Origin of the sequence: Streptomyces sp. NPDC014734 (genome assembly GCF_043083325.1) — a bacterium.
Taxonomy (GTDB): Bacteria; Actinomycetota; Actinomycetes; order Streptomycetales; family Streptomycetaceae; genus Streptomyces.
The window spans coordinates 305,972-361,909 of sequence record NZ_JBIBYN010000003.1; the positions used below are offsets into that span (position 1 = coordinate 305,972).

At 71.2% G+C, this 55,938-nt stretch carries 51 protein-coding genes (2 of these 51 only partly in view); 25 read left to right on the forward strand and 26 right to left on the reverse strand.

Translation table 11 applies throughout. From position 1 onward, the window contains the following. On the reverse strand, positions 1-445 hold the 5' portion of the coding sequence (locus ACF1CT_RS07820) for a response regulator transcription factor (RefSeq protein WP_391782876.1). 248 nt of this gene lie to the left of the window's left edge; the window shows 445 of its 693 coding nt (coding positions 1-445); the start codon lies at positions 443-445; the stop codon falls past the left edge of the window. Between the two features lie 135 nt (positions 446-580). Here ACF1CT_RS07820 and ACF1CT_RS07825 point away from each other — a divergent pair, with 135 nt between their 5' ends. The 5 genes from ACF1CT_RS07825 (at position 581) to ACF1CT_RS07845 (ending at position 5,596) form a co-directional block, all read left to right on the forward strand. Next, a complete protein-coding gene (locus ACF1CT_RS07825; RefSeq protein WP_391782877.1) occupies positions 581-1,249 on the forward strand; it encodes a hypothetical protein in 669 nt (222 codons plus the stop codon). Continuing rightward, the gene (locus ACF1CT_RS07830) at positions 1,246-2,319 is read left to right on the forward strand and encodes a peptidoglycan-binding protein (protein WP_391782878.1); all 1,074 of its coding nucleotides are present in this window, start codon (positions 1,246-1,248) and stop codon (positions 2,317-2,319) included. The genes ACF1CT_RS07825 and ACF1CT_RS07830 overlap by 4 nt, the downstream gene beginning before the upstream one ends. Then, entirely contained in the window at positions 2,316-3,101 is a 786-nt protein-coding gene (locus tag ACF1CT_RS07835) for an ABC transporter ATP-binding protein (protein ID WP_391782879.1), read from the forward strand. The genes ACF1CT_RS07830 and ACF1CT_RS07835 overlap by 4 nt, the downstream gene beginning before the upstream one ends. After that, positions 3,098-4,291 (forward strand): ABC transporter permease, encoded by a 1,194-nt coding sequence (locus ACF1CT_RS07840; protein ID WP_391782880.1) that lies wholly within the window; start codon positions 3,098-3,100, stop codon positions 4,289-4,291. The genes ACF1CT_RS07835 and ACF1CT_RS07840 overlap by 4 nt, the downstream gene beginning before the upstream one ends. Before the next feature lie 363 nt (positions 4,292-4,654). Next, on the forward strand, positions 4,655-5,596 hold the full coding sequence (locus ACF1CT_RS07845; RefSeq protein ID WP_391782881.1) for a phosphotransferase: 942 nt from the start codon (positions 4,655-4,657) through the stop codon (positions 5,594-5,596). Between the two features lie 142 nt (positions 5,597-5,738). Here ACF1CT_RS07845 and ACF1CT_RS07850 read toward each other — a convergent pair whose 3' ends face one another. Continuing rightward, positions 5,739-6,470, reverse strand: coding sequence for a thioesterase II family protein (locus tag ACF1CT_RS07850; protein WP_391782882.1), 732 nt, complete (start codon positions 6,468-6,470; stop codon positions 5,739-5,741). 296 nt (positions 6,471-6,766) lie between these two features. Here ACF1CT_RS07850 and ACF1CT_RS07855 point away from each other — a divergent pair, with 296 nt between their 5' ends. After that, positions 6,767-7,573 (forward strand): class I SAM-dependent methyltransferase, encoded by an 807-nt coding sequence (locus ACF1CT_RS07855; protein WP_391783066.1) that lies wholly within the window; start codon positions 6,767-6,769, stop codon positions 7,571-7,573. 96 nt (positions 7,574-7,669) lie between these two features. On the opposite strand, the gene ACF1CT_RS07860 is transcribed toward ACF1CT_RS07855, so the two are convergent. The 3 genes from ACF1CT_RS07860 to ACF1CT_RS07870 form a co-directional block, all read right to left on the reverse strand. Next, a complete protein-coding gene (locus ACF1CT_RS07860; RefSeq protein ID WP_391782883.1) occupies positions 7,670-8,845 on the reverse strand; it encodes a cytochrome P450 in 1,176 nt (391 codons plus the stop codon). Positions 8,846-9,189: 344 nt separating this feature from the next. Continuing rightward, positions 9,190-9,828 (reverse strand): FxLYD domain-containing protein, encoded by a 639-nt coding sequence (locus tag ACF1CT_RS07865; protein ID WP_391782884.1) that lies wholly within the window; start codon positions 9,826-9,828, stop codon positions 9,190-9,192. A 184-nt stretch (positions 9,829-10,012) separates the two neighbouring features. After that, positions 10,013-10,681 (reverse strand): hypothetical protein, encoded by a 669-nt coding sequence (locus ACF1CT_RS07870; protein ID WP_391782885.1) that lies wholly within the window; start codon positions 10,679-10,681, stop codon positions 10,013-10,015. A 96-nt stretch (positions 10,682-10,777) separates the two neighbouring features. Between ACF1CT_RS07870 and ACF1CT_RS07875 the strand changes: the two genes are divergently transcribed. From ACF1CT_RS07875 to ACF1CT_RS07905, 7 genes are all read left to right on the forward strand, one after another. Then, complete coding sequence (locus tag ACF1CT_RS07875) at positions 10,778-11,281, forward strand: GNAT family N-acetyltransferase (RefSeq protein WP_391782886.1); 504 nt, start codon at positions 10,778-10,780, stop codon at positions 11,279-11,281. A 189-nt stretch (positions 11,282-11,470) separates the two neighbouring features. Beyond that, positions 11,471-12,499, forward strand: a complete 1,029-nt coding sequence (locus tag ACF1CT_RS07880; RefSeq protein WP_391782887.1) for a 3-oxoacyl-ACP synthase III family protein — start codon at positions 11,471-11,473, stop codon at positions 12,497-12,499. Next, positions 12,496-13,236, forward strand: coding sequence for a glycosyltransferase family 2 protein (locus ACF1CT_RS07885; RefSeq protein WP_391782888.1), 741 nt, complete (start codon positions 12,496-12,498; stop codon positions 13,234-13,236). Before ACF1CT_RS07880 ends, ACF1CT_RS07885 begins: the two co-directional genes overlap by 4 nt. Beyond that, on the forward strand, positions 13,236-14,720 hold the full coding sequence (locus tag ACF1CT_RS07890; RefSeq protein WP_391782889.1) for an AMP-binding protein: 1,485 nt from the start codon (positions 13,236-13,238) through the stop codon (positions 14,718-14,720). Before ACF1CT_RS07885 ends, ACF1CT_RS07890 begins: the two co-directional genes overlap by 1 nt. A gap of 121 nt (positions 14,721-14,841) precedes the next feature. Next, positions 14,842-15,621, forward strand: coding sequence for a glycosyltransferase (locus tag ACF1CT_RS07895; protein WP_391782890.1), 780 nt, complete (start codon positions 14,842-14,844; stop codon positions 15,619-15,621). Next, entirely contained in the window at positions 15,618-16,808 is a 1,191-nt protein-coding gene (locus ACF1CT_RS07900; RefSeq protein WP_391782891.1) for a cytochrome P450, read from the forward strand. Before ACF1CT_RS07895 ends, ACF1CT_RS07900 begins: the two co-directional genes overlap by 4 nt. Then, positions 16,805-17,764, forward strand: coding sequence for an NAD-dependent epimerase/dehydratase family protein (locus tag ACF1CT_RS07905; RefSeq protein WP_391782892.1), 960 nt, complete (start codon positions 16,805-16,807; stop codon positions 17,762-17,764). Before ACF1CT_RS07900 ends, ACF1CT_RS07905 begins: the two co-directional genes overlap by 4 nt. A 107-nt stretch (positions 17,765-17,871) precedes the next feature. Here ACF1CT_RS07905 and ACF1CT_RS07910 read toward each other — a convergent pair whose 3' ends face one another. Further along, positions 17,872-19,191, reverse strand: coding sequence for a hypothetical protein (locus ACF1CT_RS07910; protein WP_391782893.1), 1,320 nt, complete (start codon positions 19,189-19,191; stop codon positions 17,872-17,874). 304 nt (positions 19,192-19,495) lie between these two features. Between ACF1CT_RS07910 and ACF1CT_RS07915 the strand changes: the two genes are divergently transcribed. After that, positions 19,496-20,215 (forward strand): MBL fold metallo-hydrolase, encoded by a 720-nt coding sequence (locus tag ACF1CT_RS07915; RefSeq protein WP_391782894.1) that lies wholly within the window; start codon positions 19,496-19,498, stop codon positions 20,213-20,215. Positions 20,216-20,498: 283 nt separating this feature from the next. On the opposite strand, the gene ACF1CT_RS07920 is transcribed toward ACF1CT_RS07915, so the two are convergent. From ACF1CT_RS07920 to ACF1CT_RS07945, 6 genes are all read right to left on the reverse strand, one after another. Further along, positions 20,499-20,957, reverse strand: coding sequence for a hypothetical protein (locus ACF1CT_RS07920; RefSeq protein WP_391782895.1), 459 nt, complete (start codon positions 20,955-20,957; stop codon positions 20,499-20,501). 612 nt (positions 20,958-21,569) lie between these two features. Next, positions 21,570-22,046 (reverse strand): hypothetical protein, encoded by a 477-nt coding sequence (locus ACF1CT_RS07925; RefSeq protein WP_391782896.1) that lies wholly within the window; start codon positions 22,044-22,046, stop codon positions 21,570-21,572. A gap of 422 nt (positions 22,047-22,468) precedes the next feature. Then, a complete protein-coding gene (locus tag ACF1CT_RS07930; RefSeq protein ID WP_391782897.1) occupies positions 22,469-22,855 on the reverse strand; it encodes a DUF6009 family protein in 387 nt (128 codons plus the stop codon). Positions 22,856-23,057: 202 nt separating this feature from the next. Beyond that, positions 23,058-24,629 carry a phage/plasmid primase, P4 family gene (locus ACF1CT_RS07935; RefSeq protein ID WP_391782898.1) on the reverse strand — a complete coding sequence of 524 codons (1,572 nt, stop codon included), beginning with the start codon at positions 24,627-24,629 and terminating at the stop codon, positions 23,058-23,060. Continuing rightward, positions 24,626-25,726, reverse strand: a complete 1,101-nt coding sequence (locus tag ACF1CT_RS07940) for a bifunctional DNA primase/polymerase (protein WP_391782899.1) — start codon at positions 25,724-25,726, stop codon at positions 24,626-24,628. Before ACF1CT_RS07940 ends, ACF1CT_RS07935 begins: the two co-directional genes overlap by 4 nt. A 908-nt stretch (positions 25,727-26,634) precedes the next feature. Further along, the gene (locus ACF1CT_RS07945) at positions 26,635-27,861 is read right to left on the reverse strand and encodes an MFS transporter (protein WP_391782900.1); all 1,227 of its coding nucleotides are present in this window, start codon (positions 27,859-27,861) and stop codon (positions 26,635-26,637) included. A gap of 93 nt (positions 27,862-27,954) precedes the next feature. On the opposite strand from ACF1CT_RS07945, the gene ACF1CT_RS07950 reads away from it, so the two are divergent. Then, positions 27,955-28,656 (forward strand): FadR/GntR family transcriptional regulator, encoded by a 702-nt coding sequence (locus ACF1CT_RS07950; protein ID WP_391782901.1) that lies wholly within the window; start codon positions 27,955-27,957, stop codon positions 28,654-28,656. A gap of 135 nt (positions 28,657-28,791) precedes the next feature. Here ACF1CT_RS07950 and ACF1CT_RS07955 read toward each other — a convergent pair whose 3' ends face one another. Then, entirely contained in the window at positions 28,792-29,313 is a 522-nt protein-coding gene (locus ACF1CT_RS07955; protein WP_391782902.1) for a GNAT family N-acetyltransferase, read from the reverse strand. 148 nt (positions 29,314-29,461) lie between these two features. Here ACF1CT_RS07955 and ACF1CT_RS07960 point away from each other — a divergent pair, with 148 nt between their 5' ends. Then, the gene (locus tag ACF1CT_RS07960; protein WP_391782903.1) at positions 29,462-30,709 is read left to right on the forward strand and encodes an MFS transporter; all 1,248 of its coding nucleotides are present in this window, start codon (positions 29,462-29,464) and stop codon (positions 30,707-30,709) included. 37 nt (positions 30,710-30,746) lie between these two features. Here ACF1CT_RS07960 and ACF1CT_RS07965 read toward each other — a convergent pair whose 3' ends face one another. From ACF1CT_RS07965 to ACF1CT_RS07975, 3 genes are read right to left on the reverse strand one after another with little or no spacing between them, the layout of a single operon-like run. Next, entirely contained in the window at positions 30,747-31,154 is a 408-nt protein-coding gene (locus ACF1CT_RS07965) for a DUF6009 family protein (RefSeq protein WP_391782904.1), read from the reverse strand. Beyond that, positions 31,151-32,692, reverse strand: coding sequence for a phage/plasmid primase, P4 family (locus ACF1CT_RS07970; RefSeq protein WP_391782905.1), 1,542 nt, complete (start codon positions 32,690-32,692; stop codon positions 31,151-31,153). Before ACF1CT_RS07970 ends, ACF1CT_RS07965 begins: the two co-directional genes overlap by 4 nt. Continuing rightward, positions 32,689-33,762, reverse strand: coding sequence for a bifunctional DNA primase/polymerase (locus ACF1CT_RS07975; RefSeq protein WP_391782906.1), 1,074 nt, complete (start codon positions 33,760-33,762; stop codon positions 32,689-32,691). Before ACF1CT_RS07975 ends, ACF1CT_RS07970 begins: the two co-directional genes overlap by 4 nt. Positions 33,763-34,910: 1,148 nt before the next feature. Between ACF1CT_RS07975 and ACF1CT_RS07980 the strand changes: the two genes are divergently transcribed. The 4 genes from ACF1CT_RS07980 (at position 34,911) to ACF1CT_RS07995 (ending at position 42,150) form a co-directional block, all read left to right on the forward strand. Further along, complete coding sequence (locus ACF1CT_RS07980) at positions 34,911-36,086, forward strand: macrolide family glycosyltransferase (protein ID WP_391782907.1); 1,176 nt, start codon at positions 34,911-34,913, stop codon at positions 36,084-36,086. 166 nt (positions 36,087-36,252) lie between these two features. Beyond that, complete coding sequence (locus ACF1CT_RS07985; protein WP_391782908.1) at positions 36,253-37,050, forward strand: GNAT family N-acetyltransferase; 798 nt, start codon at positions 36,253-36,255, stop codon at positions 37,048-37,050. A 3,550-nt stretch (positions 37,051-40,600) separates the two neighbouring features. Continuing rightward, positions 40,601-41,527 (forward strand): ParA family protein, encoded by a 927-nt coding sequence (locus ACF1CT_RS07990; protein ID WP_391782909.1) that lies wholly within the window; start codon positions 40,601-40,603, stop codon positions 41,525-41,527. Further along, complete coding sequence (locus ACF1CT_RS07995) at positions 41,524-42,150, forward strand: hypothetical protein (protein WP_391782910.1); 627 nt, start codon at positions 41,524-41,526, stop codon at positions 42,148-42,150. Before ACF1CT_RS07990 ends, ACF1CT_RS07995 begins: the two co-directional genes overlap by 4 nt. 120 nt (positions 42,151-42,270) lie before the next feature. On the opposite strand, the gene ACF1CT_RS08000 is transcribed toward ACF1CT_RS07995, so the two are convergent. Then, positions 42,271-42,648 (reverse strand): cupin domain-containing protein, encoded by a 378-nt coding sequence (locus ACF1CT_RS08000; protein ID WP_391782911.1) that lies wholly within the window; start codon positions 42,646-42,648, stop codon positions 42,271-42,273. 59 nt (positions 42,649-42,707) lie between these two features. Here ACF1CT_RS08000 and ACF1CT_RS08005 point away from each other — a divergent pair, with 59 nt between their 5' ends. The 4 genes from ACF1CT_RS08005 (at position 42,708) to ACF1CT_RS08020 (ending at position 47,016) form a co-directional block, all read left to right on the forward strand. Further along, the gene (locus ACF1CT_RS08005; protein WP_391783067.1) at positions 42,708-43,178 is read left to right on the forward strand and encodes a MarR family winged helix-turn-helix transcriptional regulator; all 471 of its coding nucleotides are present in this window, start codon (positions 42,708-42,710) and stop codon (positions 43,176-43,178) included. A gap of 204 nt (positions 43,179-43,382) precedes the next feature. Beyond that, on the forward strand, positions 43,383-45,005 hold the full coding sequence (locus tag ACF1CT_RS08010) for an alpha/beta fold hydrolase (RefSeq protein WP_391782912.1): 1,623 nt from the start codon (positions 43,383-43,385) through the stop codon (positions 45,003-45,005). Between the two features lie 147 nt (positions 45,006-45,152). Next, positions 45,153-45,599 (forward strand): MarR family winged helix-turn-helix transcriptional regulator, encoded by a 447-nt coding sequence (locus ACF1CT_RS08015; protein WP_391782913.1) that lies wholly within the window; start codon positions 45,153-45,155, stop codon positions 45,597-45,599. Continuing rightward, the gene (locus tag ACF1CT_RS08020) at positions 45,592-47,016 is read left to right on the forward strand and encodes an MFS transporter (protein WP_391782914.1); all 1,425 of its coding nucleotides are present in this window, start codon (positions 45,592-45,594) and stop codon (positions 47,014-47,016) included. Before ACF1CT_RS08015 ends, ACF1CT_RS08020 begins: the two co-directional genes overlap by 8 nt. Before the next feature lie 57 nt (positions 47,017-47,073). On the opposite strand, the gene ACF1CT_RS08025 is transcribed toward ACF1CT_RS08020, so the two are convergent. Both ACF1CT_RS08025 and ACF1CT_RS08030 read right to left on the reverse strand, forming a co-directional pair. Further along, positions 47,074-47,721: a response regulator gene (locus ACF1CT_RS08025; protein WP_391782915.1), complete on the reverse strand. Its 648-nt coding sequence runs from the start codon at positions 47,719-47,721 to the stop codon at positions 47,074-47,076. Further along, positions 47,706-48,965, reverse strand: coding sequence for a sensor histidine kinase (locus tag ACF1CT_RS08030; RefSeq protein WP_391782916.1), 1,260 nt, complete (start codon positions 48,963-48,965; stop codon positions 47,706-47,708). The genes ACF1CT_RS08025 and ACF1CT_RS08030 overlap by 16 nt, the downstream gene beginning before the upstream one ends. Positions 48,966-49,199: 234 nt before the next feature. On the opposite strand from ACF1CT_RS08030, the gene ACF1CT_RS08035 reads away from it, so the two are divergent. Continuing rightward, positions 49,200-49,685, forward strand: coding sequence for a hypothetical protein (locus ACF1CT_RS08035; protein WP_391782917.1), 486 nt, complete (start codon positions 49,200-49,202; stop codon positions 49,683-49,685). Between the two features lie 166 nt (positions 49,686-49,851). Here ACF1CT_RS08035 and ACF1CT_RS08040 read toward each other — a convergent pair whose 3' ends face one another. The 7 genes from ACF1CT_RS08040 to ACF1CT_RS08070 all read right to left on the reverse strand — a co-directional run. Then, positions 49,852-50,274: a DUF6009 family protein gene (locus ACF1CT_RS08040; protein WP_391782918.1), complete on the reverse strand. Its 423-nt coding sequence runs from the start codon at positions 50,272-50,274 to the stop codon at positions 49,852-49,854. Beyond that, positions 50,271-51,707 carry a phage/plasmid primase, P4 family gene (locus tag ACF1CT_RS08045; protein ID WP_391783068.1) on the reverse strand — a complete coding sequence of 479 codons (1,437 nt, stop codon included), beginning with the start codon at positions 51,705-51,707 and terminating at the stop codon, positions 50,271-50,273. Before ACF1CT_RS08045 ends, ACF1CT_RS08040 begins: the two co-directional genes overlap by 4 nt. A 515-nt stretch (positions 51,708-52,222) precedes the next feature. Next, a complete protein-coding gene (locus ACF1CT_RS08050; protein ID WP_391782919.1) occupies positions 52,223-52,996 on the reverse strand; it encodes an SDR family NAD(P)-dependent oxidoreductase in 774 nt (257 codons plus the stop codon). Between the two features lie 125 nt (positions 52,997-53,121). Beyond that, on the reverse strand, positions 53,122-53,868 hold the full coding sequence (locus ACF1CT_RS08055) for an HAD family phosphatase (RefSeq protein WP_391782920.1): 747 nt from the start codon (positions 53,866-53,868) through the stop codon (positions 53,122-53,124). A 93-nt stretch (positions 53,869-53,961) separates the two neighbouring features. After that, a complete protein-coding gene (locus ACF1CT_RS08060; RefSeq protein ID WP_391782921.1) occupies positions 53,962-54,600 on the reverse strand; it encodes a ScbR family autoregulator-binding transcription factor in 639 nt (212 codons plus the stop codon). 370 nt (positions 54,601-54,970) lie between these two features. Then, on the reverse strand, positions 54,971-55,702 hold the full coding sequence (locus ACF1CT_RS08065) for a hypothetical protein (protein ID WP_391782922.1): 732 nt from the start codon (positions 55,700-55,702) through the stop codon (positions 54,971-54,973). A gap of 162 nt (positions 55,703-55,864) precedes the next feature. Then, on the reverse strand, positions 55,865-55,938 hold the 3' end of the coding sequence (locus ACF1CT_RS08070) for a helix-turn-helix domain-containing protein (RefSeq protein ID WP_391782923.1). 1,147 nt of this gene lie beyond the right edge of the window; the window shows 74 of its 1,221 coding nt (coding positions 1,148-1,221); the start codon falls outside the window, past its right edge; its stop codon occupies positions 55,865-55,867.

Here is a 55,938-nt window from a genome sequence, read left to right on the forward strand (position 1 = left end):
TGGTGACGGTGAGTCCGGCACGGTCGATCACCAGACCGGCGAGATCGGCGTCCGGTCCCTGTCGTGCCGACGGTTCCGCACGCCGCAGCGCCGCCCGGATGCGGGCCTTCAGGACGGGCGCGGTGACGGGCTTGACGACGTAGTCGTCGGCGCCCGCCTCCAGACCGGTCACGATGTCCGAGTCGTCGCCGCGCGCGGTCAGCATGATGACCGGCAGGGTCGCCGAGCGGGCGCGGATGCGGCGGCACACCTCGAAGCCGTCCATGCCCGGCAGCATCAGGTCCACCACGGCGAGTTCGATCCGCGCGCCGTGATCCCCGGCGAGCAGGGCGAGCGCCTGCTCGCCGGTGGCGGCGGTGTCCACGCCGTACCCGTGCCGACGCAGCACGAGCTCCATTCCGTCCCGTACGGACACGTCGTCCTCGATGAGCAGCACATGCGGCATGGGGCCGATTATGTGCACGCCGCGACCGGTTCCGCCTAGTCCGAACGGGAACGGAACCGCAGGTCGGAGGCATTGTTACGTTCTCATCATGTGGCCATGGACGGGCCATCACGTGGGGCGGCGAACGTGAGGCGCATGAACCTCCCCAGGACAACCGTTCCCCGTTCCGCCGCCGCCCGCATGCGCGTGGCCGCCCTCGTGACCGTGCCCGTGCTCGCCCTCTGTGTCGCCTGCGGCGGCGGGGACGACGGCGTCGACGGGACGAAGAAGCCCGACGCGATCGCCGACGTACCGGACGCGTCGGCCGCCTCCGGCGCGGGTGCCGCGAAGGGCGGGAACGAGCCGAGCGGCGGCCCCGCGGGCAGGAGCGCGTTCTACGACACCCAGATGAAGTACGTCCAGTGCATGCGCGCCAAGGGCGGATACAAGGACTTCCCCGACCCCATGCTCAACGGGTACCTCGACTGGGACAAGGTCAACGAGATCGGCTCCCAGCCCGGCCGCAACGAAGGCATCAAGGGCGGCAGGAACGGTGTCTGTGTGGCCGAGTTGCAGGCCGCCCTGACGGCCGAGCCCAAGCGCGACCAGCAGAAGGACTACGAGTCGATGCTCGCTCACGCCAAGTGCATGCGGGACAACGGCGTCTCCCGGTTCACCAATCCGACCATGAGCGGTGGCAACGCCCAGCCGGGCGGCGACCCGAACCCGGCGTCCCCCGCCATCGACTCGAACTCGCCGACCTACAAGAAGGCCCGCCAGGCGTGCAAGTCGAAGCTGCTCGACGGTCTGGACGGCATGCAGTGAAGCGCGGCACCACGCTCCTCACGCTCGGCGCCGTGACCGTCGCCGCCGCCGTCACCGGGGGCGTCCTGCTCCTCGGCACCGGCGACGGCACGGGCGCCCCGGGCAGGTCCGGCAATCCTCCGCCCGCCACCGCGACCGTCGTGCGCACCGACCTGGTGCAGTCCAAGACGGTCGACGGCAAGCTCGACTTCGCGCGGCGTCGCGCGGTCAAGTCCGCCGTCGAGGGCACCGTCACGGTGGCCGCTCCCGAAGGGAAGACCCTCTCCAGGGGACAGGCCCTTTACGAACTGAACGACAAGCCCGTCACCCTCCTCTACGGGCCCGTCCCGATGTTCCGCGAGATGAAGGTGGGCGACCGGGGCAGTGACGTGCTCCAACTGGAACGCAATCTGCGGGACTTGGGCTACGGGGCGAATCTGTACGTCGACACGCGGTACGACCGGGACACCGAGGACGCCGTCAAGCGGTGGCAGAAGTCGCTGAACCGCGAGACCACCGGCAGGGTCGGCAGGGGCGACGTCGTCTTCCAGCCCGGCCCGGTCAAGGTGGTCTCCGCCGACGCGGCACTCGCCGACCAGGTGGGCCCGGACGCGCCCGTCCTGACGATCGCTTCCACCGAACCCGTCGTACGGGCGCAACTTGACCAGACCGACGGCGCGCTCACCTCGCGCGGAACCAAGGTCGAGGTCACCCTGCCGAGCGGAAAGACCGTGGCCGGCAAGGTCACCGGGACGGTGCGCCCCGAGGCGTCCGGCTCCGGGAGCGCCGGTCAGGAGGGCATCACCGTCGAGGTCGTCCTGGACGGCGGGGCGCGTGCCGCGTCCGGCGAGGACGCCACGGTGTCGGCGAGCGTGAAGTTCGTCAGCGAGGCACGCAAGGGGGTTCTCGCCGTCCCCGTCGAGGCGGTCGTCGCGCTGCGCGGCGAGAACGGCGGCTACGGCCTCCAGGTCGTCCGGGGCACCGACTCGACGATGGTGCGGGTGGAGACGGGCATGACCGCCGACGGGCTGATCGAGGTCAGCGGCCCGGACGTACGCGAGGGCCTGAAGGTCGGGGCGGCGAAGTCATGACAGGTGACGTCATGGCCTCGGCCCCGGTGATCGAGGTGCGGAATGCCACCAAGTCGTACCCCGGCGGCGTCCACGCCCTGCGCGGAGTGGACCTCGTCGTCGAAGAAGGAGAACTGGTCGCCGTGGTGGGCCCGTCCGGTTCCGGCAAGTCCACGATGCTCAACGTCATGGGCACCCTCGACAAGCCCACCGCGGGCACCGTCCGGGTCGCCGGGTACGACGTGTCCGCACTCTCCGACTCCCGGCTCTCCGCGCTGCGCGCCCGCCACATCGGCTTCGTCTTCCAGCACTTCCACCTGGCGGCGGGGCGCGACGCGGTGGACAACGTCGCCGACGGGCTGCTGTACGCGGGAGTACCGCTGAAGCGGCGCCGCGCCAGTGCGCGGGAGGCACTGGCCAAGGTGCGGCTCGACCACCGCCGCTCGCACAGGCCGAACGAGCTGTCCGGCGGCGAGAAGCAGCGCGTGGCCATCGCCCGCGCCCTGGTGGGAAATCCCCGGCTGTTGCTGGCGGACGAGCCGACCGGGGCGCTGGACACGGCGTCCGGCGAGATCGTCATGGAGCTGCTGCACGAGCTGAACGCGTCCGGCACCACGATCTGCGTGATCACCCATGACAACGGGATCGCGGACGCGCTGCCGCGCCGGGTCCGGTTCAGGGACGGCGAGATCGTCTCGGACTCACGGCTCGCGGAGTCCGCGCCGCGCGGAACAACGGGACCCGCACCGCACGGAGAAACAGGAACCGCACCGCGCGGAGAAGCCGAGGGGGCCGGCGCGTGAAGAACGACCTCCGTCCGTCCCGGCTCTCCCCCGCCGACATCCTGCGCGTCGGCGCGGTCGGCCTTCGCGCACGCCGTGCGCGCGTGGTGCTCTCGGCACTCGGCATCGCCATCGGGATCGCGACCATGGTCGCGGTCGTCGGGCTGTCCGAGTCGAGTCGCGCGGACCTGATGGCCCGCCTGGACCGCCTCGGCACCAACCTCCTCACCGCCGAGGCGGGCAAGGACCCCTCCGGGCAGAGGGTCACGCTCCCCAAGAACGCGGTCGCGATGGTCGAACGCGTCGGCCCGGTGCTGCACGCCACGGCCACCGCCGATGTCGATGCCCGGATCCGTCGCAGCGACGTGGTTCCCGAGGAGCGCACCGCCGGCGTCACCGCGCAGGCGGTCCGTCTCGACCTGCTGTCCGCGCTCGGCGGCGAGGTCGGCCGGGGCGGCTGGCTGGACCGGGCCGGGGAACGCCTCCCGACGACGGTCCTCGGTGCGGTGGCGGCGGAGCGCCTCGGCATCACCGGCACCGGCGAGACGATCATGATGAACGACACCCGTGTGGTCGTCGTCGGGATCCTCGAACCGATCGAACTGGTCCCCACCCTGGACCGGGTGGCGATGGTCGGATTCCCCGCCGCCGAACGCTACTTCGGCTTCGACGGCCATCCCACCACCGTCTTCGAGCGCTCCACGGACGCCTCGGTGGAGGACGTGCGGGCGGTCCTGGCCCGCACCATAAGCCCCGGCGACGAGGCGGGCGTCAAGGTCTCCCGGCCCTCGGACGCACTGGCCGCCAAGGCCGCGACCGACGAGGGCCTGACGACCCTGATGCTCGGCCTGGGCGCGGTGGCTCTCCTGGTGGGCGGTGTGGGCGTGGCGAACACCATGGTCATCTCCGTCCTGGAGCGCCGTCAGGAGATCGGGCTGCGCCGCTCGCTCGGCGCGACCCGCAACGCGATCCGGCTCCAGTTCCTGACGGAGTCGCTGCTGCTGTCGGCGCTGGGCGGGGTGACGGGCGCGGTCCTGGGTGCGGCGGCGACCCACGGCTTCGCGCGGGTGCAGGGGTGGACCGCGGTGGTCCCGCCCTGGTCACTGGCCGGTGGTCTGGCGGCCACCTTGCTGATCGGCGTGGTCGCGGGCCTGTATCCGGCGATCCGCGCCTCCCGGCTCCATCCGACGGTGGCGCTGAACGCGACGTGAGGCGTGAGGCGTGAGGCGTGAGGCGTGAGGCGTGAGGCGTGAGGCGACAGCGAACGGAGGGGCGAGTGGGACGGCCGCAGGACGGGGGCGAGTGGGACGGCGTACGAAAGAACGGGTGAGACGGCGATGGTGTGCAAGGCGGCCCTCACGAGCCGGGGAGCAGGAGGGGGACGGGCTCGCGACGCCCTGCGACTCCGCCTCCTGCCTTGTCGTCGGTCGCGGGGTTCCCCACGTTCCCGGCCTCGCCCGCACAGGGGAGGCCCATTCGCCCCCGCTCCCTGCTCCGCCCCGGATGCGAAGCCGCAGGACGCCGCTCGCTGCTCCGCCCCTCTCCTGCTCCCCAGCTCGTTAGAATCGGTCGTCATGTTCTCGCCCGCCTCTTTCATCAGCGATGACGCGGTCGCACGTGCGGTCGCCGCCCACTGGCTGCCGCAGGCCGCCGAAGTCGATTACCTGCCCTGGGGGTTCGGCGCCTACCACTGGCGAGTGCGTGGTGCCGGCAGGACTCTGTTCGTGACGTTGGACCAACTGGCGCCCCGGCACACCGCGGCCTCGCTGGAGGCCGCCTACGCGGGGGCCGCCGCACTGGCGGCCGACGGCCTGGATGTGGTGTGTGCGCCGCTGCCCGCCCGGTCGGGGCGCTACACCGTCGATGCAGGGCCGGGCGTGCTCAGCGTGACGCCATGGCTGGACGGGCGGTCCCCGACCGAGGCGGAGGCCCGTGAGCCCCGGCACGTCCGTGAGGTCGTCGCCGCGCTCTCCGCTCTGCACCGGGCGGCGCCACCGGACGGCCTGCGGCACTGGAGCCCACGGGTGGGCCCGGAGTTCGCCGATGAGATGCGCGCCCTCACCGCCCGGCCCTGGACATCCGGCCCCCTGGCGGAGAGGGCGCGGGGCGCGCTCGCCGCCCGCCGCGACGCGATCGGGTGCTGGACCGTTCGCTACCTGGAGCTGGCGGGCATCGCATGTGCCCACCGGGACACCTGGGTACCGACCCATGGCGAGCCGCACTTCGCCAACCAGGTCGTGGGTGTCCGCGGGCTGAAGCTCGTCGACTGGGAGTCGTTGGCTCTCGCGCCGCGCGAGCGGGACAGTTCCGCTCCGCTCGACACAGCCGTCGGTACCGATCCGGCCCCCGACCCTGCGATGGTCGAGCTGTTCGCGCTCGACTGGCGGCTCTCCGAGATCGCCGAGTACGCGCGCTGGTTCGCCGCACCGCACACGGGGACCGATGACGATCACACCGCACTGGCCGGATTGTACGAGGAGTTGTCGGACGTCACCGGGTCCCTTGCGGCCGATTAGCCGGACCGTCGTCACCGGGTCCCCTCGGCCGATCAGCCGGACCGTTTCCGCGGGCGTCGCCCCGCTCGCGGCAACCGGGTGCCGGTGGGTGAGGCGTCGGGTGATCGGAACCGGGGCGGCCGGGCCGAGCGCCCCTGCCGGTTCAGCCGGCGTGTGTCGGCAGCAGTCCCCGGACCAGTTCGGTCACCTCTCCCGCACGGTCGTTGAGGTAGAAGTGACCGCCCCCGAACACATGCGTACGGAAGTCGCCCGAGGTGTGATCCCGCCACCCCTGGATGTCCTCGACGGGCGCCTCGGGGTCCCGGTCGCCCGTCAGGGCCACGACGGGACAGGTCAGGAGCCGCCCCGCGGTGTCCTCGTACGTTTCGAGGGCCCGGTAGTCCCCGCGCAGCACCGGGAGGATCAGCTCCAGCATCTCGGGGTCGTCGAGGAGCACCGCCTGCGTGCCGCCCAGGCCGCGCATCCGATCGACAAGTTCGGCGTCGTCGCGCGGCCGGAAGCGCTGCCGCCTGTGAGCGGCGGACGGAGCACGACGGCCCGACAGGACGAGCAGTTGCGGCTCGCCACCGGGCAGCCGCGCGAGGCGCACCGCCACCTCGTACGCCAGCGAGGCCCCCATGCTGTGCCCGAGCAGTGCCCGGGGCCGGTTGCCCGGCGGCCCCAGCACCTCGGCCACCAGGTCGGCCAGCAGGTGCAGGTCCTCGACGGGTGCCTCGTTCAGACGGTCCAGCCGTCCCGGATACTGCACGGCCAGCACGTCGACATCGGGAGCGAGATCCAGGGCAAGTCCACGCCAGTAGCCGGCGGAGCCGCCCGCGTGCGGGAAGCAGACGAGTTCGCAGTCCGCATCGGCTCCCGTATACGCGCGGTTCATCGTCTGGAAGCGCCGAAACCAGACATCCCGTTCTCGACGCACTGCGGCCGACCCCCGACTCCATGCTCAACTGCTCGCTCCGCGAGGCCGGTTCGCGGCCCATGCGCACTCGGCCGAGTATAAAGCGTGTTCCGAGGGTCCCGTCGTCCCCGGCGGGACCGTTCCCGGTGCTGCCCTGGGCGGAACGCCCCCGGCGACAATGGACGTGACACCCGCGCAAGAGCTCGACGAGGGAATCCGTGAACAGGAACGGCGAGAACGATCTGACGGCCGTGGCGCGCTCGATCGCGGCAGCCATGGCCGCGTCCGATGTGAGCCCCGACGTCCAGTTGGCCCAGACCCGTCACCGGGTCGCGCTCGCCTCCGGCTGGGACATCCGGGCCGGGGCCTCGGTCCTGGAGATCGGCTGCGGCCAGGGCGACATGACGGCCGTCCTCGCCGAGGCCGTCGGCCCGCGGGGCCGGGTCGTCGCCGTCGACATCGCGGATCCGCTGTACGGTGCCCCGGTCACGCTGGGCCGGTCGGCGGAACGTCTGAAGGGGACACCGCTGGGTTCCCGCATCAGTTTCAGCTTCGGCCTCGACGTTCTCGACGAGGCGGTCACCTTCCTTGACAACGAGTTCGACCACGTCGTCCTGGCCCACTGCTCCTGGTACTTCGCTTCCCTGGAGCAGCTCCGCGGAACACTCGCCCGGCTCCGTCGCTGGGCGCGGAGCCTGTGCTTCACCGAGTGGGACCTCGAACCGCGTTCGGCCGACCAGCTGCCCCACCTGCTGGCCGTTCTGGTCCAGGGTCAGATCGAGGCCGGTGGATCACGGGGCGACGGAAACGTGCGCACACCGTTCTCACGCGAGAGCCTGCTCCGGATCCTGCCGACGACGGGCTGGGACACCGGTCCGGTGCGAGCGGTGGACACATCGGCCCTGCCTGATGCCGACTGGGAGATCGACGCCTGTCGAAGGCTTCTTGACGACGCCGACCGGATGGCCGAGCTGCCGCGGGCCGTACGCGACCTGATCGTGAGCCAGGCGGATGTGCTCCGGTCCCTGGCGCGGGAACACGGCAACACACCGCTGACCGCCTACGCGCTGAACGCCCGCTGACCGCCCGCCGGGAGCGGACCGGACGATGCGGGCCCGAAAACGGGGCCGGCGGTCGCGCGGATCCGCGTGTGCACCGACGTCGGACGGCGGGCGCGGTCACCAGGTGGCGGGCAGGCCGAGGGGGCTGCGGGTGATGGTGCCGTGCCGCCAGGTGATGGTGTCGACAGGAGCGGTGAGGCCCAGGCCGGGGAGCCGGACGGCGAGTCTGTGCAGGCCCAGGCGGAGTTCGGCGCGGGCGAGCCAGGTGCCCAGGCAGTAGTGCCGCCCCCCGCCGAAGGCCAGGGTCTGGCTCTCCAGCGGTGCGAACAGGTCGCCGAAGGGAGCGTCCGAGAACGCCTCCGGGTCCCGCCCGGCCGCGCCGCGGTCGACGGTGACGATCTCGCCGGTGCGGACGGTGACACCACCGACCTCGATGTCCTCCGCCGCCCGGAAGGGATTGGCGTGGGCCGAGGGATCGCCCAGCGGGATCAGGTGCAGCAGCCGCTCGGTCAGCAGACCTGCCGCGGTCTCGTCGGACGCGCCGAGGCGGGCCCAGACCTCCGGACGGTCGTGGAGCAGGTAGAGCAGCGTATTGCCGAGCATGGTCATGGCGGTGTCGTAGCCCCCGACCACCAGGGTGCTGACCAGGTTGACGAGCTGCGGCTCCGGAATGCTGCCCTCCGCGTCGGCGGCCAGGACGAGGGAGCTGATGAGGTCCGTGCCGGGGGCGCGTCGCCGTTCGGCCAGCAGCCCCACCGTGAACTCGGTGAACTCCCGGGTGGTCTCGGCGGCCTCCACCGGATCCTTCTCGACGGTGGCGAAGCCGTGCTCGGTCCAGTGGAGCAGGCGCGTGGCGGCGACGTCGTGCACTCCCAGCAGCCTTCTCATGACCGCGATGGGGAGCGGGCGGGTGTAGTGGGCGACCAGATCCACCGGCGGGCCGTGGTCGACGAGCGCGTCGACGAGTTCATCGACCACATCGGCCACCCAGGGCGTCATCCGCGCGACGGCGCGAGGGCCGAACGCGCGCTGGACGGTGCGCCTCAGGCGGAGGTGCTGGGCGTCGTCCAGCTTGCCGACGGCGTCGGGAGAGTCCACCAGGCTGGAGGCGGCGATGCCCGGTGGGCGGATCAGGGTGCGCTTGAACCGGTTGTCGTTGATGACCTGGTGGACATCGGCGTACCGGGTGAAGTGCCAGACGGGAATGGACTCCGCCAGGGTGGTGCGCCGGGGCGGTGCGGGCCGGGCGAACGTCAGCCGGTGCAGCGGAACACGGGCGTCGATGGTGGGCATGGTCCTCCTGCCCGCGCGGCGGCGGGGCATACTGTCGACTCGGCGGGACCCCCGGCCGCCCGTACGACGACTCCGGTGCCGGGTCTCTGCCGGAGCCCGCTCAGGATCCCCCGACATAGTGGCAGCCCTCTCTCTTCAGATGCTGACATATGAGGAGAAGTTCACCCATACGTCGTGTATCGATTCGAGTCAGCGGCCGGCCCCGGGAAGGCTCCGCCGAGCGCCTTCCCGTACTCCCCGGCGAACCGGCGCGCGCCGTCGGACGCGGCGCTCCCATACGCCGACGCCCCGCCACCCTCACCGGGTGACAGGACGTCGGCACGCTCGCGCGGCGGGTGGCGGCGTCAGCCGCCCGACGGGTACCGCGTCACCTTCGCCACCTTGCACTTCACGTTCTTCGGGACCTCGCCCAGTCCCTGCGCCTTCTGCGTCGACTTCTGCCCCGGTGCCAGGTCACTGGCCACGGCCATCCCCTCGGCCAGCCGGGTGCCGGCCCCGTCCACGAACTCGACGTTGACGACGTAGCTCGCCTTCGCGGTGCCGTTGTTCATGATCTCGGCGTTCACCGACGGCCACTTCGTCAGCGAGTTCACCTCGCACCCCGACAGCTTCACGTCCGCCTCGGCGTCCGTGTCGTCCTCGGCGGGGTTCTCCGCGGGGGCGGGGACACCCGGTTCCGGTGCGCCTTCCTTCTCCTTCGGGTCCTTCCCCGGCGCCCCGCCCTCGGACGGCTCCGCCGAGACGCTGCTGTGTTCCACCGGGTCGATGCTCATGGCGGACACCATCAGGGCGGCGAGGCCGCCCAGCACCAGCAGACCGCCGAGCACGGACAGGGTGATGATCAGCCCGAGGCGACGCGGCTTCCGCGGCGGCATCGGCGCCCCCCAGCCCGGCCCCTGCTGGGGCCACTGCTGGTAGGGCTGCTGAGGTTGCTGAGGCTGCTGCGGGTACTGACCGGGTGGCGGCGGGTAGCCCTGTGACATACGTGATCCCCCCATGGGATGTTCCGAGTGTGCGGGGACACCGTACGGGTTGGCCGAAATGCGCGGTACAGCACGGGCGCCTTCTCAGCAACTTCGTCCGGTTCATCGCCATATGTCCATCACGAGCACCGGCCCCGACTGCCGTTTCCGTCCGAACCCGCCGGGGAACCGGGCCGCGGCGCTCTCACCCGTCGGCGAACTCGACACCGCCCGGTCCACGTCCGGCGGAGGGCCGCCCCACGGCTTCCTGCGCGTCGGCGCAGGCGAGCACCGCGTCGGCCAGTTCGGCGACGGACCGGCCCTCCTCCACCTCGACGCGTTCCAGGCCCCATCGGTCGACGGCACGCAGTACGAGCTCCTGGAAACGCTCCGTCCGGGCCAGGAACGCGTCCATCAGCCGCCGTTCGCCGGTCGTCGCCGTCGCGTATCCGCCGGCCGCGCGCACCCGGGCGCGGACGACGGCGTCCTCCGCGGTGAGCCATACGGCGGCCGTGTGCGGGACCTCCAGCCCCGCCACGCGCGCGGGCCAGAGCGCCGACCCCTCCAGGACCAGCCCCGGTCCGGTGCCGGGTCCGGTCGCACGCGCCGTGATCAGTTCCTCGATACGCGGCCACAGCCGTTCGTAGTGGCCGAGGACGGACGTGATCAGTTCGTCGGTCGTGAGCGTTCCGTAGTGCTCGGCGACGTGCGCGGGCACCTCCCGCTCCGGCGTCCGCCAGGGCCTGCCCGGATGCCGCGCCAGCCCGTCCGTCGACAGGCACTCGAACCCGAGCCGGTCCGCCACCGCGCGGGCGACGGTCGACTTCCCCACGTTCGACGTCCCACCGATCAGTACCACCCGCACACCGCTCATGACGGCGACGATAACAATCACCGCGTGACGGCGCGTCGAATCGCCCAGGCCCCCGGAGCGGTGGCCGGGCGGCCCCGCGGTGGATAGGGTGCGCGAATGATCAGAGTGCGTCGTGCTCGACCGGCCGACGGGGACGCCCTCGGCGAGATCCACGCCACGGCCTGGGAAGTGGCTTACGGTCCCTTCTTCGACCCGGAGTTCGCCGCACGCGGGGTCCGGAGCAGGCGGACCCGATGGCACGCGAGGATCACCGGGGGCACGGGAACGATCCTGCTCGCCGAGGACGACGGCCGCCTGCTGGCACTGTCCTCCTTCGGACCGTCCTCGGACCGGCCGGATCATGCCGAGATCCACAGCTTCTACGGCCATCCCGACGGCTGGGGCAGCGGCATCGCCCGCACGCTGATGACGGAGACACTGCGCCACCTGCGCGACGACGGGTTCCCGCGGGTGCACCTGTGGACGCTGCGCGACACCCCGCGATCGCGCCGCTTCTACACCGCGTGCGGTTTCGTCGGGACCGGTGCCGCGCGCACCTTCGACTTCGGCGACGGAAACCCGCTGGCCCAGGTCGAATACGGGCGGTCCTGCTCCTGCTGATGTCCGTCGAGGCCCTCACCCCGCAAAGGCCTCGACGGTGACCACCGGACCGTGACGCCGAGGCCTGGGCGCGGCCCTCGGCCGGGACCGTCGGTGTCCCCATGGTTGCTGAGCAGGAGACACGTCCCCATGGTTCCTGAGTAGGAGCGCTCAGGCGGATCGTACTGGTGTGCCCGTAGCGTCCGGCCCATGTACACAGACAAATCCTCCTCCACCGGAGCCCGGCGGGTGGGCATCACGGCGGTCGGCTCGTGCCTGCCCGAACGTGCCCTCGCCTCCGAGGAGTTGCAGAGACGCGTGGCGGAGCCGGGCGGACTGCCGCTGCCGCCGCGCATGCTGGAGCGGGCCACCGGCATCCTGACCCGCCGTGTCGCCGCCGACGGCGAGTACGCCTCCACCCTCGCCGCGGCCGCCGCCCGGACGGCGCTCGGCCGTGCCGGGCTCGACCCCGTCGACGTCGACCTGTTGCTGTTCGCCTCCGCCAGCCGCGACATGGTCGAACCCGCCACCGCGCACATCGTCCAGGCCGAGCTCGGCTCCCGCGCCCACGCCCTCGACGTGACGAACGCCTGCAACAGCTTCGTCAACGGCATCGACACCGCGCGCGCCATGATCCTCGCGGGGCGCGCCCGCCGTGCCCTCGTCGTCACCGGCGAGACGCCCAGCCGCGCCGTACGCCACCGCCCGGCCGACCTCGACCAGTTCCGCGACGGCTTCGCCGGCTACACCTTCGGCGACGCGGGCGCCGCCGTCGTCCTCGAACCGGTCCCGACCGGCGGCATCCTCGACGTGGACACCGAGACCCGTTCCGAACACTGGGCGGTCGGCGGCATCTTCGGCGGCGGCTCGCGCCATCCCCGCGAGGAGCAGCACACCTACTTCCACGGCGACGGCAACGAACTGCGCGACGTCTTCGAGAAGGTCGGCACCTGTGTCCTCGACCGCGTCCGCGACCGCACCGGTCTCGGCTGGGACGACTACCGGCACGTCCTCGTCCATCAGGTGACCCTGCCCTACCTGGAACGGTTCCGGGAGATCACCGGCGTCCCCGAGGACCGGCTGGTCGTCACCGTCCCCGAGACCGGGAACATCGCCTCCGCCACGCTCGGCGTCCAGCTCGACCGCGTCCACGACGGTCTGCGGCCCGGCGATCGCGTCCTGTTCGTCGGTCTCGGCGGCGGTGTCAGCATCACCACCATGGTCTGGGAGAAGGCATGACCGGCCTCTGGGTCGTGGTACCCGCCCATCAGGAGGCCGCCCGCGTCGGCGGCGCCCTCGACGCGCTCGCCCGCCAGCACGACCGTGACTTCACGCTGGTCGTCGTCGACAACGCCTCCACCGACGGCACCGGCGACATCGTCCGCGCCTTCGCCCGCCGTGCCCCGTTCCCCGTGCATGTCCTCGACGAACGGGAGAAGGGCGTCGGCTGCGCGGTCGACACCGGATTCAGGTACGCCATCCGGCACGGCGCCGCCCTGATCGCCCGCACCGACGCCGACTGCCTCCCGCACCGCGGTTGGACCGCCGCGGCCCGCGACGCGTTCGGACACGGAGCAGGCCTGGTCTGCGGCCGGATCGACGCCCGCCGGGACGAACACGGCCCGGTCGGCCGTGCCTCGTTCCGCGCCGCGGTCGCCGTCGCCGCCCTCTTCGGCCGGGTCCGGCCCGCCCACCACCTGCGTCACGGCTACCTCGCTCCGTACCGGATGCACGCCGGCAACAACATGGCGATCACCGCCCGGCTCTACGAGGCCGTCGGCGGGATGCCCCGCCGCCCCTCCCCCACCGACCGGCTCTTCCTCAACCGCGTCCGGCGCCACACCACGGCCATCGTCCACGCCCACGGCATGGTCGTGGAGAACTCCACCCGTCGGCTGCGCGCCTACGGCCTCGTCGGCACCGCCCGCTGGTACCTGGACCGGGGCCCCGGACGCCACGGGGAGGACCCGCGCTGATGCTCGACGCCCTCGCCCACGCCCTGCGCCGCGGCGGCCACCGGCCCGCCGTCCTCGGAACCACCCGCACCGGAACCGTACGCACCAGGGCCACCTGCGGTGACCTCGCCGACCTCGCCGACGCGTACACCGCCGCCCTGCACGCACGCGGCGTCGGGCGCGGCGGCACGGTCGGAGTCGCCGTGCGCCCCGGGCCGCGCGCGCTCGCCGTCATGCTCGCCGTGCACCGGCTCGGCGCCCGCGCCGCCGTGCTCGACCCGGGCGCCGGACCCGACGTGCTCCGGGCCCGGCTCGCCCTCGCCCGCCCGGACCTGGTCCTCGCCGACGCCACCGCGCAGGCCGTCGCCGGGTGGGCCCGGCCGCTCGCCCGGCGGGCCCGGCTCGCCCTGCCCGACCTCGCCGCACTCGGCCCGGTCGCCACGATCGGCCCCCGGCTGCCCGGCTGCGCGCCCGCCCTCGGCCCGGCCGCGGGTGCGGGCCGTCCGCCCCGGCCCCGGGACGAGGACGGCGACGCGGTCATCGTCTTCACCTCGGGCACCACCTCCCGTCCGCGCGCCGTCGTCCACACCCGCTCCTCGCTCGCCGCCGGTATGAGCACGGTCACCGGGCTGGTGCGGCCGGAGCCCGGCCGTCCGGTCCTGGGCGGGACCTTCTTCGTGCTCGTCCCGTCGCTGGCGAGCGGCGCACCCGTCGCGCTGCCCGCCCGCTCACCCCGCGTCCTCGCCCGGCAGCTGCGCCGCCTGGACGCGCAGGCCACCTACCTGACGCCCCCTCAGCTCCGTGCGGTGCTCGCCGAGGGCGCACGGTTCACCGGGCGGGTCTGGACCGGGTCCGCGCCCGCGAGCACCGGCCTGCTCACCCGGGTCAAGGAGAGCGGCGCCGACGAGGCGTGGGGCGTCTACGCCCTCACCGAGCTGTTTCCCGCGGCGGCGGTCGAGCAGGCCGAGAAGGCCGCGTTCGGCGGCGACGGCGACCTCGTCGGCGCGCCGCTGCCCGGTGTGGAGGCCCAGCCCGGCGGCGACGGCGAGCTCCTGCTGTCCGGTCCCGCCGCCCGCCACCGCTACCTCGGCGAGGAACCCGACCCGTGGATCGCCACCGGCGACCGGGCCCGACTGGACGGCGGCCGCGTCGTCCTGGAGGGCCGCTGCAAGGACATGGTGCTCCGCGGCGCGGAGAACGTCTACCCGGGCCTGTACGAGCCCGGTCTGCATGTGCCCGGCGTCGAACTCGCCCTGCTGGTGGGGGTTCCGGCCGCCGACGGCGACGAACGCCTCGTCGCCGTGGTCCAGCCGGCTCCCGGCACCGACCGCGCCCGCCTGCGCGCCGCGCTGGCCGCCCCGCTCTCCCGGATGGGCACCGCCCGGCCGGACGCGCTCCTCCTCGCGGACATCCCGCTCTCCGGCCGCTCCCGCAAACCGGACCGGGAGGCGGCCTCACGTCTCGCCGCCCGACAACTTGCCGCCGGCACGCGGCGCGCCGCGTGAGCCCGGCGCACACCGGGCCCGCACGGAACGTCCCCGACGCGCTCGGCGCCGCCCGGGTGCCGCGCCCGTCCGGTCCCCGCACCGGCGCCGCCCGCACCGACCCACGACCGGAAGGGACCCGATGAGCCCCGGTCCACCGCCGCGGCAACCGCTGTGGGCCGTGATCCCGGCGTACGACGAGGAACGTTCCATCGGCGCCACCCTCACTGCCCTCGCCGCCCAGAGCGACACCGGCTTCACCCTGGTCGTCGTCGACAACGCCTCCACCGACGGCACCGCGGCCGTCGTCCGCCGGTTCGCCGCGACCGCGCCGTTCCCGGTGCACGTCGTCGACGAGGCGGAACCCGGACCGGGCGCCGCCGCCGACACCGGTTTCCGCTTCGCCGTCGCGCACGGCGCGGCCCTGCTGGTACGGACCGACGCCGACTGCCTCCCGGCGCCCGACTGGATCGCGACCGCGCGGGCCGAGTTCGCGCGGGGAGCCGAGATGGTCTGCGGACGCAGTGTGCCCCGCCGCGACGAATCCCCGTCGTTCGCCGAACGACACCTGCTGCCCGCGCTGGTCAGGCTCACCTCGCTGTACGGCCGGTACCGCGGCGCGCACCGCCATCCCCGCTACCGCGCCCCCTACGTCCTGTGCCACGGCCACAACCTGGCCATCACCGCCGACCTGTACGTCCGTTGCGGAGGCGCGCCCCGGCTGCCGCTGCGCGATTCCTCGGACGACGTCGAGCTGCTCAACCGGGCCCGGGAGCACAGCCACCGGATCGTCCGGTCCGAACGCCTGGTGGTCCGGGCCAGCCTCCGCCGGCTGCGGGCCTGGGGCGCCCGGCGGACCCTGCTGTGGTACTGGGACCGCCGCTACCTGCCCGCCGACGACCGTGAGGTGCACGTCCGTTGACACTCCGACCGCCCACCGCCGAGGAGCGGGCCCGCCGCCGGGACCGCCGTGTCTACAACCGGTCGCACCCCGTCCTGTTCGCGCTGCTCGCCGCGACGCGGCACCGGCCGTCCGTGCGCCTCGGCGGGACGGTGCTGGTGCACGGCACCGACGCGTACCGCCGGATACTCACCCGGGTGCCGCTGGACCGTACGGCGGCGGGCACCACCGGCGGCGCGGCCCGCCAACTGTCCGGCGCGGGGCTGCTGTTCGACGAGGAGGGCGACCGGCACCGTGACGCCCGCCGCACGGTCGCGGAGGGGCTGGGCGCGGCGGGCACGGAACGACTGCGCCCGGTGTGGCGCGCGGTCATGGACCGGCACCTCGCGCCGCTGGACGGGGGCCGCCCGGTCGATCTGGTGCCCGCGGCCCGGGAGTTGGCCGGGGCGACCGTGTGCGCCCTGCTCGGTACCGGTCCCGGTACCGATCCGGCGGCGCTCGCCGCGGCGGCGGGCGACGCCGCTGCCGCCGCCGTGCGCGGCCATCTGCCCGGGCTCCGCCGCCCGGGGAGCGCCCGGGCCGCCGCTGCCGCCGCCGCCCGTCTGGAAGCCCTGCTCGCCGCGAACGGGGACAGCGCGAACGGCTACGACGCGGACGGGGGCGACACGGACAGGGGCGATGTGAACGGCTACGACGCGGACGGGGGCCTGCGGGCCATGCTCGCCGTCGCCGCCGTCAACACCACCGTGGCGGCGCTGCCCCGGGCCGTCGCCCGGTGCGCCGACGCGGGGCTGTGGGACCAGGCGGCCGACGACCGGCTGAGACCGGCGCTGGTCACCGAACTGTTGCGGGTCACCGCGCCGTCGCCGCTGCTGCCGCGGGTCGCCGCCGCCGACGCGACGGCCGGCGGCCGTCCGGTACGGGCCGGGGACCGGCTGATCCTGGTCGCCCGGCACGCGGCCGGTGCCCACGACATCCCGCCCGACGCCGAACGGCCGGTGGCGCCCGCCGTGTCCCAGCTCGTCTTCGGGGCGGGGCCGCACGCCTGCCCCGGCGCCCGGCTCGCACGCGCCCAGCTCGACGACCTCCTGGCCGCGCTCGCACCGCACCGGCCGGTCGTGGTGCGGGCCCGCGTGGACCGGCGGGCCGCCCTGCCGGGCTGGCGGGCCCTCGCCGTACGCGCCGTGACCACCGGGGAGGGGCGATGACGACGATCGCGGTGACCGGGGCGAGCGGCTTCTGCGGAGCGCACGTGGCCGCCCTCGCAGCCGCACGCGGGGCCGATGTCCTGTGCGTGGGCCGCCGACCGGGCCCGGTGGGCCGTCATGTCCCCTGGGACGCCGCGTCGCACGCCCCCGACCTGCGGGGCGCCGATGTCGTGGTGCACTGCGCGGCGGCCGTCGGCGACCCCGTCCCGGGCTCGGCGGCCGAGGCGGGGATGCGTGCTGTCAACGTCGACGGCACGGCCCGGCTGCTGGAGGCCGCGGCGGGCCGACCGGTGGTGTGGGTGAGCAGTGCGAGCGTGTACGCCCCGGGCCCCGGGCGCGACCGGATCCGCGAGGACCATCCCGTCCACGGGCAACTCAACGCGTACGGGCGCACCAAGGCGGCGGGCGAGGCCCTCGCGCTCGCCGCGGGCGCGGTGGTGCTGCGCCCGCGGGCCGTCTACGGTCGTGGCGATCCCCATCTGGTGCCCCGCGTCCTGGCCCGGGTCCGCGCGGGGCAGCTGTTCCTGCCGGGGGACGACGTGGACCTGAGTCTGACGGCGGTGGAGAACCTCGCCGACGCCTGCCTCGCCGCCTCCGGCTGGGCGCCCGGCGCGTACAACATCGCCGACCGGGTCGCCTACCGGCGCGACGCGGCAGTGCGGGAGGTACTGCGCGCCCACGGGGTGGCGGCGCGCGTCCGCCATCTGCCGCTCGCCGCGGCCCGGGGTGCGGCCGTCGCGGGCGAGGCGCTGGGCCGGTTGCGGCCGCACGTCGGACCGCCGCTCACCCGGTACGCCGTGGACCAGCTCGCCCGCACCGTCGTGCTCGATGTCTCCAGGGCCGTGGGACAGGGCTGGGTGCCCTCACGGAACCTGCGCGACTACACCGCGGACGTGGCCCGCGCCCGCGGCCGGACCGTTCCGCCGTCGGCCGCCGGGCACCTGCCGGACGGCTGAACCGTCCGATGGCCCGGCCACCGCGGGGAAGGGCCGCTCCGGGGCCCGGAGGGCGACCGGGCATCACGGTGACGCTCCTCCCCCACGTGTCCGCGTCGCCGGACGGTTCAGCCGGTCTCGCCCGGTGCCCTTGTCTGCTGTTGCGGCACGAGATGGTCCAGTGCCCGGCGGAAATCGTCGAGGGCGGATCCGAACTCTCCGACGGCGACGCGGAAGGCCGACCGGTCGATCAGGGCCTCGGCAAGTGTTCGGGACCCGCCTGCCGGGTGGCGCTCGCACAGTCGGCGGGCCAGGCCCACCCCGTCGTCGAACAGGGGACGCACACGCTCCTCGAAGAAGCAGCCGCGGAATTCGCCCCAGACCGCGGAACGGACGGTCAGGGCCCGGTGCAGTCGGACCAGTTCGGCGAGATGCCGGTCCGGGTCCTCGGCCGCTCGCGGGGCAAGGGCGTCCACCTCCTCGCGCAGCGTGCCGAGGCTGTCGACGTAGCGCCGCCGCGCATCGGGGGACCAGTCCTGGGGCGTCGTCCCCGAAGGCGGGTGCGGCGTACCGGGCGACGGCCGCCCGCCGTCGGCGCCGGAGAGGGACAGCAGGGCGCCCCAGAAGGATCTCTGATAGCCGCTCCAGGTCCTGCACTCCCCGGTGGAGGCCAGTTCCGCCAGCAGGGCGAGTGCCTCCTGTCGTACGGCGGCCGCCCGCTCGGCACGGTCGTGGCTGTCGAGCATCCGCGCGTACCCGATCAGCGAGTGGAGATGGCAGGCCATCGAACCGCGGTCGTTCCTGGCCTCGTCCGCTTCCATGTCGACGAGCGTTTGGAACGCGGCGAGCGCTTCGTCGGCCCGGCCGGCGCCGTCCAGCGCGGCGATCCACTCCAGGAGCGACCAGGCGAGTCCCCCGCAGACGGGCCCGTCGGGGAGAAGCGCGGCGACCAGTTCGGTCAGGGCGTCGGCAGCCTCGGCATGACGGCCCTCCTCGGAGAGACCGGCGGCCCAGCCGCTCAGCCCCTTGATCGCGGTGGTTCCGGCGCGTGCGGCCTGCGCACGGCCGATGGCGAGCATCTCGGCACGCATGGCAAGTCCTTCGGCGCGCCGCCCCAGGGCGTACTGCTCTCTCTGGCACGCGTCGAGTGCCTCGAACAGGTAGTCCGCACGGGTGGGTTCGGCCGGGTCGATGGCCCGCGCCGCGGCCACCGCCTCCTCGCACAGCGCGAGGCGGTCCTCATGCCGTTCGCCGTAGGCGGGGTCGTGACTCAGGCGTCGCAGGGCCACGGCAAGGCGGGGCAGGTAGGAGGCGGGGCCGACCCGCGCGAGCACCCGGTAGGCGTCGACCTCCTCCCACGGAGTACGCCGTCCCGACGCGAGCAGTACGTTCCGCGCCCGCACGATGTCGTCCTGATCGATTTTCTCGATTTTCTCCGAGTGATCCATGACGGAGATTCTGGGCGCCCCGGAAAAGGCCGGACAAGCCTGGCGACCTGTGCCGTTCGTCCTACGCAAAGGGCCTCTGACCTGTCATGATGGGTGTGGATTCGCCTCCCGCGCAGTGATCGGCGGTTTCGGCTTCCCGAACACACGGAACGGTCCCGTTCCCGGGGACTTCCTATCCGGCCGACGACGGGGCGGGGCGTTCGGCCCCTTCTCTCCTTCTCTCCTTCTCCCGTTCTCGCTGCGCATAATTCACCCGCAGCGCAATCCGGCCGGTCCCGCACTGGTCGCGCCATAGCGTGACGCCATGGAAATCGTTCGGATCACCCCCGCCGTCTGGCAGTTGCGGTTCCCCGTCGGTCACGTCCACCTGATACGTCTGCCCGACGGATGCGCCCTGGTCGACACCGGTGTACCGGGGTCCGCCCCGGCGGTGCTGGACGCTCTCGACCGGCTCGGGCACCGTCCCGAGGAGGTGCGGCAGATCGTCCTCACCCATTCCCATCTCGATCACATGGGTGCGGCGGCGGACCTGGTCGCGGCCACGGGCGCCCGGGTCCTGGCCGGGGCGCTGGACGCCCCGTTCGTCCGCGGCACCGCACCGGAGCCGGTGGCCGCCCACACGGCCGCGGAGCACACACTCCACGAACAGGTCATGGCGGGGCTCGCCGACGCGGACGTGCCCCCTCTGAAACACGTGCCGGTGGACATCGAGCTGAATGACGGCGACACCCTCGACGGCTGGGGCGAGCCCGTCCGGGTCCTGCACGTCCCGGGCCACACCCCGGGAAGCATCGCGCTCCATCTCACCTCCAGCGGCGTGCTGTTCCCCGGTGACAACATCGCCACCGCGGACGGCCGGGCGATCCTCGGTCCGTTCAACGTGGATCGGCGCCGGGCCATCGCCTCCTTCCGGCGACTGGCCGCGCTGGACGTGGAGACGGTGTGCGTGCCCCACGGCCTGCCGCTGACGGAGAACGCGAGCGCGGTGCTCCGGACGGCGACCCCCGAGGACGACTGGGTGTGAGCCGGGGACCGTCGTAGCACGACGGCCGCGGGGTGCCGACGTGCACCTCCACTGCGTGACGTGGCGTGCTGGTACACGGACGTTCCGACGCGCCGCGGCGGTACCCGGTACGGGACGATCGTCCCGTACCGGGTCCGGACCCGGGCCCGGGTCCGTGTCGACTGACGCGCCGGAGGCGGTCGGTTCGGTCGGCCGGATCGTCCCGGCGGTGTCACCCGTCCGGGAACGGGCGGCCCCGCCGGGTCGCTTCGCCCGGCCGCTCGGGAGCGGCTCGGGCAGTGGCTCAGAAGACGAACGGTCCGGGTGTCTGGGCGGATGTGGCGTTGCAGGTCGCGGTGATGCCAAGGACCACGACCTTGAGGGATGCCGCCTCCAGGCTGTCCCCCGAGGCCACGGTGCCGTTGAGCGGGCCCGTGGACACGGCGCCACCGGCCGGGATGGCCGGGTTGGCGTTGCCGGTGAACGCCACCGAACCGGAGCCGTTCTTGGTGAGGGTGAGTGTCGATTTCACCGAGTTCGCCCCGACGTTGATCGGGGCGGTGATGGCGGAGGTCGAGAGTTCGATCGTCGCGGCCGTACCGCTCTGGGTCGCTGTGAGGGTCGCGCTGCCGGAACCGTACAGGCCGCAGTCGAAGGAAACGGTGGCCGTGGTGGGGCTGACCGCTTCGGCGGTGGGGGCCAGTGCGAGCGTGCCCGCGGCGAGGGCGGAACAGATGCCGATCCGCCGTATGCCATGCCTCATGATGGTTTGGCCTTTCGTGTGGGGGGATTGCCGGCGCCGGATCGCCGTGCGGCGCCGGACCGTCACATATCCCTGACGCACCGTCAGCGATATGACTTCCCCATTGAGGCACGCCCCCCTTGAGACAACAAGGCACATCACCATGATTTTTGACATGCTACGGCCAATTTCATTCCGCTCCGGGCGCCCTCCCCCGCACGCCGCCCCGGGGCGGCCGGGGCGGTGGCATGCGGGGCCGCGCACTGGTCCACCACGGATTGCGGACCGCCCTCGGGGAGGCCGCTCGACGGGAGCGCCCGCGTACGGGCCGCGGTCTTCCCGGTAGCGGTCCACGGCCCGGTCGCGGTTGAGTGCCCCGGTCATGCAGGTGCGCTCGGATTCTCCGCGGAGGCCGCCGCGCCGTTCGCGCCTCTTGGGGGAACAGCCCTCGGCCATGAGGCGCACGCCTCCACCGCGCGGAACGCGCGCCGCGCATCGCGGACGTCCCACCGGGTTCCGGGGAACCGATAGCGAAAAAGGGCACCGGACCTGTGATGTCAGCAGATCCGATGCCGTGGCGAGTCACCGCGAGGTGCCCCGTAGTACTGCTGTCACCCCGATGTCAGCGAAAGGTCAGTCGCCGGTATTGGTGGCCCACACCGGGCGCCTGTCCTTGTCGTAGACGACCACGTTTCCGTCGTCCTGGATGGCGAGGTACGCGCCCTTGTGCCAGGTGCCGGAGGCCCAGAGCGGCTGACCGCCGCGGTTGTACAGGACGAAGTTCCCGTCCTCCTGCATGACGGCGTGGTCGCCGTTGGGGTACGCGCCGGGCGCCTGCCACACCGGCCGGTTGTCCTTGTAGAGAACGAAGTTGCCGTCCTCCTGCACCCTCAGGATGGCCCGGCCGTTGCCCGAGGTCCAGGCCTGGTTCTTCTGCAGCGTCGCCCTCGGGTAGATCAGTGTGTCGGCCGTCGGGCGCGCGGCGGAGGTGTGGCCGCGGTGGGCGGTGTCCGGGACGGAACCGGATGCCTGCGCGGAACCCGCCAGCATTCCACCGACCGCCAGGACCGCGGTCGCGACGGCGAGAGACGGGAAGGTGCGGAGTTTCATCTGTTTCCCTTCACAAGAATGGCGCGGCCCTGTTTTCCGGGCCACGCCATGAAACTCCCACACATCTCCACAGGGAAAACCATTCGCGGAGATTCGGCAAGCATTCAGAATTGTTGGGAATTAACGAAATCCATATCAGCGGAGCAGCCGCCCCGTGAGGAGCCCTCCGCCCGGGACTCCGCCGGACCATTCGGTAGGACTATCGCATGAATTTCCTTCATGGAATCCCTCCGAACCGGCCAGGGAATCCTTCCGAACCGGCTAAGGGCTGTCCCGTAACCCGTGGTGGATCAGTGCGCGGCGTCGGATGCGGTGCATCGCAAGGCGGGACATGCGCATACGGGATGTATGCGGATGTTCCGGCAACGCCGCGAGGTGCCGCAGCCGTCGTCGGGCGCCCGCCAGGGAGTGCCGGACAGCCCTTAGGAACCCGCCGGTGCCGTGGAGGTCTCGGTCCCCCGCTGTGAACGCGGAGTCTTCTCACCGGCCTTGTTGGGCTGGATGGTCCTCGGGTCGACGGCTTCGCCGGGTGCGCCCTGCCGGTAGACGCCGTCGGGGTCGGAGTCGCGGTCGTGGGGCAGGAGGAAGAACACCCGACGGCGGTAGAGGCCGCTGTCCGGATCCGCTTCGGCGGCGGCGTCGAGTTCGACGTACCCGATCATGCGGCCGTCGCGGGCGTAACGGGGCTTGCTGCGCCGGCGGGGGGTCTTGTCCAGGGCCTGACGGACGTAGTCGAGGTGCTCGGTGTCTTCCAGCCACACCACGTGGGCTTCGTGGGTGAGGTCGCCATCGGTCAGTAGCGAGCTCATGGCCACGACCTCTCCTTCGTCCGCGTGCACCGGTCCGGGTGGTGCCTGAATGGTGTGCCGCTGTCCCGCTGCGGGGGCCGCTCCGATCCCCGTACGGGGGTGTGTGCCCGGTGGGCCGTGCCCCCATCGTAGAGGGGCCGACGGTGCGGGTGCAGAGGGCGGCGCCGCACGGTGGGGGCCGGCTGGTGGGTGGGGATGTTGTTCACTGTTCGGCTACCAGGGCGAGGTTGGGGTAGAACTTGCGGCCGTTGGATTTGATCATGTCGGCGGGCGAGGCGAGGCCGACCTCCTGTCGGACCCGGGTGGCGAAGGTGCGGGCCGTGGCGGGCCGGATGCCCTCGCTGGTGGTGCACCAGGTGCTGTAGGAGGCGTAGAGCAGGCCCTGTTCCACGCGGAGTTCCGGCTTCTCGGGGTCGTGGACGCAGCACTCGGTGAGGAAGCGGCCGATGTGGTCCTCGGTATTGGCGTAGGCGCTGGTGGCGATGCGGACCCGGTCCGGGCCGGCGAGGGTGTCGCGGGTTGCGAGGTAGCGGCGGGCACCTTCGGTGAGCCAGTGCAGGATTCCGGGACCCTCGTCGACGACGAGTTCGACGGCGAGATTGTCGATCTTCCGTTCATCGGGAACGATCCGTTCGAAGGGCAGCAGGCGGATACGGCGCCAGAACGCGAAGCCACCGGTCGACACCTCGGGCCGATGGTTGCCCAGCAGCCACAGGTGGTGGGTGGGGGTGAAGGAGAAGTAATCCTGCCGCATCCGGCGGGCCTTGATCTTGTCCCCGCCGGTGAGGAGGCGGACCCGGGCTTCGTCGAAGCGGTCGTTCGGCTTGAGTTCGCTGCAGACGATCAGACGGCGGCCGTGCAGTTCGGTGAGCTCCGTGGAGTGCTCGGAGAACGCGCCGCGGTCCATGAGGAAGCCGGGCGGGGCGGCATCGGCGTAGTCGCCGAGGATCTGGATCATCACGTCGAGAAGGACGGACTTGCCGTTCTTGCCCTGACCGTGCAGGAAGGGGAGAACCTGCGCGCCGACGTCCCCGGTGATGGAGTAACCGAGCAGCAGGTGCAGGAAGTCGATCATTTCCTGGCCCTCGGCGTCTCCGCCGAAGGTGTCCGCCAGGAACCGGTGCCACCGGGGGGTGGGCATGTGCCGGGGTCCGACGCTGGTGGCGCGGGAGTGGAAGTCGCGGGTCGGGTCGGGCTTGCGGAGCCGACCGGTCCTGAGGTCGACGATGCCTTCGGGCGTGCACAGGGCGTAGGGGTCGCCGTCGAGGGTGTCCGGGTCGACGGAGAGGTCCGGTGACGCCTTGGCCTGGGTGAGCATGGCCTTCATGCCGGTGGTCGACAGGGTGCGCTTCTTGTGAAGACGCACTTCCCGGTCGCCGAAGAGGCCGCGGGGGTCCGTGTCCGGCATCTCCTCGGCCATTTCCCCCGCCGCCCACAGGGCGGCCTTCTCGCCTCCCGACCGCTTCCACCGGTAGCCGTCCCAGGAGTACCAGCCGAGGCCCTCCACGTGCCGGAACTGGTCGCGGTAGAGGCGGGCGAAGAGTTTCGCGTTCCCGCGGTCGGTCAGGGTGCCCGGAAGCTGCCCGGGGGGCGGCCAGGCCGCCTGGGACGCGACCGCGGGAGACCCCGATGCCTCGGGAACGGTCTGTGACGGCAGGGCCGCCGCAGGGGGCGCGGACGCCTCCGGGGCCGGAGCGGGATCCCGGGCTTCGAGGTCGAGCATCTGCTGGGCGGCGGCAGTGGCGTCGAAGCGCGCGCTCTCGGCACTGCTCATGAACGTCCTTCGGGGTGGAGCGGTCGGGCGGCCCCGGCTGCGAGACCGTCGTGGATGATCTTCTGGTTACGGGCTTCCTGCCAGGGGCGGGCCTCGTGCGCGGCGGCGGCGAGAAGGTCGCGGACCTCGTCCTCGCGGAGGTGGCCCGCGGCGGCGAGGCCGCCCGCGGTGAACGCTGCCCGGTTCAGTTTCTCGGTGAAGCCCACCCCTTCCGCCGTCGCCGCGCAGCGGCCCACCTCCGCGAGGAGCGGGGCCAGGACTCTGTGCGCGGACTTCGGGCGCCGCCCCCGCCGCGCCGGGGGAACGCCCGCGGGGCCTGGACGGGGCCTGGACGGGCCGAGGGGCCTCGGGGCCACCACATGCCCGGTGCGGGCGAGTTCGGCCGCGAGCCAGCCGGGGAGGGGCGCGGGCAGGCGGGCGGCCCCGAGGGCCTCGTAGCGGCCCTGGGAGGTCCTGGTCGTCGGGGCGACGATGTAGCCGCCCTCGGCCCGCACGTCGACCTGCCAGGCGAGGGCGACCTTGGGGCTGGAACCTGCCGAGGAACGGTATCGGGTCCGGGGGTCGGGGTTCCGGTACCAGATGTGGAGACCGCCCGAGGGGGTGCGCACCCGCAGTGTGTTCTCGTCCTCGGCGGGGTCGCTCTGCCCCCGGAAGGCGGCGAGCAGCGCCATCGTGTCGAACCCCGAGGCCAGGCCGGCGAGATTGACGGACTCGTGGATCGGGATGCCCGGGAGCAGGCGACTCCGGTCGGGGACCGGGGCGCTGTGCGCGTCGATGTCGATGACCACCAGGTCCGCCGGGCCACAGGCCACCCCCACACCGGATCGGGGGCTGTCGGTCCACCACTCCTCAATGCGCCGGGGGTCGGTGGTTCCGGCATGGAAGCCGTGGCAGGGCCTGCCCGCGGGGAGGCAGGGGCAGGTGCGGGGGTCGTGGGGCCGGTCCCTGCAGTCCGGGCAGTTCCCGGCGGGGGTCTTCCGGCCAGGGGCCAGCGGGTGGACGGGCCAGCCGTTCTCCGCGCACCAGCGGGCGACGGAGAGCGACGGGACATGCCGGACAGCGGGAGCTCCGGGGGTCGTCTCACCGTGGCGCCGCACGCAGTCGTCCTTGTCAGTCCGGTCGTAAAAGCTTCAGTCCCTGCCCCTGCACCGCTGGTCACAGGGTTTTCGGACCCCGTCATCAGGGACTGAAGGGACTGTCATTCGGAATGAGTGTAGGCACTTACCCGTTGTCGGTCCCGTCATCTCGCCCGCGCGCCGTTATCCGATTCTCAGTCCCTTGAGTCCCTTCGGACCCTCCTCGACACCTCAAAACGCCTGAAAAAATGGATGTATATACCGTTTTTTTGAAGGTGACGCGGCGGGCGCCAGGTTGACCCGAGGGGCGCTGGGAGTCCCCGAGACGGGGGAAAGTACGGCGCTCACGGCAGGGCGTCCGCGCCTCAGGGACCGAAGCGAGGGACCGAGGGACGGACCGGGGACCCTTGGTCCCTGCCTTCAGTCCCTTGCCATATCCGCAGGTCAGAGCATGTTTCAGTAGCTCGACAGGGACTGAAGGGACTCAAATCCGCAATTATGAGCCAGCTACGTAATGAGTAAGACAAGATGTACGCGTGCACATACGCGCACGCACGTAGTGGGCTTATAACTACGATTTTGAGTCCCTTCAGTCCCTGTTTTAGGGGGTAATAACGCTCTGACCTGGGCTTTTATCAGGGACTGAAGGGCAGGGACCGAAGAGGGTCTGAGTCACTGGACAGCCCTCCGTCCCTCGCCGGCCGCCAGCCCGGACGCGCGGGTTACGTTCGGTGAGGGGCCGCCCTGGTCAGGATCGTTTTTCCCGGTGAAGCCGCCTGCCGCAGGTCTCCGCCGCTCCGTCCCTCGCCCGCGCGCCCCCGAGGGTCCGCCGCGCGGGTTCCCCCGAGCCCGCCGCGGCTCGGGTTTCTTTTCCCCCGGCCGCTCGCCCGGCTCCGCCCCGACCCCCCGGTCCGTCCGTCTCGGCGTGGTCAGTCGCGGACCGCCCGCGACGAGGTCAGGGAGAGTCCGACGAGCAGTTGAAGGGCCGCGAGCCCGAGCAGGAGGACGAGGGGCGCGGTCCAGGATCCGGTGGCGGAGCGCACCAGGCCGACGCCGAAGGGTCCGGCCGAGGCCAGGAGATATCCGGTGCTCTGGGAGAAGGTGGACAGTGCCGCGGTCTCCTGGGGGCTCCGGCCGCTCGTCCCGATGACGGCGAGGATCAGCGGGAAGGCCCCCAGCCCGAGGCCGGTCAGCACGGCCCAGAGCACGGGCAGGGCCGTGGGCGCGCCCAGCAGGCCCAGGTACCCGGCGATCAATGAGATGCCGACGATGCAGAAGGCCAGCCGGAGCCGTGCCGCGGTCCGGGTGAGCGGCATGAGGACGAACGTGGAGGGCACTCCGACGAACAGGGCAAGGCCCAGCATGAAGCCGGCCCGGTCGGAACTCATTCCGTGGTCGGTCAGGACGGTCGGGAGCCAGCCGATGACCGCGTAGCTGTTGAGGGACTGCAGGGCGAAGACCGCGGTCACCAGGAGTCCGAAACGGGTCCGCCCGATGGCCCGGGCCGAGACCGCCCCACCGCCGGTTCGAGGTGCCGCGCCCTTCCAGGCCCCCGCCCGCAGCCCCCAGACCAGGAGCGCGGCCACCGCGGGCAGGGTCCAGGCGGCGAGCCCCAGGGACGGCTGCCCCATGACGTCGGCGACGGGCACGGCCGCCGCCGCGGCGAAGGCCGAGCCGAGCGCCATCACGGTGGTGTACACACCGGTCAGCAGCGCGACCCGGTCCGGAAAGTGTGTCCTGACCACGGCGGGCAACAGCACGTTGCACAGAGCCAGCCCCGCGGAGCCCAGCAGGGTGCCGACCAGCAGCGCCCAGGTCTGGGGCACGGCCCTGACGGCGAGTCCGGCGCAGAGCACCAGCAGCGCCAGGAGGACCGCCGGCTCGGTGCCCAGACGACGCGCCAGCAGGGCGCTGGTCGCGCCCACGACAGCGAAGCACAGGGCGGGCAGGGCAGGTACCAGGGACGCGACCAGCGGGCCGTAGCCCAGCTGGGCCCGGAGCTGTTCCAGCAGTGCCGCCGCGCTGCTGATGGCCAGCCGCAGGTTGAAGGCGATCAGCACGATGCCCGCAGCGGCCGGCCAGACGGCCCGGGACATGGAGACGGCCGAGCGCCCGGAGGCGGCGGGACGTGTGGTGGAACGGAGGATCGACAACATGGCGGCAAACATAAAACGTCTGACCTTTAACGTCCAATCTTTAAGGCTAGGATGGGGGCGGGGCACTCCTCCGCCCCGTCGGAAAGGACCGCCGTGACTCTCGCCTCCGCACGCCGTTCGGTACTTGTCGACGACGTCATCCAGCGACTGCGTGCCGAGATCACCTCGGGGAGATGGCCGGTGGGAAGCCGTATCCCGACCGAGACCGCACTCATCGAGCAGCTCGGGATCGCCCGGGGGACCCTGCGCGAGGCGACCCGCGCCCTCATCCACGCGGGCCTTCTCCGGGCCCGGCAGGGCGACGGCACCTATGTGTGTGCCACCAGCGAACTGTCCGGCGCCATCCAGCGCCTCGACAGCGAACTGGGCGATGTCCTGGAGGTCCGTCAGGCGCTGGACGCCCAGGCCGCCCGCCTGGCCGCCGTCCGGGTCTCCCCCGAGGAACTCACCCGCCTCGGCGATCTGCTCGCACGGCGTTCCACCGCCTGGCAGGACCGGGACCGCGACGCCTGGATCGAGGCCGACTACGCCTTCCATCAGGGCATCGCCGCCGGCAGCGGCAATACCCTGATGGACAACCTCTACACGGCCCTCGGCCCGGCTCTGCGCCGTTCGATGACCACCCACTGGGACGAGCACGGCTTCAACGGCGCGGACCCCCGGGGGCACGAGGACCTCCTCGACGCGCTCCGTGCGGGCGATGCCACGCGCGCCGCCCGCAGCGCCCTCTCCAACATCGACGCCACCGACGACTGGCGTGGCGCCCCTCCGGCGCCCCCGGTCGCCCGTAGCTGAGGGCGAGCGACCACGGAACATGGCAGCAGCGGTGAGAACCGCCGCCCACGCGGCCGAGCGGACTCCCCGGAACTGCGCCCCCAGGACAGTCCTTAGGGCCGTGCCCGCACTCGTCGCGGTCGGACGGGAACGGCCCTAAGGACTGTCCTCCAGCGGCTTTTCGAGAAGGGTGAACGACTTGGGCGCACCGCCCGGCTGCGGCTTGCCCTCCTTGCGTCCGACGATCCGATAGCCGGCGTCGAGGTAGTACGCGTTCAGCGGCGCGTTGTCGGCCAGACAGTCCAGACGTACCAACGACCGGCCCGCCTCTGCCACGCGGCGTTCCGCCATCCGCAGAAGCTTCCGTCCCGTCCCGGCCGGAACACCGCTGTGATCCACCATCAGCCGGTGCACATAACCGGCCGTCGGCGGCTGCGCCCCCCAGGCCTCCTCGTCCTCCCACCACAGCTCCCAGGCCCCGACCACACGATCGGCAGCCTTCGCGAGCCACACCTCCCCGTTCTCCATGATCCGGCGGAAGTGGTCCACGCCCAGCTCACCGGGGAGCCACTGGCCGGTGACCCCCTGGGCGAGCATCCAGCGCGCGGCGTCGTCGCGCAGGCGTACGACAGTGGCGAGGTCGGCGTCGGCGGCGGGACGGAAGCGCAGAGCGTTCATCTCGCGATCCTCGCACGGGCCGCTCCTGCCCCGGCCGGCCGGATGACGCGGTCCGTTCCGCGTCCGTGGTGGTGTTCCGCGTCCGTGGCGGTGGGTCGAGTCCTGGGCGGTGGGTCGAGGACCGTTCTCGTGATGGCACTATCTGCGGATGCTTCCACACCGCAACGCGTCCCTGTGGGCGGTGGCTGCCTCGTACGGGCTGTCGTCGATGGGCGACCAGATGGCGGTGGTGTCCCTGACACTGCGCTTCCACGACCAGGGGCGGTCCGGAGCGATGATCGCGGCTCTCGTCGTCGCCGGTGTGATCCCCGTGGTGGTGGTGGGGCCGCTTGCCGGTCCTCTGGTGGACCGTGTGGACGGCCGACGGCTGATCGTGACCGTGGCGGCGCTGCAGGCTCTCGCGGCCACGGGAACGGCGGTCGTCGAGGACGCGGTGACGACGATCGGACTGCTGGTGCTGCTGGGGGCGGGTACGGCCCTTGCCTCGCCCGCGCTGCAACTGCTCGTGCCCCGGCTCACCGGGGACGGGCACACGGCGCGCGGGTACGCCCGGCTGGAGGCGTTCCGCACGGGTGGCAACGTGGCGGGCCCCGCCCTCGCCGGGCTCCTCGTCGCGGCGACGGACGAACGCGTCGCCCTGCTCGTCGACGCCGCGACCTTCGCCGTGGTGGCCGCCGTTTTCCTGTTCCTGCCCGTTCCGGGCGGCCGGGGGCCGTCCGGTGGCCGTGACGCGGGATGGGCCGCCCAGGTCCGCCGAGGGGTCGGCGTTCTCGTCGGGGACCGGCTGCTGCGGACGGCCATCGCCGCTCTGGCCTGTGCGATCGTCTTCACCGCCGTGCTGGGCGTGGCCAGGGTGTTCTTCGTCCGCGACGATCTGCACGCCTCGGACGCCGGGTACGGATGGCTGGTGACGGCGCACACGACCGGCATGCTGCTGTCCTCGCTGCTGCTGGCCCCGCGGATTCCGCTCTCCCGACAGCCGCGTGTCCTCGTCGGCGCGGGCATCCTCATGGGGGTCGCGCTGTTCACCAGCGCCCGCGTGCCGGTGTTCCCCGTCGTCCTGGTCGCCTTCGTCCTCACCGGGGTCGCCAACTCGCTGCAGGGCCTGGCCATCCGCAACCTCGTTCACGACCGGGTGCCCCCCGAGGTCCGGGGCCGGGCCTTCGCCTCCTCCGGGGCCGTGCTCAACGGCGCCAATCTCGTGGGGACAGCGCTGGGAGGCCCCGCCGCAGGTCTTCTGGGCGGTGCCGGGGCCCTGCAACTGGCCGGGGCCGGAACACTGCTGGCGACCCTGGCAGCGGCCCCCGCCCTCGTGAGGCGCCCCGACCCCGGAACAGCGGCCGGCGGGGCGCGCCCCGCCGGGACGAACGTCGTCGAGGCGACCGACGAGCGTTGACCTGTCCCGCTTCCCGGAGGGCGGGACAGGTCAACGGTCACACGGAAGGAAGCGCCACTTCCCGGTCGGTCGGGAGCACCGACAACTCGGTCGCCTGGGAACGGACCGTCTTGCAGCCCTCGACACGGGCTTCGACGGTCCTGGGGTCCACGGCCTCCGAGGGGGCACCGAACTTGTAGAGCCCCTCCGGTGCGCTGTCCCGGTCGTGGGGCGCGACCCAGAAGACGCGCCGCAGGTGCGTCCCCGAGGCGCGCGACGGCTTGGCGTCGTCGCCCAGGACCGCGTATCCGACGAGACGGCCGTCGCGGTGGAAGGGCGGCGCGGACCGTCTTCCGCGCACGCGGTCGAGTGCTTGGCGGACGTAGTCGAGTTCGCCGATGTCGGACGCGACCCAGACGATGTCGATCTCGTGGGTCAGGTCCTCCGGCCCGATCAAGGCACTCACGTTGTCTCCTTCGTGCCGTCGTCCTCCACCAGCAGCCCGATGCCGGGGTAGTACTTCCTGGAGTTCGAGGTTGCCATGTCGGACGGTGAGCGCATACCCAGGGCCTCCCGTACGCGGGCTGCGAAGGTCCGGGAGCTGACCGGCTTGGCGACCTCGGGTTCCCCGTCGCACCAGCTCTGGTAGGCCAGATAGAGCGTCTTCTGCTCGGCCCTGAGCCCGGGCTCCGTGACGCATGCCTCTTTCAGGAAACGCCCCAAGTGATCTTCGGTCTCCGCGTAGGCGTCCGTTGCCAGGCGGACTCGTTCCGGCCCCGACAGGTCTTTCTCGCCATCAAGATACCGACGGGCGCCGTCGATCAGCCAGGCCAGGATGCCCGGCCCCTCCTCATTGACGAGAACATCCGCCAGATTGTCGATCTTCTGGTCATCGGGGACGACCTTCTCGAAAGGAACGAGTCGCATGCGCCGCCAGAAGGCGAAGCCGCCGGTTCCGACCTCCGGTTTGTGGTTGCCGAGCAACCACAGCTTGTGGGTCGGGGTGAAGCTGAAGAAGTCCTGGCGCATGCGGCGGGCCTTGATCCGGTCGCCACCGGTCAGCAGCTTCACCCTTGCCTCGTCGAAGCGGTCCCCGGCCTTGAGTTCGCTGCAGACGATGACGCGCCTGCCGTGCAGTTCGGCCAGATCGGTGGGGTGCCCGTCGAAGGGCTTGGCCATGAGGAAGCCGGGCGGGGCGGCGTCCGCGTAGTCACCCAGGAGCTTGACGAGGGTGTCCAGCAGGACGCTCTTGCCGTTCTTGCCGAGACCGTGGAGGAAGACCAGCACCTGGGCACCGACGTCGCCCGTGATCGAGTATCCGAGCAGCACGTGCAGGAAATCGATCATCTCCAGTCCCTCGGCGTCGGCGCCGAAGGTGTCCCGCAGGAAACGGTCCCATTGCGGGACGGGCATCTGCCGGGGCGCCACCGACGTGGCCCGCGAGTGCAGGTGCCGCGACGGGTCGGGGGTGGTGGAGATCCCCGTGCGCAGGTCCACGATGCCGCCGGGGGTGCACAGCGCGTACGGGTCCGCGTCGAGCAGCGCCGCGTCCAGGAGCATCCCGTCCGCGGCCTGGGCCTGCGCGAGCATCGCCTTGATCCCGGCGGTGGACAGGGCCCGGCCGCGCGCACGCTTCATCTCGGAGGCGGTGAAGTCCTCCTCGTCGTCCACCCTGGCAAGCTTCTTCGCCATGTCCCCCGCGGCCCACACGACGCGGTCGTGGTCGTCCGGCACCCAGCGGTAGGCGTCCCACTTGTACCAGCCGAGACCGTTCACATGCCGGTACTCGCGGGCGTACAGGTACGCGAACGCCTCCGCCAGACCGCGGTCGGAGAGCGAGTCGAGGACCAGCCCGTGGGCAGTGGCCCGGAACGGGGCGTCGGCGTACGGGCCTTGGGGCGCTCCCGGCGGAGTTCCCGTCCCGTGCGCCCGGGAGTGGGCGATGATCTGCTGGGCGACCGCCGCCGCGTCGAAGTCGAACACCCCCTGGATCGGTGAGCTCACGAGCGGCCTTTCGGGACGAGCGGGCGCCGCAGGCCCGCGGTGAAACCGCTGTCGATGATCTGAGCCGAGCGCCGTTGCTGTCCCGGTCTCACCCGCTCCGCGACCTCCGCGAGCATGCGCTGGGCGCGGCCCGCGTCGACGACTCCGGCCGCGCAGAGGCCCCCCGCCGTGTACGCGGCGCGGTTGAGCTTGTCGCTGAAGCCCGCGCCCGACGCCGTGGTGGCGCAGTCCAGGACGGGAGTCAGCACGGATTCGAGTGCCCGGTGGGCGGCAGCGCTCCCCCATCCCGCCGACAGGACGGCGGCCAGAGCCGGATCGAGCCGTGCGGGAAGCTGTGTACGGGCCTCCTGCGGCTTCGCGCGGTGTCCGGTGCGTTCCAGTTCGTCGCAGAGCCAGGAGGGCGGCGGAGCGGGCGTGACGCACTCTCCGAGGCGTTCGTAGACCCCCGCCTCCGTACGGGTGCCCGGAGCGACGATGTAGCCGCCCACGGCCCGGACGTCGACCTGCCAGGCGAGCCCCCGTCCGCCCGCGCCGACCGAGGAACGCAGCCGGTGGCCCGGGCCCGCGTCGTACCAGATGTGGAGCCCTCCCGACGGGGTGCGCACCCTCAGCGTGTTCGTGTCCTGCGCCGGGTCGGGCTGCCCGCGCAACGCGGCGAGGACCGCGAGCGAGTGAAATCCGTTGCTGAGCCCGGTCAGTTCCACCGTCTCGGGTATCTCGATGCCCGGCAGGACCTCATGACGTCCGGGCAGCGACCGGCCGTGCGCGTCGACATCGATGACCAGCAGGCCCGCGGGGCCGCAGGACACCCCGACGCCGAAGCCCGGATGCCGGTCCCACCAGGCCGTCACGAGCGCCGGATCCGTGGTGGCCGCGAGGAGACCGTGGCACCAGCGGCCCCCTGCCAGACAGGGGCAGCCGTCGACCCGGTGTCCGGGGCGCCTGCAGGAGGCGCAGCTCGCGGCCGGCGTCTTCCGCAGGGGCGCCAGAGGATGCACGGGCCAGCCGGCCGCCGCGCACCAACGGGCGACGGCGGCCGACGACGGGTGGGTACGCGGTTCCAAGCTCACGGGGCCTTCGGCTGGTCACGGCGCCGGGCACGGAGTCGAGCCCGGCGGTCACCGCACGAATAACTCTCGCGGGGACGCATTGCTCCTCCGTTCAGCGACTGAAGCGACTCAAGTTCTCAAGTCCTCAAGTCCTCAAGTGTGGAGATCACAGGCTAGCGGAGGTGTGACCTGGCAGGGGACCTCCCCCCGCACTCCCCCGCCCCGGGAACGGCGCCGGACGGGGAGCGGCAGGAACTGCGGGAAGTCGGGACGGCTTTGGGGCTGTCGGCGAAATGTGCGGCGGCGCTGTCCGCGCGGGTGCCCGACAAGCCGAGCCAGGGACGGGGGCCCGCACGCGCGTTCGCCGGACAGGCCGGGGCACTGGCCCGTCTTCCTCAGTCGCTGACCGTCGGTCGCTGAGGCGCTCTCGGAGAAGCCAGGGGGCAGGCGGCATGCCGAGGGACGAAGTGGACCAGAGTATGACAAAAAGGTGTCTCTTTCGTCGTGCGGGAGCGACTCAGCGACTGAGCGACCGTGGCGGAGCGACTGGAAATCTCCTTCGGTACTGGATGTGGTTTCTGAAGAAAGACCAGGTCGGAAAGGACATGGAGACCAGAACAGCGACTGAAGCGACTGAACTTCTGTATCTATGACGCACGCGCGCACACATGAATGTCTTCATATGTACCGAAGCTGAGTCGCTTCGGTCGCTGATTGGGTGAGGGCGCCTCGCTGACCTGCACTTCTATGGAGCGACTGAGGGGCGACCGGGCTTCTCCCCCGGTCGCTGGTCTTCAGTCGCTGGGGCTCTCAGCCGCTGCTGAGTCTTCGGTCGCCGGTGGTCTTCGGTCGCTGGTGGTCTTCGGTCGCTGGTAATTCTCAGTCTCCGGTCCTGGGGGACTCCGAATCCCCCGGCCCCTCGTGCCAGGCCCCGCCCCAGTTCCGCTCCGGGCTCCCGGTCCCAAAAACCTGGTGCCCGGCGCCGGGACGCGAAGTAGAGTCCCTGGCATGCATTTTCTTCAGTTCTACGGCTGAGACCGGACAGGGGCACCGCCCCGAATCCGTCCGACATCCGTGTGCGCCCGCCGCAGGGACGTTCCCTCGTGACGTGGTCGACGCACCGGTTTGTCGTGTCCCCATTGCCGTAGACCTGAAGAGAGTGATCCTGTATGTCCCGTCGCCGTGCTCACATCGCGATGGTCGGTGTCCCCGCCATCAGCCATGTCCTGCCGAGCCTTGAAATCATTCGCGAACTGGTGGCCCGTGGCCATCGGGTGACCTACGCCAACGATCCCGTGGTGGCCGGCCTGGTCGAGGCCACCGGCGCCGAACTCGTCCCGTTCGCCTCCACGCTCCCGGTCGCCGACAACAACTGGCCCGACGATCCCATCGCCGCGATGGAACTCTTCCTCGACGACGCCATTCAGGTGCTCGAACAGGTGCGGCCCGTCTACGACCGTGACCGCGCGGACCTCTATCTGTACGACATCGGCGGTTACGCGGCGCGAGCGCTCGCCGAGTCGCAGGGACGTCCCGCCGTCCAGCTGTCCCCGACGTTCGTGGCCTGGGAGGGCTACGAGGAAGAGGTGGGGGATGCCCTCTGGCAACTGCCGGGTGCCGACGCGTACCGGGCGAAGTTCGCACGGTGGCTCGCCGGCTGCGGGGCCTCCACCACCGATGTGGACGCCTTCCCCGGCCTGCCCCCGAGGGCGTTGGCCCTGATTCCCCGCGCCATGCAACCGCATGCGAACCGGGTCGACCCCGACCGGGTGACGTTCGTCGGTCCCTGTCTCGTTTCCCAACGGGAGCAGGAGAGTTGGGTCCGCCCGTCCGGCGCCGAGCGCGTCCTCCTGGTCTCCCTGGGTTCGGCGTACACGCGGCAACCGGAGTTCTACCGTCAGTGCCTCGCCGCCTTCGGCAACCAGCCGGGCCTGCACGTGGTCCTCCAGATCGGCAAGTACACCGACCCGCGGGAACTCGGGGAGATTCCGCCCAATGTCGAAGTGCGTTCCTGGGTGCCCCAGCGAGCGATCCTGGAACAGGCCGATGCCTTCATCACCCATGCCGGAATGGGCAGCAGCAACGAAGGTCTGCTCGCGGGTGTGCCGATGATCGCCGTCCCGCAGGGCGCCGAACAGTTCATGAACGCCGATCGGCTCGTCGAACTGGGTGTGGCCCGGCGCATCGACACCGAGCAGGCGACCGCCGAAGTGCTGCGTACGGCCCTCGACGAACTCGTCGTGGATCCGGAGGTCGCCCGGCGCTCGAAGTCACTGCGCGCCGAGGCCCTGGCCGAGGGCGGAACCGGAAGGGCCGCCGATCTCATCGAGAACATGCTGGACTGATCCGGTCCCGGATGCGGGCCCAGGAAGCCGGAGCGTACGGTCGCTCCGGCTTCCTGCGGGTGTCCCGACCTTCCACCGGAAACGTCCCGGTCCTTCGCCGGAATGCCCGGCTCTTCACCGGAAATGGGGAGGCGTCCGCGGACCGCTGCCGCATAGGCTCCGGCCCATGCCGAACGCGGAGCTTCAGCGGATCAACTCCTTCCTGTCGGCCTTCGCCCGGCGTCAGGCCGGGCGCGTGGCAGATCTTCCCGGTGGGTTCGCGGTGTACGACGACGCCTTCGCGTACTCCCGCGCGAACAACCAGGTCGTCATCGAGCCGGGAGCCGCCACGGCGATCGACCCCGAGGCACTGCCCGGCATCGCGGACGAAGCCCTGGGGCATCTGCCGCACCGGCTGATCTCCGTCCTGGACGACGAGGTCGCAAGGGCGTGCGAGCAGCCGCTGACCCGGGCCGGATACACCCACTCCACATATCTGGTCATGTTGCACGAGGGTCCGGTGGCCGCGATGCCGGCGGTGGCTGTCGGTCGGCGCGGGCCTGCGGAGAAGGTGACTCTTGAGGAGATGCGCGTTCCGCTCACTCGGCGCTGGCGGGGCTTCCTTCCCGACGCCGACGAAGCGGTCCTGCGCCACCTCGTCGACCGGCGCGAGGCTCGCCGTCGGGGGGCCGACATCGTCCACTTCATCGGTGCCCGCACGGAGGAGGGCGAGGTCGCCTCATGGGCCGACCTGTATCTCGCCCCGGTCGACGGTGTGGCACAGATCGAGGATCTGGTCACCTCGGAAGCCCACCTCGGGCAGGGATACGCCGATGCCGTTCTGACCACTGCCCTGCGCCTTGCCGTCGAGGAGGGATGTGGCACGCGCTTCCTGACCGCCGACGCGACGGACTGGCCCCGGCACTGGTACGAGCGCCGGGGCTTCTCCGTGATCGGCCACTCGCACTGCTTCGAACGCGGCTGATCCCGGAAAGCCTGCCCCGGTGCGATCCGGCAGCCGATTCCGGCAGCGCAACCGGTCCGGGATCTGCCCGCCGACCGTGCCCCCGCCACGCGCACCGAGGAGGCGGCCGGCCTCCTGACCGCTCTTCACCGCCCTGCCCCCACCGGGGCGCCGACAGGACGAAGCCGCTGAGGGCCGCCGGTCGATGTCGCGGAGTACTTCACCCGAGAGATCGCCCCGGCCGTCGAACCCTGGGATTCGCCCGACTCCCCCGCGCCCCCATGCTGGTGCGACCTTGATGTCACGGTTGGTCAGACGAGTGCTCCACGGGTCGAAAGAGGCCTTGACGAATCCGCGCAACTCGATGCCGTCGAAGGCGACCACCGTCCGGCTCAGTCCGGATTCCAGGGCTGCTCGTGCACATGCCTCCCGACTGATAGTTGAATATCGAACGACTTCTGTGGGAGCCCCTGAGAGCCTCCGGCTCAGCTCCGCTCTTCTTCCCCCGGATGCGTGTGTGCGGGCGTACGGCGGGTTCGGAGCCCCTGCGACGACCCGGTTGACCTGAGGCTTTCGGCGTGGGTACAGCGAATTTCCGGCCCGCCGCACCGGCTCGTGCTCGCCTCCCGGAGCCGGCATGAGGAGCAACGCCGCGAACTCCTCTCTCCTGTGCCGGAGCGGCTTTCGAACATCCTCGGCGTGATGGATCCGGCAGGTGGGGTCCGGTTCGAAGGCATCGGAACCTGAGAGCGGGACGGAGTGGGCCGAGACGCGCGGCCCGGTCCCGTCGCCGCTTTACGTCTCGGCCTTTGTCCGTCGGCGACGGTGAGAGGCGTGCTGTCGACGGGGACCGCTGTCGGATCGGACTCGACCGCTCGACGTGTCCTCCCTCGCGGCGTCCTCACGTGCAGCTTCGACCGTCCCCCGTGCTCGCGTGGTTGAGGCTGTGCGGATCCGGCCCACGGTCCGCCGGAAGCGTTCGTGGGAAGTGCGCGGAGGATCTTGGCGGAACGCGTCCCATCAGGAAGTGATGCCGTTCTCCCGGACACGCGGGGGCGGGAACTGTCCATGGCCGGTTCGGGGTGATGCGGCGAGAACGTGGGTGGGCCGTCGTGATGTGCCGAGTGGCCCCGTCGGATGCGACGCCCGCCGTCTCGTCGCGGTCTTCGCCGAGTCCGTTCGCCCTCGTATGCACTCGCCGACTCCCCCACGTCGATTCCATGACCGGCTTGCTGACGAGCCACCAGCGGTCCTGCCCCTTCTCCCCGGTCGGGGACGATCGGAGACATGGCTCTCGACCGTTGCGTCTTCTGTCCTTCGGAGGCGAACGGATGACGGGGGGCGGACATTCTCGGGGTGGTTCCCTGGCGCAGGAGTGGCCGGGCGCGCGATGTCCCGAATCCTGAACAGGGTTCCGAGTGCCTCGTTCCTGGCCGGGGATCGGCCCGCAGACGAGTCGGTGGAAGCGGCCCCGTGGCATGGAGGTGCTCAGGGAAGGCGGGCACCGTCAGCCGACTTGTTCCTTCGGATTTCTCCGATGCGCGGTGGGTGCCGGAGCTCGTCGATGCCCGGGACGGTATTCCTTCTGAACGGATCCATATGCGCGGGACGAAGCTGCTCGCTCCGTAGGGATGGGCACCCAGGGGCGCCCATCCCTACGGAGCCGTTGTGACGATGCGACGGAGAACTCCGACCGCCGGTCAAGAGACCAAGCCGGGCGATGTCCGGTTCAGTTCGATGTCTCTGTGTGCTCCGAGAGGCGAACTGAGTGAGGCGTTTCGCTTCCTGGCGAGATGATCTGTGCCCTGTGCCGCACCAGGGCGGGAGCTGGTGACTGAGCGGATGAGGGATCTGAAGAAGCGGGCAGGTGCCGGACTCGGGTGTGAACCAGTGTCGTCGATCCTTGGTTGTGTCTCGGTTTCAGTGAGTCGGAGTGATGTGCACGGGAGAGGGAAAGGGAGGTGTGTCCTTCAGTGCTTGACCCTCTGATCAACCGTGTCTTGATGGTGTCACCACGTGATGAGAAGGCGTAAGATGGCGACTGCTTCTATGAGGTAAAAACAGCCTCTGACCTGCGAAAACAAACATCGTCGCAAACATGGCCACATGCTTGGACGCACACATTGGACACGGCTTGATGCGACACCTTGTTCAAACCGTCTGAGTGAGTGCTCGGTAAAGTTTGTTCACTGGTCGAGTCATTGGTGTGGCGGCATGCCGTGGTGCGGGCAGTGAGGAGGGTTCTGTCAAAGGCCTGGAGCAAGGCTGAGAAGGGTGCTTGAGTGAACGTCAGGGTGCGAGTCGACGAGTGAGGTGGAGCACGAATGGATTGGCATGCAGCATCTGCGATGGCGGCACACACATGTGTTCCGGTGAGCTGAGCGGTTTCCCTCATGGCCCATACGTGAATGAGGACGTCAGTACGGTGGCACGCTCGATGGTTTGCAGGGTGATGGGCCTGTTCGCAGGTTGCTCCGGGTGTGTGAGTACGGATGGACATGCGGGCACGCTCGCGCACTTGACCACAGGTGATCTTTCGAGCAGGTTCGAGAACGGGCTCGGGAGTGGGCAAGCGCACGAGATCGCATGCGGGTTTCCTCGCCGGAACGCGTACCCGTTCGTTCATGAGTTTGCGGGGACGATGGTGAGCAGGCGTCCTCGTCGGAGTGTTGGCCCGATCGCAAGCCGGGTGCCGGGTGGGCGAACCGGTGTGTGCGTGGGTTGGTGTGGCGCGTGGGAGACGAACAGGTCTGTTGGTGGGTCGGCTGGCTGGGTCGCCGGTCGGTCCGTCCGCCAGTGCGAGGACGGGCCAAGGTGTGTACGTGGCCACGCCGATGTGAGTGCCCCCGCGTGCGGCGGTGTGGGCCGGGTGGTGAGTGCGATGGCCGACGGGGTGGCGCACTCGTCTGTCGGCCCCGAGGCCAGCACGGGTGTCTCCCCGGATGCCGACTGGCCACGGGATGTGTGAGCGGACCTGCCGACGGGCCGGGTTCTCAAGAGGCATGACGGTCGGACGGTCCAGTGGTGCGGTGACTCCGTCGGCAGTGCGCTGATGGGCCTGCGGGACAGTACGTGGGTGGACACGGATCGAACTCGGCTCGCACATGTGGCAGACCGTTAACTGACGTGCCGGTGTGCCTCCGTGCGGCACAGCGGGCGAAGCAGCGTGTTGGCTGACGAGCTCTGAGGTTTTCCTGATAGCGTGTGCTGCACTTTGCTTCACAACTGTGCTGGAGGTGACTGTTCTTGTGGAGTGACCAAGAGTGGCCCCCGCACATCGGTCCACCCGTACACATGCCGTGCTACAGGTTGGTTGAGAAGCGAGTTCCCCAACTCGGGGAGATACGATGCCACTTACGTGGACGAAAACCCGAAAGGGTTCGTTGACCTGGCGGTATGGAGGACCGAGAGGGCTTTTCGCGGCCATAGCCGTGCTTCCGGGCCCTACCTCGCACCGTCATGGAGCGGTTTGGAGCGCAGGATCGTTCTGAGCGAAGTTTTGACAAGCCATACCAGTTCAAATCGGGCATACAGGCCCTCCTTCCGGGCCTGAGCCAGAGTGAGAGGACCCATGTCCAGTCCCTTCGCGGCACCTGACATCCGCGCACAGCTACCGGCGATCCCCTGGGCCTCGCTGTCGCACATCTTCATGTTCGGCAACGGCAAGGGCGGTGTCGGCAAGTCCTCCGTCTCCGCCAACGCCGCCGGCAAGGCAGCGCGCAGCGGGCTGCGGACGCTCATCATCGACTGCAACGCACAGGGCAACATCGCTCGCGAGCTCGGCTACAAGAAGGCCGAGTGGAACGACGGGGGAGCGGGGCTGCTCGAATCGCTCCGGACGGGTGCACCACTGGCCCCCCGGGAGAACGTGCGCGAGAACCTCGACGTCGTCATGGGCGGTCCGGCGCTGGGCGACGAGTTCGGTATCTTCTTCCACACCCTCCTCGCCAAGGAGGGCCCGCACGCGTACCTGCGGCTGCTGATGTGCTTGCTGCCCATCGCGCACAGGTACCAGATCATCGTTCTCGACACGCCCCCCGAGAACCCCTCGCTTCAGCGTCTCGCCCTCTCGGCCGCGCGATGGCTCATCATTCCGGTCAAGAGCGACGGCGGTGCCGAGGACGGGCTCGCGCAGATCGGCCTTGAGTTCTCGTACGTCAAGTTCGTCAGCCAGCTCAATCCGCACATCGCGCTTCTCGGTGTTCTGCTGTTCGACACCGGTCGTACGTACACCGGGATCCATGCCGACGTACGGCGCCAGGTCCAGAAGGTGCTCGGGCAGGAAGCCCACATGTTCAAGAACCTGATCGGGCACACCGAGTCGGTGGCGCGGCTGGTGCGCAAGCGGGGACTACTCGTGTCGGAACTTGCCGACCGGCGGGCGGGCGGGGACCGGAGCATCCCGGAGACCGCGATGGGACTTGCAGCCGACTACGAAGGCTTCACCGAAGAAATGTTTGCTCGGGCTCTTGAGCTGAGGAAGGAAACCGCGGCATGACACCGCCGAAGGGCAAGAAGCGCGTGGACGAGGACGACGAGCAGAACATGTCCGACGAGGGCGTGGGCAATCTGTTCAGCGGCGGGGGAGGTGCCGCTTCCAGCGCACTGGCGGGTTGGGCGAGCGCTCCGGCGGTGCAGCCGACGCCGGCCCCGGTCCAGCCCGCGCCGGTCGTGGAGGCCCCGCGGCCGATGTCGGTGATTCCCCAGCCCGCGAGGGAGGTCGTCGAGGAGGCCGCCCCGGTCGATGACGCGGACACGGCCAAGCCGGTCGGCTTCTACGTCTCCACGAATGTCGCGAACCGGTTCCGCAAGCACCGCAAGCAGACCGACCTGACCCACACGCAGATCGTTCTTCTCGCCGTCGAGGCGGCTGTGGAGAAGGGGGTCGAGCAGGTGGTCGAGGATGCGCGCAGGGCCCCGAAGTTCCAGTCGAAGCTGTTCGCGGTCAAGCCCGACGACACGGATCTGCGCGGCCTGGGTCCCGTCCAGTTGCAGTACAAGCCGACCAAGGCGCAGCGCGGGATCATCAACGGGCTCGTCGCCGAATCCGGGCTGCCGGATCACACGAAGTTCCTCGCGATCGTCCTCGACCAGTACCTGCCGGGACGCCGGGACGTGTGACCCCCGGCAGGGGAAGTGGGCAACGGGGCGGCGGGGGAGTGGTGAAGAGGTGGTGCTCGGAGGGCATGCCCCCCCCAGCACCACCGGGCGCCCCCGGCGCTGTCCCCGTCGTCGTTCCGCCTAAACGGTCCAGGCCGGGACCGTCGTGCCGGTCCCGCCGGGAGTGGAGGCGCTCGCGCCCGGGAAGGAGGTGACGACGGCGGCGAAGCCCCGCTCCGGATCGGCGTACACGCGCCGCGGCACCGCGGCGGGCATCACGACGGTGTCGCCCGGCACCAGGGCGTGCTTCTCCCCGTCGAGCTCAATGGTCGCGCCGCCCTCCACCGTCGTCCATATCTGCTCGGCATCGAAGGCGTGGAGGGGGCCCGTGGCGCCGGGCCGCATGTCGACGCGCCATACGGCCTGCCCGGCGCCGCCCAGCGTCGGCGAGGCAAGCGTGGTCATGACGGCGTTGGGGGTCTCGGTCCGGCGGCTCTCGGCATGGCGGATGACAGGCATGGTGGAAACCCTTAATGTAGACAACATGGTTGTCGAAATAGTGAACCTGGTTGTCGATTGTGTCAAGTGACTCCCCCGGATTTGAGCTGCCGCTGCGGTTGTTCCTCGCCTTCCGCGTTCTCGTCGACCAGCTCCACGACGAACTCGCACGGCAGGGGCATCCCGACGTCCGGCCGATGCACGGCTACGTCTTCCAGGCAATCGGCCCGGAAGGCACGACCGCCGCGGATCTCGGGCGCCGGCTCGGAGTTTCCAAACAGGCGGCCGGTAAGACGATCGACACGCTTGAGCGCCTCGGCTACGTGGAACGCGGCGTGGATCTGCGCGACGCACGGCGCAAGATCGTGCGACTCACCGATCGCGGCACGGACTGCCTGGCCCTGTCGGCACGCATCTTCGACCGCCTCCGGGACGGTTGGGCCGAGACGCTTGGTGAAGATCGTCTCCGCGCGCTGGAAGCCGACCTGCGCAGCGTGACGCCCGCAGAGTCCTTCCTGCTCGACGTGCCCGGATGGTTCGGCAGCTCGTAGCCTCGGGCCGGTACGCCCGGAAGCCGCAGCCCCTCGCGTCCTCATCCGGTCACCCGCGCTGCGTCGCGATCTGGTTGCCCGGGAACGGTGCCGGGCCGTCGCGGATGAGTCGGGGCCGGTCCGGCCGTCCGGGCTCGCTGTGGTGCGGGCGCCGCCGACCGTGCTCTCGAAAGGGTGGAGGCGCTTCGTGAGTGAATAGGATGCATGCTTCTCGACTTCACGTACGACCACGACGGTGAACGGCTCAGCGGTGTGTACGGCGGCGATCCGTCCGGGGCCACCGCCGTGGTGCTGCACGGCGCGGGCACCAGCAGCGCGGAGCGACTGCTTCCGATGGTGCGGGAGTTCGTGGCCCACGGCTGTCGCGGGATCGCCTTCGACTTCTCCGGGCACGGCGAAAGCACCGGGAAGACAGCTGAGTTGAGCCTGCGGCGACGGTTCGAGCAGGCCGTGGCGGTGATCGACGCGTACGCGGCGGCGGACGGGCCGCTGGTCCTGGTGGGGTTCAGCATGAGCGGGCAGACGGTCGCGGATCTCGTCGCGCACTACGGGGACCGGGTGGCGGCGCTGGGGCTGTGCGCGCCCGCCGTGTACACCGCCGAGGCGTGGGACGTGCCCTTCGGGGACGGGAACGGCAGGTTCAGCGAGATCATCCGGCGGCCGGAAAGCTGGCGCGAGGCGCCCGCGCTCCAGGTGCTGCGTGCCTACGGGGGCCGGGCGGTGCTCGCCGTGCCGGGCACGGACACGGCGATCCCGCCCGCGGTGACCGAGTCCGTACAGGACGCACTGGCCGCGCGTGCCCAGTACACGCGGTTCGGCCTTCCGGACGCGCGGCACCAGCTGGGAATGTGGTTCCGCGATCACGGCGACGACCGTCGGCGGTTCGTGGAGGCGGTGTTGACCGGCCTCGGCGACCGCGGCTGGACGGCGACGCGCGCCTGGGTGGCGAAGCAACTCGGCCACGGCCGTTCGGTCGCCGACGCGCGTCCCCTGTTCGGCGGCTTGAGCTCCCAGATGCGCCGGCTCACGCTCGACGACGGCACGGACCTGGTGCAACGGACCTTCGTGAAGCCGTTCTTCCGTCACCACGGCCCCGGGCTGCTGGCCCGCGAGGCATCCGTCCTGGCGCTGCTCGCCGGGGAGGAAGGCATCCCGGCGCCCGGTCTCGTCGCCGTGGACGCCACCGCCGAGCACTGCGACCATCCGACCCTGTTGATGTCCGCGCTGCCGGGCCGCGTCCGCGTGGACGAGGACGACCTCGACCGGCGCCTGGATCTGCTCGCGGCCCAACTCGCCCGCGTCCACGGCGTCGTACCTGCCGAGAGGCCGCGCACGTACCAGGCGTGGACGTCCCCGGAGCGCGTCCGCGCCCCGCACGGCCCCCTGTGGGAGCGGGCCGTGGACGTGATCCGCCGCGACCCGCCGCCGTACGAGGGCCGCTTCCTCCACCGCGACTTCCACCCCGGGAACGTGCTCTTCACGGGCACCGGGTCCAGGCTGCGGATCACCGGTGTCGTGGACTGGGTGGAGACCTCGTGGGGACCCGCCGATCTGGACGTGGCGCACTGCTCGACCGCGCTCGCGCTGCTGCACGGGCCGGCGTACGGGCTGGACTTCCGCGAGCGGTACGAGGCACACGGCGGCCGTGACCTCGCCGACGACCCCGACCACCTGTACTGGCGGCTGCTCGACGCCCTGCACTACTGCCCCGACGCGGCGAAGCTCGCCGGGCCGTGGCATGACCTGGGGCGGGACGATCTGACGTCCGAGGTGCTGGGGGAGCGGCTGGAGGCGTACGTGGAAGGACTGCTGTACCGGTACGGATGACGGGGCCCGTGGACCAGTCGTCGGTCACTCCTGAGGAGGGGCAGTGATCACCGGTGTGCGCGGGGCGGGACACCTGGTCCACCGCCCCTCCGTCCGTCATGCAGATAAAACTGTACAGTCCAACCTGTAGGTTTTAGTGTGGGGTGCATGCATGAGAGCCCGCGCCTGTCGCCCTCGGCGGTTCAGGCTTCGCGAGAAGTCCGTACGGTCATCAGCCGCCTGAGGCGCCGCATCCTGAACGCCGCCGGGGCGGAGGACATCACTCTGGGGCAGGCGTCCGTCCTGACCCGTCTGTCCCGCAGACAAGGTGTCACGGCAAGTGAGCTCGCCGCGTCCGAGGGAGTGCGCCACCAGTCGATGACGGCGACGGTCGCCGCGCTGACCGCCCTGGGACTGGTGGAACGGCGGCCCGACCCCGATGACGGGCGCCGTCTGCTGATCGCGCTGACCGCGGAGGGACACCGGCGGGTGGAGGAGGGGCGGCAGGCCCGGCAGGAATGGCTCGCCGGTGAGTTGCAGGAGAAGTGCACGGAAGAGGAACGACGGGCCGTGATCGCCGCCATGGCGATACTGGAGCGCCTCACCCATGACTGATCAGAAGGCGGAGGGACGGGGCGGGGCGGCGGCGGAGGGCTTCGACCGGCGGCTGCTGCCGCCGATGATGCTGGGCTCGGTCCTGAACCCGATCAACTCGACGATCATCGCCGTCACCCTTGTCCCCATCGGCGCCGCGCTGGGGGCGCCGCCCGCGCAGACCGCGTGGCTGGTCTCGGCCCTCTACCTGGCCACCGCGCTCGGGCAGCCCGTCCTGGGCCGGCTCATCGACATCTTCGGGCCCCGCAGGCTCTTCCTCGTCAGTACGGGCCTCGTCGGGGTCGCCGGTGTCGTCGGCACCCTGGCGCCGAACCTGGCGGTGCTGATCGCCTCGCGGGTCCTGCTCGGCTTCGGCACCTGCGCCGGGTACCCCGCCGCGATGGCCTTGCTGCGCAGTGAGGCCAGGCGTACCGGGCAGGACAGTCCCGCCGGGGTGCTGACCGCCCTGGCCGTGGCCAACCAGACCATAGCCGTGATCGGCCCGTTGCTGGGAGGTCTGCTGATCGGGCTGGGCGGCTGGCGTGCCACCTTCGCGCTGAACGTACCGCTGGCCGTCGTGGCCGTGGTGCTGGGGCTGCTCCGGCTGCCCGGGGAGGGCGGCTCCACGGCGCGGTCCCCGGAGCGCGGGCGCATCGCCGCCGGGCTCGACCTGCCCGGCATGGCGCTGTTCGCCGCCGTGCTCCTCTCGCTGCTGCTGTTCCTGATGAACCCGCACCTGCGCGACTGGTACCTGCTGGTGATCGCCGTCGCCGCGAGTGCCGCGTTCGCGGTGCGGGAGCTGCGGGCCGCCACCCCGTTCATCGACCTGCGGGTGCTGGGCGGCAACGCGCCATTGCTGGCCACGTACGGGCGTGCGCTGGTGGCCTATGTCGTCGCCTACTCCTTCCTCTACGGGTTCACCCAGTGGACGGAGGAGGGGTTCGGGCTCTCGCCCTTTCGCGCCGGGCTGGTACAGATCCCCATGTTCCTGGTGGCCATCGGTGTCTCGATCGTCTCCGGGCGGCGCAAGGGCGTGCGCGGGAAGCTGCTCGGCGGCGCGCTCGGGCAGATGGCGGGCTGTGCGGTGATGCTGACCATTACCGAGGACAGCTCCGTGTGGGCGCTGGTCCTCGTCGCCCTGGTCTTCGGTCTCCCGCAGGGTCTGAACAACCTGGCCCTGCAGAACTCCGTCTACTTCCAGGCCGATCCCGAGCGCACCGCCTCCTCGGCCGGTCTGCTGCGGACCTTCGCCTACGTCGGCTCGATGGTCGCCTCGTCGACGGCGGCCGCCTCCTTCGGACAGCGCGCGGACACCGGCGGCATGCACCACCTCGCCTGGATCATGCTCGGCGCGGGCGTGCTCTACCTCCTGCTGACCCTCTTCGACCGTGCCCTCGGCCGTGCGACGGACGGGGACGCCCCGGCCGGCACGGCGTAGCAGCCGTGGGCCGTCGGGGATTTCACGCGGCTCCCTCCGCCGCGACATCACGGCATGTCAAGACCGGTTCAGATAGGCGAGGACGGCCAGGACGCGACGGTTGTTGTCGTCGTCCTCGGTGATGCCGAGCTTGCCGAACAGGGTGGTGGTGTACTTGCTGATGGCGCCGGTGCTGAGGAAGAGCCTTCGGCCGATGGCCTGGTTGGACAGCCCCTCGGCCATCAGACCGAGTACGGAGTGCTCGCGCTCGGTCAGTTCTTCCAGACGCCGGTTCGAGGGCCCGGTGGACAGCAACTTGGCGACGACGACCGGGTCCATGGCGGTTCCGCCGCCCGCCACGCGTTCCAGGGCGTCGAAGAACTGGTCGGAGTCGAACACGCTCTCCTTGAGGAAATAGCCGATGGCGCCCGCTCCGTCGGCCAGGAGTTCGCGGGCGTACAACTGCTCGACGTGCTGGGACAGGACCAGGACCGGCATCCCGGGTACGGCACGGCGGGCGGCGAGCGCCGCCCGCAGCCCCTCGTCCGACTGGGTCGGCGGCATCCGGACATCGACGACGGCGACGTCCGGCCGCCAGGTCAGCAGCGCGTCGAGTGTCTCGGGGCCGGTGGCCGCCTGAGCCACCACCTGATGTCCGTACGCCTCGATGAGGCGGACCATCCCCTCGCGCAGGAGGTAGAGGTCCTCGGCTACAACGATTCGCACGGCACCACCATGGTCGCGCGGGTCGGGCCGCCCGCCGGGCTCGTGATCTCCAGGGTCCCGTCGAAGACCGCGAGACGCCGGCGCAGCCCCGCGAGCCCGCCGTCGGCAGGCATCACGGCTCCGCCGCGGCCATTGTCCTCCACGCCGACGACGAGGTCGGCGCCGACCCGGGCGAGACGGACCCGTACCCGGGTCGCACCGGCGTGCTTGACGGCGTTGGTCAGCAGTTCGGCGACCCCGAAGTAGACGGCGGACTCGATCGGCGGGTCCAGACGGTGCGGCAGGTCGGCGTCGACTGCGGCGTCGAGCGGGCTGTCGAGGGCGAGGGCACGCACGGCGTCGACGAGCCCGCGTTCGTTGAGCACGGGCGGGTTGATGCCCCTGACGAGTTCGCGCAGTTCGGCCAGTGACGTGGCGGCGCCCGCCCGGGCCTCCCGCATGAGCTTCCGGGCCCGGTCGGGGTCGGTTCCCATCAGCTTCTCCGCGGTCGCCAGGGACAGCCCGAGCAGGACCAGGCGGGCCTGCGCCCCGTCGTGCAGGTCCCGCTCGATCCGGCGGATCTCGGCGGCCTGCGCGACCGTCGTGTCCGCCCGCTGGGCTGTGAGTTCGTCCACCCGCTCCGCCAACGCCGTCGTGGCCGGGACGCCCAGGAACCGGACGGCGAGCGGCTCGATGGGTCGCCACGCGTACGGAGCGGTACCGAGGGCGGCGACCAGGCCGAGCGCTCCGAGAGCCTGGGGGCCGGGCGCGGACCGGACGAACCCGAGGACGGCGAGGGTGACCCCGGCCGCGGGAACGGCAGCGATCAGACCCGCGGTGACCGGCGCGAGCAACGCGAAGCGCACATCGCGCCACGTGGCCGGATCACCCCACCGGATCCGCCACCGCTGGTCAAGGAGGGCGTCCCGGCGGGTGCGTTCGTAGGAGAAGCCGTTCCACCAGTACCCGGTGGACATGCGCACCACCGGGGGAGCCTGCCGGTGGCCGGAGGGTATGTCGGTGGCCGTCCACCGTGCGACGAGGCGGCGGACCGCCCGGCAGACCGGACGGGACAGGGCGAGCGTACCCGCGCAGATCAGCACGGACGCGGGCAGCCACGACCACGGGTTTCCCGCCCCCCACCGGATCGCCAGCGCGACGGCGGCCGCCCACACGACCGGGACCGGCATGGTGACCACCACCACCGCGCACGCCCGCACGAACCCGACCCCGGCACGCGCCGGCCACGACGGAAGCTGTCGCATGATCCACCCTTCTCGCTCCGCGGAACCCCGCCACGGAACCCTGTGCTGCCGGGTCGCCCCGGCCCCGCCGGTTCGACGGGCCGGTTCCACTGTGCGCCGCGCACGGCCCGGCAACCGCCGGATCGGCCCGGAAGTGGGTCCAGCCCCACCCACCCGTACGTCCAGACCCATAACGCGTCGTCCACGAGCTTCCTAGCGTCGGCATCACCACGACAACACGAGAGGTGAACAGCTTTGAGGACCGCCGACACCACCACCGCCCCCTCCGACCCCTCCGCCCCGTCCGACTCCTCCGACCCCTCCGACCCGTCCGCCCGTTTCGACGAGCCGCCCGTCCGACGGGCCCTCGTCATGACGAAGCGTCTGGTCGCTGCCCACGGTGCCCTGAGCGCCCTCGTGCTCGCCGCGGTCGCCGTCCTCGCGATCGACGACCGGTCGGTTACCCCGTTCATGTGGGGCCGTGCGACCGGAGTGCTGGTGAGCGCCGCGCTGACCTACTGGCTCACCGTCCGCGCGTCCCGGGGAGCGCGCTGGGCCTACGCGCGCGTGCGCGTCATCCCGGTCGTCGTGCCGTTCGCGATCGTCGGCATCGACGCGATCCCGGGCGCCCTTCCGGCCTGGTTCGTCCTGGCACAGGCCGCGTGCGCCGTGGTCCTGGCCGCTGCCGCCTTCGTCGTCAACGGGTCCCCGCTGCGCGCCGCCTTCTCCGGAACGCGGTGACCTCCCCGGCGCCCGCGACCCTCGCGGCAGGACATCGGGCGAGGGAGCGGGGCCGGTGACCGGGAACCGGCACGGTGGGCGTGACGGGACCGATGACGCGTGACGACCCGCAGCGGGAAACGCCGTTCACCGCGGAGGGGCACCGAACCGGTCGGGGCCGGGGGAGTCATGGGTGCCGGTCGCCGTCGTCCTGGCGGGAACGGGACGGTGTCCGGTGCGTGGCGAGGGAGGACGGACTGCCCTCGGAACGTCTCGTCCTGCGGCCCGTGCGCGTCGGGGCGAGTGTGGTCGGGTCCACCGCCTCGGCGGGGGCGCCGACCGCGTACAGCCCCTCCGGTTCGGAGTCCCGGTCGTGCGGCAGCAGCCAGAAGACCCGGCGGCGGAACGTGCCCGAAGAGCGCGACGCCCTGGCCCCCGGGCCGAGTGTCGCGTAGCCGACCATGCGGCCGTCGCGGCGGTAGGCCGGCCGGCCCCGGCGGGTCGGCAGCCGGTCCAGGCTCTGGCGCACGTAGTCGAGCAGGGTGATGTCCTCCAGCCACACGAGTCCGGTCTCGTCACGGACCTCGTCCACCGTGATCAGAGAACTCATGCCGTCTCCTCCCCGTCGAGCAGACCGATGCCCGGATAGAACTTGCGCGAGTTCGACAGGACCATTTCCCTGGGCGAGGCGAGCCCCGCCAGGTCACGGGCCCGCTGGGCGAAGGCCCGTGAGGAGACCGGCGGCACGCCCTCGGCGCGGCACCACGTCCGGTACGAGGTGTACAGACAGGACTGTTCGGCCCGGCGGCCGTCGCCCAGCGTGCAGCACTCGTCGAAGAAACGGCCGGTGTGGTCCTCGGTCTCCGCGTACGCGGTGGTGGCGAGGCGGACCCGGTCGGGCCCGCCGAGGTCCCTGTCCCCGGCGAGGTAGCGCCGTGCCCCGTCGACCAGCCAGCCCAGTATCCCGGGGCCCTCCTCGGTCACCAGGAGGTCGGAGAGGTTCTCGGTCTTCCGGTCGTCGGGAACGACCCGTTCGAAGGGGAGGAGTCTGATGCGCCGCCAGAAGGCGAACCCTCCCGCACCGACCTCGGGGCGGTGGTTGCCGAGGAGCCAGAGCTTGTGCGTGGGCGTGAAGCTGAAGAAGTCCTGACGCATCCGTCGGGCCTTGATGCGGTCGCCGCCGGTGAGGAGTTTGACGCGGGCCTCGTCGAACCGGTCGCCCGGCCTCACCTCGGAACAGACGACGACGCGGCGGCCGTGGAGTTCGGCGAGATCGGTGGGGTGCCCCTCGAAGGGCCGTGCCATCAGGAACCCGGGCGGTGCGGCATCGGCGTAGTCGCCCAGCAGTTTCATGAGGACGTCGAGCAGGACGCTCTTGCCGTTCTTGCCCGATCCGAACAGGAACGGCATGACCTGCCCGCCGACGTCGCCGGTGAGGGAGTACCCCAGCAGCAGGTGCAGGAAGTCGATCATCTCCGCGCCCCCGGCGTCGTCGCCGAAGGTGTCGGCGAGGAACCGGTGCCACAGCGGGGTCGGCGAGGGGCGGGGTCCGACCGTGGTGGACCGGGAGTGGAAGTCCTTGTCGGGCACGGGAGGCCGTCTGCCGCCGGTCCGCAGGTCGACGATGCCGTCCGGGGTGCACAGCGCGTACGGGTCGGCGTCCAGACGCGCCGGGTTGAGCACCATGCCGGGGGCGGACCTGGCCTGGGTCAGGAGCGCGTTCACGCCCGAGGTCGACAGGGCGCGGCGTCGGTGCTTGCGCAGTGCCTGTGCGGTGTACAGGCCGCGCGGGTCGGTCGACGCGATGCGTTCCGTCAGGTCGCCCGCGGCCCAGATGACGGTGTTGTCCTCGTCGGCCTGCCAGCGGATGCCGTCCCACCGGTACCAGCCGAGACCGGGGACATGGCGGTAGTGATCGGCGTACAGGGTGACGAAGAGTTTCGCGTTGCCGCGGTCGGTCAGCGTGTCGGGGAGCAGCCCGGCGGCCGTGGCCGGATGACTCGTGACGGTGGGCGCGGTGGGGCACTCCACGGGGTCCGGCAGGGGAGTGGGGCCGGAGTGGGCGAGGATCTGCGCGGCCACCGCTCTCGCGTCGAAGCCGGGGAGGACACCGGCACCACCGTGACCGGTCACCGGGCACCTCTGGTGCGCCGGGCGCACGAGCGGTCCCCGGTCGGCCCGGGAGCGGCCGGGGCGGTCGAGGGCGCCGCGGGGGTTCGGTCGCTGCCCCCGGCACGGGGTAATAATCGCAGGTCAGGTGCATGACATGAGCGGGGCAGCGACTGAAGCGACCGAAGTCGCCCACATTCTTGACGAACGCACGTGTGCACGAGTGTCTTCATGTATCCGAACCTTCGGTCGCTTCAGTCGCTTCAGTCGCTGTGCTACGCCGGAATCACCTTTTGACCTGCACACTCTTGTGTTCTGTGCCGTTGCCTTCGTTGCCGACCGGACTTCTTGAGAGCTGGATGTCCCGGAAGGCCGGGCTGTTCGGGGCCGGGTGCTCCTCAGAAACCGGTGTTCTCCGGGAACCGGTGCTTCTCGCGAACCCGGGTTTCTCAGGAACCGGTGCAGCCGCCGTCGACCGGCATCGCGATGCCGGTGACGAAGGACGAGCGGTCGCTGCAGAGCCAGGCCGCGGCCTGGGCCACCTCGGTGGGTGCGGCCATGCGCTTCTGGACGGTCCGCGCGATGAACTCGTGCTCCAGCGCCGGGTGGGCGGAGACGATCTCGTCCATCATCTCGGTGCGGGTGGTGCCCACGACCAGGGCATTGACCCGGATTCCCCGGTCCCCGTACTCCAGGGCGGCGGCCTTCGTCAGGCCGATGACGGCGTGCTTGGCGGCGACGTACGGTGCGGACGCCCCGGTCGCCTGCAGGCCCGCGACGCTGGAGGTGTTCACGACGGCGCCGCCCGGGCCGGACTTCAGCATCACCGGGATCTGCTGGCGCAGGCAGTTCCAGACGCCTCGTACGTTGACGTCCATGGTGTGCTCGTAGATCTCGTCGCTCAACTCGTGCAGGTCCGTGCCGGCCGTGGCGAACCCGGCGTTGTTGAAGGCCGCGTGCAGTCCGCCGAACTCGGCGACCGCGGTGTGCACCGCGCGGGCCACGTCGTCGCTCTGCGCCACGTCCCCCGCCACGGCGACGGCCCTGCCGCCCGCCCGTTCGATCTCGGCGACCACGTCGTCCAGGTTCTGCCGTCTTCGTGCCATCAGCACGACCGCGGCTCCCTCGGCGGCGAACAGCCGGGCCGCCGCCGCCCCGATACCGCTGGAGGCGCCGGTGACCATGGCGACCTTGCCGTGCAGCATTCCGTGCTCGGTACCCATCGCGTTGACTCCTCTGACGCGCCCTGGCCCACGGTGCGCGTCGTCTCTCACCGGGTGACGGGACGGGGCCGTGTCCCGTTTCGCGCCGGGTCCGTCCGCGGAACGGACGGACCGGAAGGGGGGTGTCAGTCGCGCCAGACCGTGCCCGCCGCGGCCTCCTCGTCCAGAGCCCGCAGCAGAGTGTCGTCGATGGCGTCGAGGGAGCCGACGACGTGGCGCACACCGGCCTCCCGCATCAACTGTCGTTGGAAGCCGTGCTCGAAGGAGCTCGGGTGGCCGATGAACGGCATGTTCAGGGACTTCGCGGCCTCGGCGACCCGGGCGACGTCGTCGACGACGAGCACCTGGTCGTGCCTGAGGCCGAAGAACTCCGTGGCGATCTCGTGGATGCCGGGGCGGAAGGCATTGGTGCAGATGTACCCGGGGGCGTCGAACAGGTCGGCGAACTCGCCGAGGAACGTGTCGAAGTGTTCCTTCCCCAGCCCCCCGTAACACACCGTCCTCAGCCCCAGGGCCCTTGCCCTGCGGACCAGTTCGACGGCTCCTTCGGTGATCCGCACCGGGTGCGCGGTCAGGAACTCCGCCCGTTCCTCGAAGTACCTGGCCATGATGCCCTCGGAGCCGGAGCCGGAGCCGGAGCCGGAGCCGGAGCCGGAGCCGGAGCCGGAGCCGGAGCCGCGACCGAGGATCGAGGCGATCTCCCGTGCCGCGATGTGCCGGGGCTGGGAGAAGACGCGGCGTTCGACGTCCGCCGTGTACGCGGCGCCCCGACGGGTGAGAAAACCGTGGATCACCGGGCTGAAGGTGTCGTTGAGCAGGACACCGTCGATATTGAGCGCAGCCAGGCGGATCTGCCGAAACGTCGTGACCATGACACTCCTATGCTGACGTCAGTAAGAGGAGAAGTGCCTTGCGAGGAACGGCGGCGGGTGTGCGAGCGGTCGGCACGCACACCCGGCCTTGTTTCAGTTCTGCGCGGGAACGAGTTGCTTCAGGCGGTCGGTGCTCACTTCGGTCCGCATGATGACGCTGGGTACGGCGATGCCCGGGAGCAGCAACTGCCACATGCGCGCGACCCGGCCCGCGAGGTCCTCGCGTCCGCTGACCACCGCGGCGACGGTCTGCATGCCGGTGCACGCCTCGACGACGAACTCGGCGACGGCGCCCGGTTCGACGCCGGGCTGTAGTTCACCCTTGTCGGAGGCCACCACCAGGCAGTCGGCCATGATCTTCGCCCAACTGCTGTACGGGCTGGAGTCCTGCACGCCGAAGGTCGCCTGCTCGCCGGTCAGCCGCACACCGGCGCGCAGCAGCGGATCCTCCTGGAGCTGGTGCGACCAGATCAGGGTGAGGTCGACCAGGCGTTGGAGGCCTGTCGATTCCACCCACGGGACGATCGCCTCGGCCTGGGCGTTCATCAGCGCCCGGGCCAGTGCCTCTTTCGATTCGAAGTGGTGGTACATCGCGCCGGAGGTGACCTCGGCCCGCTTCAGGATCCGGTTGATGCTCGCGCCGGCGAAGCCGAACTCGTCGAACACCTCCGCGGCCGCCCGCAGGATCGTCTCGCGGGTCTGCATGGCCCGCTCCTGCTTCGGCCTGCCCATGGCCACCTCCATAAAAAAAGAGAACGGTCTTTATCGTATAGGCCGTCCCTCCGTCCCGGAAGAGAAACAGGACGGGCCCCGTGTTTTGGCCGTCAGTACGTCGCCGCATCCGTCGGCCGCTCACCTTCTCACGGCCTTGACCTGCAACGATGGTGTATCAGTGGCTTGATTGCGGCGTCTCGGGAGGCCATGGACGGCGTCATGGGAGAGGTGCGTGACGAGGCATCCATCCCTATGGAAAGGAAATGGCCGTCATGAAATGGTTCATCAATTTATGCGGCGTTCGATGTCGGAGCAGCGGCCCGGATTCCCGTACGAAAACCTGTCGGGAGGACATGATCTCCGCGGCGCGTCCGGCGGGGGAGGGCCCTCAGGAGGGGAGCAGGGCGGCGGAACGGGCGTTGTAGGCCTCTGCCAGGTCCCCCGCCAGTACGGATTCCGTCCTGGCGCCGAACGCGACGCAGTGGACGGCACAGCCGATCACCCAGCGCTCGTCCGTGACGTGGACGAGGGAGACGCGCCAGACCTCGCCCTCGCTCAGCGCCATCGGATCCCCGGCGGCCTCCCGGACCGTGGTGAGCGCACTGCCGAGGTCGGGCACGGAGGCCAGGACCTCGACGGCGGGGGCCGGCGCGTCCGCGGGCCGTGCCACCGGTTCCGGGTCGTAGAGGTAGGCGGAACACAGTTCGTCGTGGCGCAGGTGGACATCGGCGACCGCGGCTTCGAGCGCGTCGAGATCGAGCGGTCCGTGCACCATCCACGCCAGTACGCAGTGTGCCGACGGGTCGTCCTCCGGAGCGAGCAGATGGGCCGTCAGGGAGGCCGCCTGCTCGGGGGTGAGCGGTGCGCCGTCCACCGGCGGGGCCGCGGCGGCCGACGGGGCCGCGGCCGCCGGTTGCGTGAGCGGGGTGTGCGCGATCAGATGCCCGAGACGGCCGGCCGGCCCCCCGGTGTTCCGGCGGTGGACCGTCGCCGTCCCGACGGCGCCGGGCCGGGCCGCTTCCTCCTGGGCCCGCGGGAAGTCCGGGTCCGGCGTCGCCACCGGCAGTGCGCCCAGAGGAACGGCGATCGAGTGCTGTGCGTCGCGTTGTCCGTCTCGCATGCTTCCTCCTCGTACCGCCCCGGGCTGAAGCTGTTCCCGCTCGGCAGATCCCGCTTTCCAAGCGCTTGGCAAGAGGTTGCCACGAGGCGGCGAGGCTTGGCGACAACGCCGGGACGACTCCCGACGACCGTGGCAAGTCGTTCCCCTGAACAGAAGCCGTGATCAGGAGACGGTATGTTCGCCGCGCTGGGCAAGCGTCTCGGCGAGAAGTTTCCAGATGTCCGCGGTCAGCTCGA

What these genes read in the sequence shown, in the direction of transcription:
- ACF1CT_RS07915 (WP_391782894.1), top strand. Translation starts at nt 19,496, where the DNA reads ATGGAAATCGTTCGGATCACCCCCGCCGTCTGGCAGTTGCGGTTCCCC.
- ACF1CT_RS07825 (WP_391782877.1), top strand. Translation starts at nt 581, where the DNA reads ATGAACCTCCCCAGGACAACCGTTCCCCGTTCCGCCGCCGCCCGCATG.
- ACF1CT_RS07895 (WP_391782890.1), top strand. Translation starts at nt 14,842, where the DNA reads ATGAGCCCCGGTCCACCGCCGCGGCAACCGCTGTGGGCCGTGATCCCG.
- ACF1CT_RS07990 (WP_391782909.1), top strand. Translation starts at nt 40,601, where the DNA reads ATGTCCAGTCCCTTCGCGGCACCTGACATCCGCGCACAGCTACCGGCG.
- ACF1CT_RS07880 (WP_391782887.1), top strand. Translation starts at nt 11,471, where the DNA reads ATGTACACAGACAAATCCTCCTCCACCGGAGCCCGGCGGGTGGGCATC.
- ACF1CT_RS07870 (WP_391782885.1), bottom strand. Translation starts at nt 10,681, where the DNA reads ATGAGCGGTGTGCGGGTGGTACTGATCGGTGGGACGTCGAACGTGGGG.
- ACF1CT_RS07885 (WP_391782888.1), top strand. Translation starts at nt 12,496, where the DNA reads ATGACCGGCCTCTGGGTCGTGGTACCCGCCCATCAGGAGGCCGCCCGC.
- ACF1CT_RS07925 (WP_391782896.1), bottom strand. Translation starts at nt 22,046, where the DNA reads ATGAAACTCCGCACCTTCCCGTCTCTCGCCGTCGCGACCGCGGTCCTG.
- ACF1CT_RS08010 (WP_391782912.1), top strand. Translation starts at nt 43,383, where the DNA reads ATGCTTCTCGACTTCACGTACGACCACGACGGTGAACGGCTCAGCGGT.
- ACF1CT_RS07985 (WP_391782908.1), top strand. Translation starts at nt 36,253, where the DNA reads ATGCCGAACGCGGAGCTTCAGCGGATCAACTCCTTCCTGTCGGCCTTC.
- ACF1CT_RS07960 (WP_391782903.1), top strand. Translation starts at nt 29,462, where the DNA reads ATGCTTCCACACCGCAACGCGTCCCTGTGGGCGGTGGCTGCCTCGTAC.
- ACF1CT_RS07845 (WP_391782881.1), top strand. Translation starts at nt 4,655, where the DNA reads ATGTTCTCGCCCGCCTCTTTCATCAGCGATGACGCGGTCGCACGTGCG.
- ACF1CT_RS08030 (WP_391782916.1), bottom strand. Translation starts at nt 48,965, where the DNA reads ATGCGACAGCTTCCGTCGTGGCCGGCGCGTGCCGGGGTCGGGTTCGTG.
- ACF1CT_RS08020 (WP_391782914.1), top strand. Translation starts at nt 45,592, where the DNA reads ATGACTGATCAGAAGGCGGAGGGACGGGGCGGGGCGGCGGCGGAGGGC.
- ACF1CT_RS07945 (WP_391782900.1), bottom strand. Translation starts at nt 27,861, where the DNA reads ATGTTGTCGATCCTCCGTTCCACCACACGTCCCGCCGCCTCCGGGCGC.
- ACF1CT_RS07955 (WP_391782902.1), bottom strand. Translation starts at nt 29,313, where the DNA reads ATGAACGCTCTGCGCTTCCGTCCCGCCGCCGACGCCGACCTCGCCACT.
- ACF1CT_RS07910 (WP_391782893.1), bottom strand. Translation starts at nt 19,191, where the DNA reads ATGGATCACTCGGAGAAAATCGAGAAAATCGATCAGGACGACATCGTG.
- ACF1CT_RS07905 (WP_391782892.1), top strand. Translation starts at nt 16,805, where the DNA reads ATGACGACGATCGCGGTGACCGGGGCGAGCGGCTTCTGCGGAGCGCAC.
- ACF1CT_RS07935 (WP_391782898.1), bottom strand. Translation starts at nt 24,629, where the DNA reads ATGAGCAGTGCCGAGAGCGCGCGCTTCGACGCCACTGCCGCCGCCCAG.
- ACF1CT_RS07930 (WP_391782897.1), bottom strand. Translation starts at nt 22,855, where the DNA reads ATGAGCTCGCTACTGACCGATGGCGACCTCACCCACGAAGCCCACGTG.
- ACF1CT_RS07850 (WP_391782882.1), bottom strand. Translation starts at nt 6,470, where the DNA reads ATGAACCGCGCGTATACGGGAGCCGATGCGGACTGCGAACTCGTCTGC.
- ACF1CT_RS08065 (WP_391782922.1), bottom strand. Translation starts at nt 55,702, where the DNA reads ATGCGAGACGGACAACGCGACGCACAGCACTCGATCGCCGTTCCTCTG.
- ACF1CT_RS08000 (WP_391782911.1), bottom strand. Translation starts at nt 42,648, where the DNA reads ATGCCTGTCATCCGCCATGCCGAGAGCCGCCGGACCGAGACCCCCAAC.
- ACF1CT_RS07920 (WP_391782895.1), bottom strand. Translation starts at nt 20,957, where the DNA reads ATGAGGCATGGCATACGGCGGATCGGCATCTGTTCCGCCCTCGCCGCG.
- ACF1CT_RS07890 (WP_391782889.1), top strand. Translation starts at nt 13,236, where the DNA reads ATGCTCGACGCCCTCGCCCACGCCCTGCGCCGCGGCGGCCACCGGCCC.
- ACF1CT_RS07835 (WP_391782879.1), top strand. Translation starts at nt 2,316, where the DNA reads ATGACAGGTGACGTCATGGCCTCGGCCCCGGTGATCGAGGTGCGGAAT.
- ACF1CT_RS08040 (WP_391782918.1), bottom strand. Translation starts at nt 50,274, where the DNA reads ATGAGTTCTCTGATCACGGTGGACGAGGTCCGTGACGAGACCGGACTC.
- ACF1CT_RS07875 (WP_391782886.1), top strand. Translation starts at nt 10,778, where the DNA reads ATGATCAGAGTGCGTCGTGCTCGACCGGCCGACGGGGACGCCCTCGGC.
- ACF1CT_RS08050 (WP_391782919.1), bottom strand. Translation starts at nt 52,996, where the DNA reads ATGGGTACCGAGCACGGAATGCTGCACGGCAAGGTCGCCATGGTCACC.
- ACF1CT_RS07980 (WP_391782907.1), top strand. Translation starts at nt 34,911, where the DNA reads ATGTCCCGTCGCCGTGCTCACATCGCGATGGTCGGTGTCCCCGCCATC.
- ACF1CT_RS08060 (WP_391782921.1), bottom strand. Translation starts at nt 54,600, where the DNA reads ATGGGCAGGCCGAAGCAGGAGCGGGCCATGCAGACCCGCGAGACGATC.
- ACF1CT_RS07865 (WP_391782884.1), bottom strand. Translation starts at nt 9,828, where the DNA reads ATGTCACAGGGCTACCCGCCGCCACCCGGTCAGTACCCGCAGCAGCCT.
- ACF1CT_RS07855 (WP_391783066.1), top strand. Translation starts at nt 6,767, where the DNA reads ATGGCCGCGTCCGATGTGAGCCCCGACGTCCAGTTGGCCCAGACCCGT.
- ACF1CT_RS07995 (WP_391782910.1), top strand. Translation starts at nt 41,524, where the DNA reads ATGACACCGCCGAAGGGCAAGAAGCGCGTGGACGAGGACGACGAGCAG.
- ACF1CT_RS07860 (WP_391782883.1), bottom strand. Translation starts at nt 8,845, where the DNA reads ATGCCCACCATCGACGCCCGTGTTCCGCTGCACCGGCTGACGTTCGCC.
- ACF1CT_RS08055 (WP_391782920.1), bottom strand. Translation starts at nt 53,868, where the DNA reads ATGGTCACGACGTTTCGGCAGATCCGCCTGGCTGCGCTCAATATCGAC.
- ACF1CT_RS08015 (WP_391782913.1), top strand. Translation starts at nt 45,153, where the DNA reads ATGCATGAGAGCCCGCGCCTGTCGCCCTCGGCGGTTCAGGCTTCGCGA.